The organism is Ancylobacter sonchi, assembly GCF_018390695.1.
GTDB lineage: Bacteria > Pseudomonadota > Alphaproteobacteria > Rhizobiales > Xanthobacteraceae > Ancylobacter > Ancylobacter sonchi.
Window position 1 is genome coordinate 332,686 of sequence record NZ_JAHBGF010000020.1, and the last position, 57,671, is coordinate 390,356.

Sequence of the window (57,671 nt, forward strand, 5' to 3'; positions counted from 1 at the left end):
CCAGCCTTTCGCGAAAGCCCTCGCGGATGACGTCGTTCGCGGTCATGTCAGCGCCGCCTTTCCAGGGTGACCGGCAGCCCGCCCTCCGGGCGCAGCGTCAGCCGGCAGATCGGCATCACCGGCGCGCCGGTCGGGCGGACGACGAAGCGCTGGGCCAGCATGGCGAGGCACAGCACCGCCTCGGTCAGGCCGAAGCTCGCCCCGGCGCAGACGCGCGGGCCGACCGAGAACGGGATGTAGCTGAAGGGCGCGGGGCGGCCGGCCAGGAAGCGCTCGGGGCGGAACAGGTTCGGCTCCTCCCAGAGGTCGCGGGCGCGGTGCAGCAGCCAGGGGATCACCAGGACCATGGCCTGCGGCTCGATCTCGATGTCTCCGATCGTCGCCGCCTGGCTCGCCTGGCGGGAATAGATTGGGATAGGCGGGTAGAGCCGCATCGTCTCGTCGATCACCGCCCGGCACCAGCTGAGCTTCGGCACGTCTGCGAAGCCGATCGGGCGATCCCCGGCGACGCGGTCGATCTCTTCGTGCAGCCGCGCCTCCGCCCAGGGAGCGTTGGCCAGCAGGTACCACGCCCAGGTGAGGGTGGTGGCCGTGGTCTCGTGCCCCGCGAGGAACAGCGTGGCCGCCTCGTCGTGCAGCGCCTGCACGCCGAGCTTGCGCTGCTGCTCGTCGTCGCGATGGCTGACGAGCCGGGAGAGCAGCGAATCCTCGCCGGAATCGGAGGCGAGATGGTCGGCGACCACCTGTTCGATGGTCCGGTGCAGGCCGGCGATGGCCCGGCGCACGCGCCAGCCGTGCCGCACGCGCAGACCCTCGTCGAGGCCGAGGAAATAGCCGATGTTGAACGAATCGACCCCGTCCTGGAACCGGGTGAAGCCTTCGATCACCGCCCGTGCCGCGCCGGCGCGCAGCTGGGCGCCGAACACGGCGCGGGTGATGATCTCGGCGGTCAGCGCCGCCATGTCCGCCTGCGCGTCGCGCGTCGTGCCGGCGGGCAGGGCGGCCCAGCGCTCGGCGAATTCGGCGGTCACGCTCTCCATCGGCGCGGCGAAGGCGGAAAGGCGGTTCTTGTGGACGGCATCGGCGACCAGCGGCCGCCGCTCCGCCCAGAGCGGGCCGTCGCTGATGAACAGGCCCTTGCCGATGACGCCCTCCAGCGCCCGGCGCACCGGCGGGCCCTTGCGCTCGAAGATCGCATTGTCGGTCACCAGCACCTGGCGGATGGCATCGGGGCGATTGGCGATCACGATCTGCCGGCGCATGATGCGGAAGCTGTCGCAGCCGCTGGCGTAGGATTTCTCCATCCAGTTGGAGATCAGGCTGTGCCGCGCGCCGAGAATGGTCTCGACAAGGTTGGCCCGCTGGGTGCGGGGCTCGGGACGGGCCGGCTCGAAGAAGTCGGCGCCGCGGCGCTCGATCATCCGCGGTCGCTGATAGCCCCATCCACCCATGCCTACGCTCTCCGCCGCCTACGCTCGTTGCCGTCGTCGCGCCCGACAGCCACCGGAGCGTTCCCGACGGCGGCCCCGGCTACCCGTCGCCGGTCTTGTCTTCCTCTTAGGGAATCCATGTGCAATCTTGCACATATATCCTGATGGCGACTGAATATGGAATTGCGAATGATCCGCGCCGAGCCTCCTGGTGAGAAGGAAGTCTCCGGCCGATGGGAAGATATCCATGATCGCCTCGACCGGCTCGAAGCCCGGCAGGCCGAACTTCTCGAAGACGTCAAGGTGGTTCGCGAGCAGCTGCTGGTCATTGGCGGCGTGCTGGAGCAGGTGCGCGACAAGCGCCTGATCGGCTGGTCGCGGCCGCCGACCTCCGGCCCCGGCCTGCTGCTGTACCGCTTCTTCGAACTGGTGCGCTCGCCGGGCGAGGCGCTGGTGTTCCTCGGCGAGCTGGAGCGCCATGCGCGCGAGGTCAGCCGGCATACCCGCCGCGCGGGGCCGTCGGCGCCGTGGCAGCTGGCCTTCTCCTATACGACTTATCTGCGCCGCCTCACCGGCGCGCTGCGGGAACTGCTGTTCGGCAAGGCGGCGCCGCATTACCGCATCGTCCATCGTGGCGAGCGGCGGTTGGCGGGACGGCGGCGGAAGGTGCTGCACGTCATCCCGAACCTCAATATCGGCGGCTCGACGCAGCTGGTCATCGATCTCATCGAATATCTCGGCCTCGAGAACGAGATGCAGATCCTGACCGCCAAGCTGCCCGCCGGCGGCGCGCCGGTGGGGGCGATCGCCCATCTGGTGCCGCTCGGCAGCCGGGCGCCGGCCTTCGCCCATGTGCTGGACGCCTTCGCGCCCGAGCTCGTCCATGTCCAGTACTGGGGCGGCTCCGACGAGCCATGGTATGCCGAGGCCTTCGCGGCCCTGCGCGGGCGTGGCCTGCCGATCATCGAGAACGTCAACACGCCGGTGCCGCCGCTGCTCGATCCGGGGGTGAACGCCTATGCGTTCGTCTCGGATTATGTGCGCACCCATTTCGCCGCCGGTCTTGATCCGGCGCTGGCGCATGTGATCCATCCCGGCATCGACCGCAGCCTGTTCCGCTCCGTCCCCGCCGCCCGCGCGGGGGATGCCGACGTCGCCGACACTGTGGTCATGGTGTACCGGCTGGAGCGCGACAAGCTGGACGACGCCTCGATCGAGGTGCTGATCGAGATCGCCCGGCAACGGCCGGCGACGCGCTTCCTCGTTGTCGGCGACGGGCCGCTGCTCGACCTGTTCGTCCAGCGCACCATCGAGACCGGCGTGCGGGCGAATTTCGAGTTCACCGGCAGCGTGCCCTTCGGGGCGCTGCCGGAGCTGTATGGCCGGGCGGGCATCTTCATCGCCCCGGTGGTGCGCGAGAGCTTCGGCCAGGTCGTGCCCTTCGCGATGAATATGGGGCTCGCCGTGTGCGGCAACGACATCGGCGCGCTGTCGGAGATCCTCGATGGCGCCGAGACGCTCGGGCGCGATCCCGCCGACACCGCCGCCAGGGCGTTGGCGCTGCTGAACGATGCCGATCGCCGGGCCGCGCTTGGCGAGCGCAACCGGGTCCGCAGCGCCATTTTCGGGGTCGAGGAGATGGTGGAGCGCTATGCCGGGCTCTACGAGCAGCTGGTGCCCGCGCTCGACATGCCGGGCTTCCCGCCGGCGCAGATCTTCCGCTGATCGGCCGGCGAGCCGTCACCGCACCCGAGCGGGACGCGTTCGGGTGGGCCGGCTCCCATGGGGTCTCCGGACGAGGCGCGCCGGGTGGGACGGCAGGCCGGTCTCACCCGTGTTCGTGCAGGTTCCTGGCGTAGGTTGCGCCGATGCACCAGAAGCCGAAGAACACCAGGAACACGATGAACGTGTCGGTCGATACGCGCGGGAAGGTGGCCACATGGGGCAGCGAGGGGGGCTCGAAGACCATGATGAAGGCCTGCTGCCGCAGGCTGTCCGCCAGCGCCAGGGATTGAGTCGCCTCGGCACGGGAGACGCGGGCGATCACGAGCGACCGCCTGGTCTCCAGGTTTTCCTGCATCGCCAGAGACTGAGGCACCGCTGAGCGCTCATTGGCGTGGATGCTGCCCTCGATCTGCCGATCGAGCTTGGAGATCTCGTCATCCAGCGAGCTGAGTCGGGAGGTCAGGTTGCGTGTCGGCGCGGTATCCTCGCCCATCGAGGAACGGGCGGTCGCCAGCTCGGCATTGAGGGTCACGCGCTGGTCGCGCAACAGCGTCGCCAGCCCTTGCAGGGCAAGGGCCGAATAATTGGCGTCGACCGTGCCCTGCTGATTGCGGAAGGCCTCGAACTGCTTCAGCAGCTTCGCCAGTTCCGCGCGCGCCAGATCGACTTCCTGGGTGGCCTGTTCGAGGCGTTGCTGCCGGGACCGGGCGGTGATGGCGTTTATCAGCGTGCTGGATTCATCCAGGATGCTCTGTGACAGCGACAGCGCTTCCTGGGCGGTATAGGCCTGCACGTTCAGGGTCATGATGCCGGAGATCGCGTCCATCGACAGATGGACCATCGAGCCCCACTTCGCCATCAGCTGGTCGAAGGCGCGGTCCTGCTGTCCCGGCATGTCCGGATCCTGGCGTGGCACGTGGAACAGCGCATAGAGATCGACCTTGTCCATCAGCCGGACGACCATGGCGCGGCTCATCACATTGTCGATGAGGATGCGTGATTCCTGGCTGTTGGTGACGGCGGACAGGGCGGACAGGTCCTTGGTGAAGCGGGTCGATTCCCCGCCCAGCATCTCCAGCGTTCCGCGTACGATGAATTTTGCTTCCGCCATGAAGCGCGGCGTGGAGAGGAAGGCGAGATAGAGGCCGGCGATCAGCGTCGGCACGAGCACCGCCAGGATGAAGCTGAAGGCCAGCCGCCGCTGGGTGCGCTGCTCCCGCGCCGTCAGCAGCGTCGATATCTCGGCTTCGAGATTCGACGGTGCCCTCTTCGCCGGCTCGCCGGGGAGCTCCCCTCCGGGTGCGGGCGTAGATGCGGGCGCCGGCGCCGGAGTGCCGCCGGGCGCCACCTTGGGCACGGGCTTCGAAGCAGGTTCGGCCTGTAGCGGCGGAAGTTCCGGACTGGCCAAGGGAGGTGCCGTAACGAAAACCGGCTCTTTGGGCGCAGACTTCTTGGCGACGGGCTTGGCCTGCGCCTGGCGCTTGGCCTTCATCGCCTTCTGCTTGCGCTCCTCGCGCTCCCGGTCTTCGTCCAGCTTCTCCAATCAGAACCCATCCGCAATATTGGTGGCTTGCGATATCGGCGAGGCCACGGTGCTGAACACCGACAATACCTTGTTCAAATCCGACAGCGGCGCGTTCGAAATGAAGATCGCGTCCTTGTTGCGCATCCGGAAGCCGCTCGCCAGCAGGATAGCATCTGCCTGATGCATGTTAAGCTGGTAGATCACGCGAACATAGCCATTTTGAGACGATGTCGTGTGCTCGGGGTCGACGGCGCGCGCCACCTTCTCCGTCTCGAAGCGCATCAGATAGACGCCGCGCGGATCGGCGCGGTTGTCCATCGGGCCGCCAACCTGCGCCAGCGCTTCCGTCAGGCTGATGCCGGCGGTGCTGAAGGCGACCTGCGCGTTGCGCGGGGCAGCACCGAATACGGTGAAGGTCTGCGGCTCGCGGATGATGCTGATCGTATCGTCCGGCATCACATAGACGTTCTCGGACGGCCGACCCATGATCGTCTGCAGCGGCACCGCCGCATTGACCCCGCCGCGGGACATCACCACGAAGGCCTCGTGCACCGGGATCTTGTTGCCGCCGGCGGTGGCGATCACGTCGAGGATGCGCTCGCCGCGCGGGGTGAGCATGATACGCCCCGGGGCGTTCACCTCGCCGATCACCGTAGCGGTGTTGTTGACGCTCTTGGTCACCACCACCAGCGCCTGCGGCTCGATCGCCTTGCCGGTCAGGCTGGAGACGATGTTCTGTTCGACTTCCTCGGCGCTCTTGCCCGCCACCTTGATGCGGCCGACGAAGGGCACGGAAATGGTTCCGTCCTTGGAGACCTGCTGCTCGGGAATGGCGGCGGATTGCGAGCCGGTGCCGAGGCCGTCCGTCGCGGGGCGCGAGAACAGGCCGCCGGCGGCGCCTTCCCACAGCGTGACCGTAACGGCATCGCCGACGCCGATGACATATTTCGAGGGTCGCTGACGGTTGCTGAAGCGCCCCTCGAGCGTGGGGGGAGCGTATTGCGACAGTGCTGTCAGGACATGCTTGTCGATGTCGACCAGCATGAAGTCAGCTATTTCTGGGTCTTTGGAGTGGGCGGCGTCCGTAATCTGCTGACGGTTGGGACCGGCACTCGGAACGATCCCGCAGCCGCTCAGAATGATCGCCGAAAGGAGCGTAGAAATAACGCCTACGCGGGGTAAAGTCTTCCAGACAATCATACGGCCTTCCCTACATTCGGCGGAGTTTATAGCCGCTCATCGGCGCCGAAGCGAGGCGATGACATCGGTGCAGCGTGGATTTGGTTATTGAAATGCTACCTGTGTCTCATGCGCCACATGAGTCTAGCCGCCTTTCAGTACCGTTAATTTGGCCGGCAATATGCCACAGGAGCGGTAGATGGCGAGTACATCGCGCGCCATGTCGAGCGATGTGCGCGGATAGTCGATGTCGCGGCTCAGCCGTGCCGCGAGGCCGGGATCATCGATGAACGGCCGCAGCGCCGCGGCAAGTCCTTCCGTGTCGCCGGCCGGGAAGGCGAAGCCGTTGGCGCCGGGCTCGATGAAGTCCCGCATGCCCGGAACGTCGGAGACGAGGACGGGGGTGTGGGTGGCCAGCGCCTGGAGCAGGGTCAGCGGGCTGTTCTCGTGCCAGATCGAGGGGATCACCAGCACGTCGATCCCGGCCATGATGCTGGCCATGTCGGCCGGGTCGAACAGACCGGCGAACCGCACCTGCATGCCCTCCGCCATCGCGGCGATGCGCGTGGCATAGGCGGGGTGCTGGTCGAGCGATCCCCACACGTCGACTTCCGGTGCCGGCTGCCCGGCGGCCGGCGTCAGCCCGCGCACCGCCTCGATCAGCACGTGCAGCCCCTTATGCGGCGCGATCTGGCCGATATAGCCGATGCGCAACGGGCCCGGCGGCGGCGGCGGCTTCGGCGTCCGGTCGATGTCGACGCCGAAGCGCGACACCGTCATCGGCACGGTGATGGCGTTGTCGCGGTAGCGCTGGGCGGTGAACTCGGTCGGCACGATGGCCGCACGGTAGGTGTTCAGCGCCTCCTTGAGCACGGTCGGGCGGATGCGCACCGCGTCGATCTCCTCGCGCAGGGCGCGTGGCAGCACGGGGCGGTAGAGCAGCGCTGTCAGCGCCGACAGCTGCGGCATCGGCCAGCGGCCGAGCAGCTTCCACCAGCTGTCGGCCGGGGCGGTGCGCTGCTTCTCGTTCACGCCGCAGGCGAGGCAGCCGAAGCGCAGGGCGGAAGGGCCGGCGCAGGGTGTCCCGGAGGGCGTGCTCAGCAGGCCGGTGTGGCAGAAGCCGTGGAAGTCGGTGAAGGTGGCGACCAGCGGGATGTCGAGCTGCCGGGCCGCCTCGTGCGCCGCCGTGGTGTGGTAGAGGAAATGGCAGACATGCACCACGTCCGGCTGCAGTTCCTCGAACAGCGAGCGGTAGAGCGGCACCCGCGAGGGATCGTCGAAGGTGGAGCGGGTGTCGGTGGCGAGCGCCGGCACGCGGATGACCGGCACGCCGTCCCAATCCTCGCGCACGATTTCCGCCGGGCCGTGGCGCCGGGCGGCGATGACGGTCGGGCGATGGCCGAGCTGCTTCAGCGCCCGGCTCAGCTCGAGCGTGTAGATCTCGGTGCCGTAATTCTGGTCCGGCAGAAAGGCATGCACCATCAGGGCGATGGAGAGGCCCGGGGAGGCACCTGGCGAGAGACCCAGCATGGATTCCGACATGCCCAGGTTCCTCATGGCGCCAGCGGTTCCGCCTGCCGGGCCCAGTCGGCGACGGTGGTGCGTAGGGCAGCGGCATTGGCGGCGATGGCGGCGGGATCGTCGAGCAGGCCGAGCAGCGCTGTCTCCCAGGCGGCGGGATCGTCCGGGATCAGCGGCACCGTGCCGGCCAGCGCCTGCGAGGCCGGACCGGCGCCGAACAGCGCCGCGGCGCCGAGCCGGGCGGCGTCGATGGCCTTGGTCGGGGCGCGCGCGCGGTTGACGGCGGTGTCGCGTAGCGGCGCGATCAGGATGCCGCCGCCGCCGGTGGTGTGGGCGCGATAGGCAGGCCAGTCCATTTCGCCGATGAAGCGCACCTGCTCGGAGAAGCTCCATAGCGATGCGGCGGCCTGTGGGCCGATGACCTCGATGCGCGTGGCCGGACGCTTCGCCAGTACCCGGCGGACGATGTCGGCGGCAAGGCCGTGATCGCCGAGATGGCTGAGCTGGGCATGGTAGCGCACAAGGTCCGAGGGCGGCGGCAGCGGCGCGGCGAGGTCGTCCGCGCCCGGCAGCGGCGTGAGGATCCGCGGTTGCCAGGCGGCGAGGCGGTCGGCCAGTGTCGGCGTGGAGACCCAGAGCCGGCAGCCGCGCGACCGCAGCAGGCGCAGCGGCAGCAATCCCTGCAGCGCCACCAGCGCGCGGTAGCCGAGCGGCAGCCGGCGGTCGCGGAGCATCGCCTTGTAGTCGTCGTCGACGAAGGCGGCGAGGCGTGCGCCCGGCGCGGCGCGCAGCGCCCGCAGCCAGCGCCAGGGCAGATAGCGGCAGATGATCACCAGGGCGTCGTCGAGCGCGACGTCGGCGGGGTGATGCAGGCGGGTGTCGATGGTCTCGACGCTCACATCCATCCTCGCCAGCCGTGGCATGAGGTAATAGTCGGAGCTGGGATTGGCCCCGCGCACCAGCACCAGCACACGCTGGCGCGGCGACCTCGCATTTCCAACCATACGCCCCGCCTCTCGGCCATCACGCACTCCACCTCTGCGTGTTTAACAGCAGCTTCGTGCCGGCGGAAAGCTCTTCCTTCGCACTGCGGCAATGGTGTAAGCCAGCCGTCATGTCCGCTCCAGCAGGCCCGAGGATGCAGCCGGACCGCGAGCCCGCTCAATCTGCACGTGAACCCGAGCCGCGCGGAAGTGTTCCGCCGGGCGCCCCACGTCGCGATTCCCTCGCCATCGTGTCGGGCGGATCAAGCGGCATCGGCCTCGCCTGCGCCGCCGTGTTGGCAGCGAGGGGGCACCGCGTGGCGCTGCTCGCCCGCGACGAGGCGCGGCTGGCCCAGGCGATCGAGACGATCCGGCATGATCACCCGGCGGCGCAGCTGGTCGCCCATTCGCTCGACGTGTGTGACGCCGGTGCCTGCGAAGCGGCGGTGGCGGCGCTGGTCGCCGAGCACGGCCCGCCGGCCTGGCTGGTCAACAGTGCCGGCATCGCCGAGCCCGGCCTGTTCCTCGAACAGCCGCTCGCCGCCCATGAGGCGCAGCTCGCCACCAACTATCTCGGTTCGCTCTATCTCTCCCACGCCGCGGCGCGCCACATGGCGGCGGCCGGGAGCGGCCGGCTGGTCTTCGTCTCCTCCGGAGCCGGGCTGTTCGGCATTTACGGCTATTCCGCCTATGCGCCGTCGAAATTCGCGGTGAGGGGGCTCGCCGAGGTGCTGCGCGTCGAGCTGGCGCCGCTGGGCATCGGCGTGACGGTGGCCTATCCGCCGGATACCCGCACGCCGCAGCTTGAAGCCGAGCAACGCACCAAGCCGGCGGCGACGCGCCTGATCACCGCCGGCGGCGGCGAGTGGGAGGCGGATGCGGTGGCGCGCCGGATCATTGCCGCCGCGCTCGCCGGCCGCTTCGCCGTGGCGCCGGGCCTGCCGACCGCCTTCGTCAACCTGTTCCACAGCCTGATCGCGCCGCTGCTGCGGGCGCGGCAGCAGCGGTTGATCCGCGCGGCCGGGGCGCCTCGCCGCGAGGGCTGAGCGCGGCTCGCCGCTATCGGACGGGAGAAGGCGCTGGCGTCGGGGAGATGGCGGGTGCTTCCGCGGCTGCCGGGGCCTGTCGCGCGGTCGGGGTGAACAGCAGCCCCTGGGCGAGGCGCAGGATCGAGGCGACCTCGTTGCCGTGGTGCTGGCGCACCAGTTCGCTGATGCGGGTGCGCGCGCCCCACAGGTCGCCCTTGCGCCAGTTGGTCTGGTTGCGCCACGGCTCCGCCTTGTACCAGACCAGCGCCTCCGGCACCGTGCCGATGCGCAGGCCGGCGAGCTTGGCCTGCACCAGCGCCCGCCAGTCTTCCGCGTGGTAGAGGAAGCCGTCCTCGACGAAGCCGCCGGCGGCGAGGAACTTCTCGCGGTCGGCGATGAAATTGGTGTCGCCGATCACGTTGAAGACGTAGCAGGCGGCGCCGCCGTCACCGAGGAACAGGAAGCGCCGATAGGCCTGCTCTTCCGCCATGTCGGCGTCGGAGGCCACGAAGTCGAGCGCGCAGGTGACGAGGTCGAACCCCCCCGCCGTCAGGGCGCGGGAGAACACCTCCAGTTCCTGCGGCTTGGAGACGTTGTCGTCGTCGTGGAACTTGACCCACTTGCCCTTGGCCGCCTTTGCCGCGGCATTGCGCGCCGCCGCCGGGAAGCGGGCGCCGTCCGAGCGTGCCACCCGTACCGGGAAGGGCAGGTCGGTGCGCCCGGGCAGGGCGGCGAGATAGGCCTGCGCCTCCGGCGTCGCCGAATGGTCGTCGCCGATCACGATCTCCAGCGGCTTCAGCGTCTGGCGGGCGAAGCCGTCAATGGCGCGGGCGAGGCCGGCGGGATTGTCGCGATGAGTGATGCAGACCGAGATGTCGGAAGTCACCGGCGTCGCCGGCACTGAGGTCCGGCGCCGCGCGGCGTCCTCTTCCAGCAGTTCGCGGGTGAACTCGGCATGCTGGCGGGCGGCGTCGACGGCGGGAATGTTCCCGCGCTGCACCCCGCCGCCGGCCTCGACGAATCGGGTGAGCGCCGCGCCGACATCCCAGGCGGTCGGCGGCACGAAGCAGTTGGCGCGGTCCTGCGGCGCGACCAGCTCGGCGCCGCCGCCCACTTCGGTCGACAGGAAGGGAATGCCGCGCGCCAGGCATTCCTGGATGGTGCAGGGAATGTTGTCGCTGAGCGAGGGCATGACGGCGAGCGCACCGGTGGACTGCAGCAGATCCAGCGCCTCGTTGGCGTTGAGGTTGTCCAGCAGTTCCCATTCGATGTCGAGCCGCGACATGCGCAGGCCGAACATGTCCGCCGAATAGGCGGGATCGTTGATCTTGCCGAGCAGCAGCACCTTGAACGGCCGGCTCGCCCGCTGCTGCAGCATCTGCAGCGCGTCGATGAACAGGTTCAGGCCCTTGCGGTGCTCCAGCCGCCCGAAGAAGGCGAGGGTCGGCACGGCGTCGGCCGGCTGGGCGGCGCGGATATTGTGCCCGGCCTGGGCATGCGCCTTCGGCAGGATGTTCTGGATCACCCGCACCGTCGGCGGCATCGTCCAGCCGTCATTGCGCAGGAAGGACAGCATGTACTCGCTGGGCGACAGGATGGCGTCGGCGTGCTGCACCGAGCCGCGCTCCATCGCCTCGCGGAACAGCACGTTGGGGCTGATCACCGGCGCGTTGCTCCAGCGCATCGACCAGGCGGTCGGCCCGTGCAGCTGCGCGACGATCGGGCCGCAATCGAGCAGGCCGGCGCGCTTGGCCAGCGCCGGATAGTAGCCGATGCCCAGATAGTCGGCGACATGGACGATGTCGTAATGCGTCTCGCGCAGGTGCCGGTACACCGCATAGGAGCGCAGCGGATCCGAGCCGCCGCCCGCCATCGCCGGCACGGCGACGTTCTCCAGCACCGAATAGTCCAGCTCGTGGAAGCCGATCCCCTCGCGCCCGAGCGCCTCGCGCCACATCGGCGCGTCGCCGACCTCGTAATTCGGGTTGGCGTAGATCACCGTCACCTTGTGCCCGGCATCGACCAGCGTTTCGGCGAGGCCGCGCAGCGCCGTGCCGACCCCGCCATTGCGGACCGGCCCGGCGAAATCCGCGGTGGCGATGGCGATCGAAGCGGACATCAGGTCTCCTCGGAGCGGGCGAGTGTGTGGACCTCGTCGCCGTCCCGGACGGTGAGCGTCCAGGGCGTGCCGGCGGGGATCATGCCGAGCGGCGCGGAGAAGGCGCAGAAGCCGTCCATGCCGGTCTGCGCCACGAGATCGCGGCGGTAGAGCGTGGCGCGGGCGGACCAGATCTCCTGCGTCCCGGCGTTCAGCGCCACTTGCGGCCGCCGGCCGGGGGCAAGCAGGTTCACCGCCCAGCCCGTGAGGAAATCGGGGCGCAGCCCGGCCCGCAGCTGTTCCTCGATCGCCTGCTCGAGGAAGGTCACGACGTTCGGCGGCCTGAGCTCGGTGACGAGGCTGCGCCGTCCCCGCTGCTCGGCGAAGAGCTGCAGCCGGCTCTGGCGCAGCAGGAAGCGCAGCGGCAGCGCCTCCCAGAACGCCCGCGCAGAGGCGTCGAGGTCGGCGCGTTCGGTGCCGGGGGCGAAGCGGTGCTCCTCGCCGCGCTCGTTCACCGCCACCAGCGCCAGCGGGGCGGGGTCGGACGAGGCGATCCAGCCGGTCACATGGGTGCGGGCGCAGGCCTCGACGTTGAAGCGGAACTGCGGCACCAGCAGGCCGGCGGGCGGCATCTTGAAGTTCGCCCGGTAGCAGGGCGTGCCGCCCTGCATGACCAGCAGCGTCACGGTTTCGTCAGTATCATCCGGCTGAATACCGAGACCGAGCCAGTTCGCGAGCGGGAAGCTGAAGCCGCAATGCAGCGTATCGTAACCGCCCATCACCACATCGGACCGCGGCAGTGCCGGCGTGCCGATGTCGAAGCTCCGCGGGGTGACGACATGGACCGAGAGCGGGCCCATCGAGGGGGTCTTGGCGATCACCCAGCCGACGACGCCGAAGGCGGAGAAGGCTTCGAGATTTCCGGTGACGTGTTGGGATTTGATGCCCTGGCCGACAGGCGGCCCCTTCAAGGCGGATTGGCCAGACAGCATACGAAACCCGCTTCCCACCTGTTCGCCATGCTCCTGTCGGTCATCGCCCGGACCCACCTTGACGATTGGCCCTTGAGACCAGCTTTTATCCGGCGCCCTATTTGGAGTAAAGTGCGTCAGTAGGTGTTCTGCCGATGGCACGCTCTTGAGCCTACGCTGTGTCAAGCGGTTATGTATTTGAATGTATTTTTTAGTATTGTTTTGAGCCATGCGGACCATATTTTGCTCCCTCTGGCAGAAAGCCCTGAATTCAGATGAGCGTCGAGTCGGCCACGCATCCCATGACTGATACGACTCGACGGAACGATCTGCTGGCTTTCAGCTCCCGGTTGTCGGACGAGCTGCGGCGTTCCGCCCGGCAGTCGCGCGTCCGTGGTATCGCCAAGGGGCAGCGTCGGGCGGTGCATTTCGTCCGGCGGGTGCCGTGGCTGGCGATACCTCTTCAGGTTGTGGTTCGGCCGAGCTTTCTCCTCTGCGTCGTCGCGCCGACACTTCTACTGGTCTTCTATTTCTTCTTCATCGCCTCCGATCAGTACGCCTCCGAGGCGCGCTTCGCGGTGCGCGCCGGCGACACCACCTCCATCGACACGGTGACGGCGCTGACGGGCCTGCCGTCGGTCACCCAGTACCAGGACACGACGATCGTCATCGAGTATCTGAAGAGCCGGGCGATCGTCGAGGAACTGGAGAGGAAGATCCAGCTCTCGAAGATGTTCCAGAGGTCGGGCGTCGACTGGTTCAGCCGGCTGGAGGCGTCGCCGTCGATCGAGGACGTGGTGAATTATTGGCGCCGACGCGTCTCGACGTCCATCGAGATGCCGTCGGGGATCATCACCGTGAGGGTCAACGCCTTTTCGCCCGAGGATGCGGTGACCATCAACAAGGCGGTGGTCGAGCTCAGCGAGCAGCTGGTCAACGGGCTCGGCGAACGCGCCCGGCGCGATCTGATCGCGGCGAGCGAGCATGAGGTCGCGCGTTCCGAGGAGCGTCTGCGCGATGCGCGTGCCGCGCTCAAGGACTGGCGCAACGACGTCGGCATGCTCGATCCCACCAGCGCCGCCGAGGGCATCCAGAGGCTTATCGCCACGCTCAAGCAGGAGCAGCTTCGCCTGCGGCAGGAGATCTCGACCTCCTCCAAGACCCTGAGCGCCGCGGCGCCGCAGCTTCAGGTGCTGAAGTGGCGCGAGGAGGCCACGCAGGAGCAGATCGACATTCTGGAGCGCCAGCTCACCTCACCGGCCGGGCAGGGGAAGACCTCGATTTCGAACGTCATTTCCCGCTTCGAGGAAATCGAGCTGAACCGGTCGCTGGCGGAGAGCCTCTACACGCTGGCCGCGTCGAATTTCGAGCGGGCGCGCATCAACAGCGAGCGCCAGCAGCTCTATCTCAATACTTTCGTGCAGCCCAACCTGCCGGACGAGCCGTCGGGTCCGAAGCGGCTGCGGAATGTTCTTCTTGGCATGCTGACGCTGCTGTGCCTATGGGGAGGGGGAACCGCCCTCGTCCGCTTCCGCCAGAGGCTGCGCACCAAATAAGGAGGGGCGGGCATGGTCATCGTTGATCACGTCACCAAGTACTACACGGTCAATTTCCGCAAGAAGGTCGTGCTGGACGACGTTTCCGTGGTGTTCAACCCGCGCCGCAGCTACGGCCTGCTCGGGCAGAACGGCGCGGGCAAGTCGACTTTCCTGCGGTTGATCGCCGGCTCGGAGGAACCCAATAAGGGGCGGATCTGGCGCAATTCCCGGGTTTCCTGGCAGCTGGGCTTCACCGGCGGCTTCCATGCCAAGATGACGGGGCGGGAGAACGTCATGTTCCTCGCCCGCGTCTATGGCGTCGATCTCAAGAAGACGCTCGACTTCGTCTATGATTTCGCCGAGCTCGGGCCTGACATCGATGCGCCCGTCGGCACCTATTCCTCGGGCATGAGCGCCCGCCTGGCCTTCGCCATGTCGATGGCGGTCGATTTCGATTTCTACCTGGTCGACGAATCGACGGCGGTCGGCGACAGCCGCTTCCAGCAGCGTTGTGCGGCGGCGTTCGCCGAGCGCCGGTCGCGCGCCGGCCTCATCATGGTTTCGCACTCCGTCTCGACCATCAAGGACTACTGCGATACCGGAATGATCCTGTCCAACGGCAAGCTGCTGATGTTCGACGACCTCAACGAGGCGATCGAGCGTTACCGCCAGATGATGCAGTAGCGGCTGGCCGGCGGCCGGTCATTTGCCGGCTACGGTTCTCTCGGCCCGGCGGGCATTGGCGGCCCGCGTGGCGGCAAGCCGCGGCGGCGGGTCGATGAAGGCGCCGTCGCCATTGACGCCGCCGCTCAGGATCCGCTCGACGATGATCGCGCGGGCATGCGCGCTGCCCTGCGGATTGTAGAACGAGCCGGGCAGCTGGATGGTGCCGGCGAGGCCGCGCACCAGCGCGTCGAGCAGCTCCATGTCGACGTGGCCGGGCTCGCTCCAGAACCGGTCGAGCGGCACGTCCGAGGTCAGTCCCGCTATGTCGTAGACCGCCACGCCCATCACCTTGGTGGGGCGACCGACCCGCAGCGCGTGCAGCCCCACCGTCGAGTTGATGACGATCACCGAGGTCGCCCGCTCCAGCATCTCCGGCAGCGCCCCGCCGTCGATCGCGGTCACCCGGTCGGCGATGCCGGCCTCGCCCGCCAGCTGCATCACCTCGGTGCACCAGTCGATCAACCCGACATCGAGCGGGTGCTGCTTCACCACGATGCCGAGCTCGGGTGGGGCATGGCGGGCGAAGGAGGTGAACGCCTCGCGCAGCATCTGGCGCTGGTCGGAATAGGGCGAGTTGTAGCGGATCTGGTAGTCGTTCTGCAGCTGCAGCGGGATCAGCACGAAGGGCTTTTCCATGCGCGCGGCGAGCGCCGCGAGCGCGGCCTTCTCGCGCCGCGCCTGCCGCCGCCAGCGCAGCGGCGCGCTCGCATATTCGACCAGCGGATTGTAGAAGCGGTCCGCATCGTAGTGCGGATAGAAGAAGAAATAGAAATAGTTGACGAGGTGGTAGAAGACCTCGTTGAACGCTTCCTGCGCGAAGGAATAGGGGAAGACCCGCTCTTCCGGCACGTCGTCCACCCGTCCGGCGACGGCGCGTATGGCGGCGGGGTCGTTGGGGAAATGCGACCAGCCGCCCATGCCGCCGCGCTCCAGCGTGATCCAGGCCGGGCGCAGATAGCCGAACTCGATGACATGCGGCGTGGCGCCGAGCCCGGGGGCGATCTCGGCGGCGATGCGGTGATAGGGCTGCCGGTCGCCGTAATAGATGACGTCGGTCACGCCTTCGCGGGCGATCAGCGCCGTGAGCCAGCTGCCCCAGTCCTCCAGCCGGCCGCGATAGGAGAGCGCGTTGCGCCGGCCCCAGTAGAGCCGCTCGGCGGTGGAGAAATTGACCTTGATCGCGCGATGGCCGGCGGCCTCGAACGAGCCGGCCAGTTCACGCCAGAAATGCGACGGTGGCCCCTGGAGAAACAGGAGCGTCCTCACCGGACCGGACATGCGGGACATTCCTAGCGCGTGCGGGCGGCACCGTTTCGCTGGGCCAGCAATTGCGTGAGATTGGCAATCGACAGGCCGGCTTGGGCGAGTGCCTGCTTTTCCTCGGCCAGCACGGCGACGGCGTGGTCGATGTCCTCGCGCGTGTGCTCGCTGGAGACGAAGAAGCGCAGTCGGGCGGAATGGTTCGGCACCCCCGGCGGCAGCACCGGGAAGGCGTAGATGCCGCGTTCCAGCAGGCGTTCCGCCAGCAGGATGGTCTGGAGCGCGTCGCCGATGATCACCGGCACGATGCCATAGCCCCAGGCCGGCCCATGGTCGAGCCCGTGCTCGGCGAGGCGGGCGATCATGTGATGGCCGTTCGCCTTGAGCCGGGCGAGCCGCTCCGGCTCGCGCAGCATCACCGCCAGCGCCGCATTGGCGGCGGCGGCGGTGGCGGTGGGCATGCCGACGCTGTAGACGAGGCCGGGGGCGGCGAATTTCAACAGGTCGACCAGCGCGCCCGAGCCGGCGACATAGCCGCCGCAGCTCGCCAGCGATTTCGACAGCGTGCCCAGCCAGATGTCGATCCGCTTCGGGTCGACGCCGCATTGCTCGGCGATGCCGCGCCCGGTGGCGCCGAGCACGCCGAGCCCGTGCGCGTCGTCCACCATCAGCCAGCAGCCATGGCGCTCCTTCAGCTCCACCAGCGCCGCGAGGTCGGGGCCGTCGCCGTCCATGGAGAACAGGCCCTCGGTGACGATCATCACATTGTCGAAGCGCCCGCGCTCGGCGGCCAGCATGGCGTCGAGCTCGCCGAGGTCGTTATGGGCGAAGCTGCGCCGCGCCGCGCCCGACAGCCGACCGCCGACCACGATGCAGTTGTGGATCCAGGCATCGTGCAGCAGGAGGTCGTTCGGGCCCAGCAGCGCGGCGATCGCCGACACCGCCGTGGCGTGCCCGCTGACGAAGACCACCGCGTCCTCGGCCTCGTAGAGCGCGGCGAGCGAGCGTTCCAGCGCCGCATGCACCGGCCGCTCGCCGGAGGTGATGCGGCTGCCCGACACCGAGGTGCCGAAGCTGGCAATGGCCTCGGTGGCCGCCTGCGAAACCTCGGGATGGCCGTTCAGGCCGATATAGTCGTAGGAGGTGAAATTCAGCACCTCGCGGCCGTCGATGCGGGTGAGGCGGCCGGCCTTGGCCTCGTGGACGCGGTAATAGGGGCTCTTCACCCCCAGCATCTCGCTCACCGCCTTCTGCTGCGCCATGGTCTGGAAGGCGGCGAGCTGGCTGAAGCCCTTGGCCTTGGTGCGTGCGGGCACGGCGGCCGGCGCCTCCGCCGTCTTGACCGAGCGCATCTGCGCGATGAGGGCACCGACCTGGCCCTGTGAGAGCCGGCCCGGCGTATCCCGCTCCGTCATGTCAGGCGTTCTCCGCTGTAGTCGAGCTGGGCGATGGCCGCCGCGGTGCTCTCGGTCTCGCTGGGCGCCAGGCTGAAGGATTCCAGCTTGGCGGCGGCAATGGCGTCGGCCTCGGAAGGCGCGTCGGGCGCCTCCTGTCCCTCGCCATGCAGCAGCGGCAGGGCCTGCACCACGATGTCCTCCACCGTGCGGTCGCTGATCGAGATGATCGGCAGCTCGATGCCGCAGCTCTGCTCCAAGGCGAGCCGCAGTTCCAGCGCCATCAGCGAATCCATGCCCATCTCGCCCAGCGGCCGCTTGATGTCGACCGCCTCCGGCGCCAGCCGCAGGATCTTGGCGATCTCGCGCCCGATGGCCTCGCCGAGGATCTGCTTGGCCTCGGCCTCCGACTTGCCCACGAGCCGGCTGGCGAAGTCGACCTCGCCCTCCTCGAAGTCCCGGCTTTCGCCGCCGAGCAGGCCGGCGAAGGTCGGCGAGGTGAGGATGGCGAGCTTCTCCGCCACCATGGAATGGCCGATATCGGCGAAGAAATGCACCGGCCCGGCTCTCTCCTGGTCGGCGAGCAGCCGGCCGAGCTGGGCAAGGCCCTCGGCGGAGGTGATGCCGTTGACGCCTGTGGTGCGCTTGAGGCGCTCGGCGAGCTCGGCGTCGCGGGCGATGACGCCGGTGTCGGAGATCGCGCCCCAGCCGATGGCGAGGCCCGGCAGGCCCTCCTGCCGGCGCCGGCGCGCCACGCCTTCGAGGAAGGCGTTGGCGGCGACATAGGCGCCCTGGCCGGGGCTGCCGATCAGCGTCGTCGCCGAGGAATAGACGACGAAATAGTCGAGCGCCGCCGCACGGGTCGCCTTGTCCAGCGCCAGCACGCCGTCGATCTTCGGCTTCAGCACCGTGTCGAGGCTCGCCGGGGTGAGGCTCGACAGCATGCCGTCCTCCAGCACCAGCGCGGTGTGGACCACCCCGCGCAGCGTGCCGAAGCGCGCCTTGAGCTGCTCGACCAGCGCCTCCACCGCCGCCGCGTCGGTGGCGTCGAGCCTGAAGGGCGAGAAGGTCACCCCGCGCGCCGCATAGGCGGCGACGGTGTCGGCGAAGGCCGGATCGATCACCCCGCGCCGCGAAGCGACCGCGACATGGGTGGCACCGCGATCGGCGAGCCAGAAGGCGGTGGCGAGGCCGAAGCCCGCCGTGCCGCCGACCACCAGGTGCACGCCCTCGGCACTGGCGTGGAACACGCCGGGATCCTCGGCGCCGGCGCCGGCCGGCTGCACGATCAGCTTGCCGAGATGCTCGGCGCTGCGCATCAGGTGCAGGGCGTCCGCCACGTCGTCGGCGGTGAAGCGCCGATAGGGCAGCGGGCGCAGCGAGCCGTCGGCGAGGTGGACGCCGAGCGCGCCCATGATGCGGGCGACGCTGTCGGTGTCGTGCTTCAGGAGCTCGTCGAGGTCGATGCCGAAATAGCTGAGATTGTGCACGAAGGGGCGCAATTGCAGCGTGGTGTTGTTGAGGTAGTCGCGCTTGCCGAGTTCGAGGAAGCGGCCGAACGGGCGCAGCACCCGCACGCCCTCGCGCATCGCCTCGCCCGACAGCGAGTTGAGCACCACGTCGACGCCGCCGATCTGGGTGAGCGCGTCGACGAACTCCAGTGAGCGGGAATCGAAGGCCTTCTCCGCCCCGAGCGCGCAGGCGAGCGCGCGGCGCGCCGGCGTGCCGGCGGTGGCATAGACGGTGGCGCCGCGCCGGCGGGCGATCTGGATCGCCGCCATGCCCACCGCGCCGACCGCGCCGTGGATCAGCACCCGGTCGCCGGCCCTGAGGCGCCCGGCCTCCTCCAGCGCGTACCAGGCGGTGGCGAAGGCGACCGGAATGGTGGCGGCCTCCTCCAGCGATAGGCCGTCCGGCACCTTCTGCACATGCGCCGGCGCCGCGACGACATGCGAGGCGAAGGCGCCGGAGGTGAAGGCCATCACCCGGTCGCCGGGCGCGAAGTCCCGGCAGTCCGGCCCGACCCGCGTCACCGTGCCCGAGCATTCGAAGCCGAAGGCCGCCCGCGTCAGCCCGCCGGAGAGCAGGTCTTCGTCGAGGATGCCGAAGGCGACCATCACGTCGCGGAAATTGAGGCCGGTATAGGCGACCGCGATCTCCACCGCCTCGCCTTCCGGCGCCGGTCGCGTCTCGATGCTCCAGGCGACGTCCTGCGTCGACAGCGCGTTCTTCGGCCGCAGCACCGCCCGTGCCGTGTCGGACACCGGGCGGATGCGCTGGCGGGTGCCGCGCCGTGCCCGCGGCACGTAGACGCCGGCATCGCCGATGCGCAGCTCGGTTTCCGGCGAGTTCTGCATCAGCGTCGCGGCGAGGTCGAGCGCCACGGTTGCCGGCGCCACTCGCGTGTCGAACTCGATGACGCGGATGTCGATCGCCGGGAATTCGTTGCGGGCGACGCGGGCGAAGGCGCGCAGCGCATGCGCGGTCACCAGCGGCTCGCTGGCCGGCGGCTTGCCGGCCGGCCGCTTCTCCGCCGGCTTCACGTCCTTGCCGGCGCCGACCGGCAGCGCCAGCCAGTAGCGCAGCCCCTCGGTCCGGGGGGGCCACCGTCGTGAAGGCGGCGACGAGGTCGAGCAGCCGCTGCTTCAGCGCCTCGCTGGCGCGGGCGGCCGGCAGGCTGGTGTCGATGAAGTGCAGCAGGTCGGTCGCGGCGCCGAGGGCGGCATCGTCGAGCCGCTCGCCCGCCACGCTGACCTCGGCGAGATCGGCGAGCTCGCGCAGCACCGCCTGCGCGGTGGCGCCGGTGGCGCCATGGGCGAGGATCGATACCGGGGCGGCCGGTCCGGCCTCCTTCGGCGAGATCCGGCCGATGGCGAGCCGGGTGAAACCGTCGCTCCATTCCGGCACCGCGTCCTCGACGCGGAACTGGTCGCGCAGCAGGCCGATATGGAACGCCGCGCGCTCATGGCCGGGCTCGCCGGCTCCCGCCTCGTCCGACAGGCCGGCAAGGCCCAGCAGCAGCTCGGCGACCGGGTCCGGGGTCTGCGCCAGCTGTGCCACCAACCCGCCCGGCTTCACCCGCCGGGCGGCGGCGCGGGTCGCGCCGGCCTCGCCGCCGAGCAGCAGGTCGAAGCGACCGCCATCGGTCCCGGCTTCCGCCAGATCGACATGGCCGAGCGTCAGGCCACGGCCGTGATGGGCGAGGAAGGCGTCGAAGGCCTCGCGCTTGTCGGTCGCCAGCGACAGGAGGATGGAATCGTTGCGCAGATACGGCACCAGCAGGCGCCACACGCCGAGATCCCAGGGCTGTGCCCACAGCACCGCGAGCGGTGCCGGCGCGCTGGCCTTGACCGCGGCGGCGAGGGTAGCGGCGAGCCGCTCGCGGCCGGCGGCGAAGATGGACAGCTCCGCCTTCACCTGTTCCTTCTGCGAGGCGGTCAGCGCGGCGGCCTGCGAGCTCGCCTGTCCCGTGCGGCCGGCGGATTCCAGATGCGCCAGCGCATGCGCGGCGAGGATGATCTCCGCCTGCGCCGCCGGCATGCCCTCCACCAGCGCGGCGAGGATGGCTTCCGGCTCCGGCAGGTCGAGCCGCCCGTCGCGGGCCTCGAACGTCTCGACGAGCGCGGCGACCCGGCGCGCGACCGGCCCGGCGGTGAGCTCGGCGACGCCATAGGGTGCGTTGCCCTCGCGTTCCAGGAAGCGGCGCGCCAGCGACAGGGTGAAGGCCTGCAGCAGCAGCCAGGATTCAGGAGCCGATCCGGATGCCGCGTCCGCTGTCCCTGCCGCTGCCGGCAGGGTGTGCGCGAGGTCGAGCACCGGGGGCGCGGCATGGGCGAGGCTCATCACCTCGTCGAGCCGCAGCACGCGCTGGTCGGCGCTGCGGCGCGACAGCACCACCGCGCGCAGATAGACGCCCTCCAGCAGCGCGACGATGTCGCCGTCCGGCGCGTAGAGCGCGATGTCGACGGTGGTGGAGGTGCTGGTTTCCACCGTGCGCCGGACGATCGCCTTGCGGATCGGGCTGTGCGGCTTCAGCACGACGACCGAGCGCAGCCGCACCGGCAGGTCGCAGCGCACCTCGCCCTCGGCGGTGGCCGCGCGGGACAGGAGAAGGCCATGCAGGCTGGCGTCGAAGCCGGTCGGGTCGAGCACATGCTCGTCGGCGAAGGCGCCGAGCGGCAGCGTGCCCTCGTTCATGTCGACGATCTGCGCGTCGGCGTCGCGGTCGAGGCGGATGACGCGGGCGAAGCTGGGGCCGTAGTCCAGCCGCGCCGCCCGGGTGGCGGTGTAGACCTCGCGCGGACCCGAAAGCGGCTTGCGTGCCTCGCCGGGGCCTTCCGGCGGCAGGCCCGGCGTGCCGGTAAAGGCCAGCACCTGGCCATGCGCATGGCGCACCCAGTCGTCGGAGGAGAGCCGGCGGCGGCTCCAGATCTCCACCACCCCGTTCTGCGGCGTGTAGCGCATGGAGATCTCGCGCATGGTCTCGGGCGCGAGGCTCATCGGCCGCTCGATGTCGAGGTCGCGCACCGCCAGCGGCACCGCGCCATGCACGTCGCGGCCGACCGCGAGGATCATCTCCAGATAGCAGGCGGCGGCCATCAGCGGCGTGCCGTCGACCACATGGTCGGCGAGATAGGGCAGCATCTTGGTGTCGAGCGACTGGCGCCACTCATTGGCGCCTTCGGTGACGCGCGAGCCGATCAGCGGATGCCGGCGCTGGCCGATGGTGAAGTTGGCGCCGAAGAACTTCAGCCGCTCTGAGGTTTGCGGCAGGGAGTGGCGCGAGCGCTGCCAGGGATAGAGCGGCAGCTCGGTGGTGTTGGCGGTCTCCTCGCCATACAGCGCGGCGGTGTCGACCTCGGCACCGCGGGCGACGAGGCGCGCGGTGATGTCCCAGACCGGGTCGGCGGCGCCCTCGTCGTCACTCAGGCCGGCGACGGCCTCGCCCGGCCGGTCGAGCGCCTTCAGCGTCTCGGAGATCGCACCGGTGAGGATCGGGCGCGGCGACACTTCGAGGAAGAGCGAGGCGCCGAGCTCGGCGGCGCGCTCCACCGCGGCGGAGAACAGCACCGGCTGGCGGATGTTGCGCCACCAGTAGCCGGCGTCGCAGGCCGCGCCGTCCATGACGTCGCCGGTGACGGTGGAGATGAAGGGCAGGGTGCCGGAGCGGGCGTGCAGCTCGCCGAGATCGGCGATCATCTCGTCTTCCAGCGGGTCGAGCAGGTCCGAATGGAAGGGGTAGTCGAGATCCATCAGGATCACCGGGATGCGTTCCTGCCGCATCCGCTTCTGCGTCGCCTTGATGTCCTCGGCCGGGCCGCTCAGCGTGACCGAGGCCGGGCCGTTCACCGCCGCGATGGCGACGCGGCCGAGCCCGTTGCGGTCGAGGAAGGCCTGCACCTCGGCGGCGCCGGCGGCGGCGACCGCCATGCGGCCCTGGCCCTTGATGCGCTCCTGGTGGAGGCTGCGCAGATGGATGAGGCGCACGGCTTCCTCGAGGCCGAGCGCGCCGGCCGCCCAGGCCGCCGCGACTTCGCCGACGCTGTGGCCGAGCACCATGTGCGGGGCGATGCCCTGCGCGCCCAGCGCCGTCACCAGCGCCGACTGGATGGCGAACAGCAGCGGCTGCGCGGTCGAGGTTTCCTTCAGCCGGACGGCGAGGTCGTCGGCGTCGAGACGCTCGACGATCGACCAGCCCGCCAGCGGCGCGAACAGCGCGTCGATGCGGTCGATATGGGCGCGGAAGACGGCGTTGCGCGCATAGGCGCGACGCCCCATGCCGGCCCATTGGCAGCCATTGCCGGAGAACACGAAGGCGGTCTTGCCGTCCGGCTTGGGCTCGCCGCCCTTGGTCGCGGCGGCCTTCACGGCGGCGGCGCGGGCGCCGAAGGAGGGCGCGCCGCCCTCGCCGGCCTCGCGCAGCGCCTGCACCACGTCACCGGTCGGGCCTAGCGGGATCGCCAGCCGGTGCTCCATCGCCTCGCGGCGATGCGCCGCCGCATTGGCGATCTCCGCCAGCGGCACGCTCTCGCGCTCCACCACGTCGGCATAGCGCAGCGCCAGCGCGGACAGCGCGTCCGGGGTCTGCGCGGAGATGGTCAGCATCTGCGCCGCCGGGGGCTGCGCGGCGCGCGCTCCCGCCGCTTCCTGCGGGGTGGGGCCGCGCAGCACGATATGGGCGTTGGTGCCGCCGAAGCCGAAATTGCACACGCCGGCCAGCAACGGCTCGTCGCCATCGTCGAGCGCGATCGCCTCGGTGGTCGGGGCGAGGTTCAGCGCCGCGAAATCGATGTTCGGGTTGAGCTCGTCGAGCATGGCGGTGCGCGGCAGCCAGCGCTTCTGCAGCGCCATCGACGCCTTCAGCAGGCCGACGAGGCCGGAGACCGGTTCGAGATGGCCGACATTCGACTTGGCCGAGCCGATGGGCAGCGGCCGCGAGCGCTTTTGCGCGATGCCGGCGCCGATGGCGCCCGCTTCCACCGGGTCGCCGACCGGCGTGCCGGTGCCGTGCGCCTCCATGAAGGCGAGGCGGTCGACGTCGATCCCGTGCTCCTCATAGACCGCTTCGAGCAGGGCCTGCTGGCCCCTGGCCGAGGGCAGCGAGATGCCGGTGGTGCGGCCGTCGGAATTGATGCCGGAGGCGACGATCACCGACCGCACCGCCTCGCCCTTGGCGCGGGCGTCGGGAAGGCGGCGCAGCACGATGGCGGCGAAGCCCTCGGAGCGCACATAGCCATCGCCCTTGGCGGAGAACGGCCGGCAGCGCCCGGTCGGCGAGAGCATCCGCGCGGCGGAGAAGCCGATGAACGGCGCCGGCGAGAGCAGCAGATTGGCGCCGGCGACCACGGCGAGGTCGATCTCGTCGTCGCGCAGCGCCCGGAGCGCCTGGTGCAGCGCCACGAAGGACGAGGCGCAGGCCGCGTCGATGGTCATGCTCGGGCCGGACCAGTCGAAGGCGTAGGAGACCCGGTTGGCGATGATCGACAGCGAGTTGCCGGCGATGAAATGGCTCTGGATCGCCGCGAGATCGACCGAGGTGTGGGTCTGGTAGTCGACATTGGAGGCGCCGACATAGACGCCGACGCCCTTGCCGCTCAGCCGCGAGGGCACCATGCCGGCGCTTTCCAGCGCCTCCCACACCACTTCGAGCAGCAGCCGCTGCTGCGGGTCGATCTGCGCCGCCTCGCGCGGGGAGACGCCGAACACGCCGGCGTCGAAGCCGAGCGGGTCGTCGAGATAGCCGCCGGCGAAGGTGTAGCTGTAGCCGGGAGCGGGGCCGGGATGCAGGAAGCGGTCGACGTCCCAGCGCCCGACCGGCTTGTCGGAGACGGTGCACTCGCCCTTGGCCAGAACGTTCCAGAATTCGTCCGGCGACTGGGCGCCCGGGAGCCGGCAGGCATATCCGAGGACCGCCACTTCAGGCTGAGATCGATTGACGCCACGAGCCATCCAGCCGCTCACTCTCTCGTACCGAACAACGGACGCGTCGCCGCGTGGAACGTCCCTGGAATCCTCCCTGCCATCAAGCAGATCGCCCCCGCACCTTCACACCGCATTTCCGCGCCCCGTAGAGAACATACAACATGGACGGCGACGCACCAGCCTGCCGCGGTCCGCATCCCGCGCTATCCCTGCGTGCCGACAATCAAAATCCGTGCCGCTCGCCCGGCCTGTCCTCGCCTTTCGCAAGCCTGATAAATTCCGCGACGCCGCCTTTGATGCCGAAACAGCACCGTCTCAGGCGGCGCTGTCCGTCAGCAGGTGCCGCAGCACCAGCGCGTTGATCGCCTTGAAACGGTCGGGCGACAGCGCCTCGAACACCTCCGAGCGGATGCGCCCGGCAGGGAAAAGCGTGTCGCGCCCGGGAGGGCTCTTCATCATCGAGAAAATCTGCGCATTCGCCGCTGCAAAACGATTCATGAACGCCGCCATCTCCGAAGCCGGGATCCAATCGAGATCCGGGCGCCGCGGAAACTCATCAATATGCTGTCCAATATCCAACAGGACTCGAGCGATCGCTGCCAATTCCCGCTTCGACAGCCCGGTCATGTTGAGCTGGCGCTTGAATTCGACCAGCTCGATAGGCAGGCTTTCGTTGAATTCCGCGATCTTGTCAATCTTGCCTATGTCGATACCAATATGATGGAAGAAATCACGTATCAGTTCCCCATCCTTGGCCAGATCCTCGAAAATAGCAATATCGACAATTTTAAAGTACTTTTTGAACAGATTGATCTGTTCGAGATATTGGAAGAATGGTAGCCGGGTCTTCAGGAAGTGACGGAAGTCCTGTTTCATGTGCTTGGCCTTGACGTTCTCCTGATACAGTGATCGGGAGAAATCATCCTGCCGGCGCAGCACGATCAGGATTTCCGGCTCCAGCGGCGCCGTCACTTCCGCCAGCCGCGCGATATAGGCTTCGCGGGCGGCCCAATATTCAGCGCTTCCCTTGGGTTTCTCGGGAATGAGATGGCGGTAGATCGGCTCGGCACTGATCAGCACATGGCTGGCGTCGCCGGCCTCGCGCGCGATCGCCTGCACGAACTCCCCCGCCTGCTCGAAGGACAGCGAGGACAGCGTTCCCGCCACGGCGTGGGAGAAGTCGTGATGCGCGGGATGGCGCTTCAGGCCGATCAGGTCGAAGCCGGGATACCACAGGCCGATGTCGCGCAGCTCGCGCGCCCGGCGGGCGGCGAATTGCTGGATGGTGGTGGTCCCGGTCTTGTGGGTGCCCACATGCAGGATCGTTCTCATCGCACGCACCGGAACTGGGGGGATTTCGACAATCGCTGCCATTCCTGTCGATGCGTCGGGAGGCCGGCAGCGCACCCGCCGGGTGGTACCCGGCCAGATTGCGAGCGGAATACCGAAGACCGTCTGTAAGATACCGGCTGTTTAAAGACGATGCGCCGATCCTGCAAGCCGGCCACCCGCAGGGTCAGGCGCCCTCCCGCCGCCGCCGCGTCCGCCGCACGGGTGCGGCAGGTGGAGCAGGTGGAGCAGGTGGAGCAGGTGGAGCGGGTGGAGCAGGTGGGACAGGAGGGGCAGGCGGGTCGCGCTCGAACACCGCGAAGCTGGCGAAGGTGGTGTTGAGGTCGTTGAATTCGTCGAAGGGGTAAGGATGGGCCGGCCGGTCCACCACCCGCCAGTCCGGCCGCTCGCGGGCGACCCAGCCGCTGAACCAGCGATGGCGGATATGCGGCACATGGCCGGGGCGGTCCCAGTCCGAGGCGTAGACCAGCACGTGGCGCCGCGCCGAATCGAACAGCCGGCGCATGTAGCCGTCATAGATGTCGTCCTCGACGAGGTGGTAGATCACGTCGAGCGACAGCGCCAGATCGTGTTCCGTCTGCGCCTCCGCTTCCGCCCGCGCATGGCCCGCGAAGGTCTCGAAGCGCCAGCCCGCCCGGTCGGCATAGCGCTCGCGGCAGGCGGCGATCACCGTCGGCGAGACGTCGAGGCCGAGATAGCTGCGCGCCCGGAGCGCTTCGATCTGGTAGCCGTCGCCGCAGCCGAAATCGATGACGCTGCGCACCCCGTTCAGCCGGATGAAGCGGTTGACGAAGGCGGCCTTGTAGTTGGCGAGCAGCCCGCGCGAGCCGGCGCCGGAATGGCCGCCGGCGGCGTAGCGTCGTTCCCAGTAGCTCCCGGAGGAGAACGCTGCGGCGTCGTCGGCCATGATGCCTCCCGCGCGGCATGGCGCCCGCGTCGACCCGTCGAAGAACCGGTCGACGCGGGCGCCATGCCCGGCTGCTTGGTTCTGTCGCCGGCTGTTGCTATAGCTGGCAGCGGCTTGCGGGGAGTTGTTCATGCTGATTAAGGGTGATGTCAACGGTGTCCGGCCCTCCGGCGAGATTTGGGGCTGGTTGCTCGACGCTGATTCTCCCGACACCACGCTGATCGTCCGCGTTTCGATCGCTGGCTACGAATTCGAGATCCCGGCGGACGTACACCGCCCCGACATCGCCAAGGGCTTCGGCGGCCACGGCAATCACGGCTTCGTCTTCGTGCCGCCGCCGTCCATTCCCCCCGGCCAGCACGAGGTGGAGATCGCCGCCGCCGCCGACGGCTCCGTCGTGCCGCGCGGCCAGTTCGCCCTGAATATCGGCGAGCGCGACGGGCGGCTGCGGGCGCGCATCGTCACCTTCACCGCCGAGCGCATCACCGGCTGGGCCTATGATTCCGAGGACCTCGCCCAGTCGCTCGTGCTGCAGATGTTCGTCGACCATAAACCGGCAAAGGATGTCGCCTGCGACGTCGTGCGCAAGGATGTCGACGGCCAGGCCGGCACGGCGCTGCGGGTCGGCTTTCACACCGGCCTGCCGCTGGAGTTCTGGGATGGCGAGACTCATCGCCTGACGCTGAAGGAGCGCCGCTCGGGCCGCCTCATCCATGATGGCTGGCTGCGTACCGATCCGACACGGTTCACCGTGCAGGGCCGGCCCTTCCATGGCGAGGTCGCCGAGTTCGGCGCCGCCGGCATCGCCGGCTGGGTGACCGACATGGGTCGCCCGCTGACCGTCGAGCTGGAGATCGACGGCATCCTCGTCGCCCGGCAGGAGGCCGGCCACGCGGTGCAGCTCGACATGCGGCGCAATGCCGGCTTCCGCTTCAACGCGCTGCCGGCCGGCATCTTCGACGATGCCGAGCACGAGGTCGCCGTCTATGTGCTGGCCGGCGAGCGTGCCTTGCTCGGCGGGCGCAAGGTGAAGTTCGCCCGGGCCAATGCCCCCCGTCTGGTCGGCGAGGTCGAGCCGCTCGCCGCCGGCCGGCTGGCCGGCTGGGCGATCGAGGCCTCGGCGCCGGAGCTGCCGCTGGAACTCAGCCTCGTCGTCGACGGCGTCGAGGTGCAGACCGTCGCCACCCGCCCCGGCAGCGAGCCGCGCGGCCGCTTCGAATTCGTGCTGCCGGCCGGCGCCACCGCCGAGAACTGGCTGGCGTCGCGGATCGAGATCGCCAATCTCGCGCGTGGCCTGACGCTGTCGCTCGATGGCCGCAATCCGATCGTCGACAGCCTGCGCGCCCGGCTGGAGCCCGGTGCCGGCGGCCATGTGCTGGTGCTCGCCTCCGGCGCGCCGATCCCCGCGCGGGTCAAGGTCGACCTGCTCGAGGACCAGGCGGTGCGCCACAGCCTCGACCTCGCGGTGGCGGATGATCCGTTCGCCGCCCGCGCCGGCCTCGGCCGCCTCGATGTCGACAAGGTGCTGTCCCGGCTCACCCATGTGCGGGTCGGCGGGCAGGCGGTGCCGCTCACCGGCGTGCCCGGCGTCGCCGAGACCGCGACCCCGGTGCAGGGCTCGGCCGGCCGCTCGCCCGGCGCGGCGCTGCCGATCCTCGATCCGCGCGTGCGCCGGCGGCTCAGCGACCTCGCCCGCGGTGAGGTGGCACCGGAAGGCGACGTGGCGCGGCCGGATTATGCCGGCGTCTGGCGCTTCGCGCCGCCCGCCATCGTCGAGGGCTGGGTGGTCGACCTCGCCAATCCCGCCGACCCGCTGGAAATCGAGCTGCTGATCGACGGCACGCCGGTGCTGCGCGGCTTCGCCAGCCAGCCGGTGCAGCCGCGCGAGGCGCAGTTCGGCTTCGAGCTGCCGGTCGGCTTCCGCTTCGACCTGTCGAGCCTGAACCTGCGCAAGGCGTCGCTGGCGCTGGTGGAGGCGCGGGTGGTCGGCGGCGGCACGCTGGTGCCGGGCCGGCCGCAGGTGGTCGATCTCGCCGGCATCCGCGTCACCGTCGGCCGCGTCGGCGACATCGATTCCCTCGCCGCCGCCGGCCGTGTCGCCGAGGCCTATCTCCTCGCCCGCTCCATTGCGCGCGGCGGCGGCCGCGCCGCCCTGCACCGCTTCCTGGCGCTGGATTTCGCGCTGCGCGCGCGCTGGCACGATTACGACACCTTCCTCGCCTCCTGGGGCGAGGGCGCCGCGCGCGGCTTTCTCACCGCGCTGCAGGACGCCTGGCGCCTGCGGGTGGTGGAGGCAAAGCCCGACGCGGTCGATCTCGCCGCCCGTGGCGAATTGCCGGCGACCTACGCGCCGCTGCTGGCGGCGGTCGCCCCGGCCGCACCGCTCGATCCCGGCGCCGCCTTCGACGCGGCGGCGCTCTGGCTGACGCTGGAGCAGCTGCCTTCGGCGGAGGAGGGGCCGTCGGTGCCCGGCGAGGTCGCCGTGGTGGTGCCGCGCGCCGCCCTCGGCGAGGAGGAGCGGGCGCATCTCGCCGCGCTTGCCGGGCTGGGCTGCCGGGTGATCTCCGCCGCCGAGGCGCCGGCGCAGGACGCCGCCGCGCTTGCCGGCTTCATCGAGGCCTCGGCGAAGGGATGCCGCTGCTTCGTGGTACTGCGCGAGGTGCGCCGCCTGCCGGCGCCGGCGCTGGGCTACTGGCCGCGCCTGATCGCCACCGGCGGGGCCGGCGTCGGTTCGCTCATGCGCTTTGCCGATACGCCGGCCAACGCGCTGTCCACCGGGCTGCTGCCCCGCGAATCCGACGCGGCGGTACGCATCTGCGCCGATGCCGCCACCGCCGCAGCGGCACTGGTCGATGGCGGTGCGCTCGTCTCGCCGGCCGAGGCGTGGGGCGGCATGGAATTCCCGGTCGGCGCCGCCGTCGCCGTCGAGGCGGCCTATGCCGCTCCGAGCTGCGTGGTGGTGCATGATTTCGGCACCGAGGCCCGTTTCGCGCTGCCCGCCGGCGCCCGCCTCGTCACGGCGGGAGAGGTCGAGGGCATCGCCGCCGCCCTGGCCGGACTGGCCGAAGCCGGCCTGCCGCCGGCGACGCCGATCGTCGTGCTGTCCCGCCTGTTCCAGTATCCGCCCGATTACGTGTCGCGCTGCCGCCGCGAGTTCATCATGGCGGGCGAGCGCTCGGTGGTGACCAGCGCGCTGCGCTATGCCCCGGCGTCCGGGGAGTTCACGCTGACCGCCAGCTCGCCGGTGCCGACCGGCTTCCTCGGGCTGGTCGCGCGCGGCTGCTACCGGCTGTCCGACCTCGTCGCCACCGTCAGGCGCTTCCCCGGCGGTGACGTCGCCGGGCTGGTGATGGCGAGCGAGCACCCGTTCCGGCTGGTCGGCGAGGGTGATTCCGCGCTGGCGCTGGTCAATGACGCCGCCGCCCGCCCTCTGCTGCGGCAGTTCGCGCAGGACGTCACGGCGCGGGAGATGGGCTTTGCCGCCCATGTGCTGGAGAACTGGGCCGGGGCGGCCGAATCCGTCGGCATGATGCAGCCACCCAGCCCGGCCGACGACGTCGCGCTGGTCAGTGCGTTGGCGCTCGGCCTGGACGCCACCGCCGAGCAGCGGCAGGCGTCCGGCTTCTTCGCCCGGCTGGAGGCCGCAGCGCGGCGCGGCCATCTGGCCGTGGTGGACACCTATCTGCGCGCCTGCCTCGCCCAGCCGGCCGAGTTGCTGCGGCTCGACGACGAAGGCCTGCTCGGCCTGCTGGCCTGCTGCAAGGCGCTTGGCCTGCAGGGCGAGGCCGGCCGGGCCCTGCACCTCAACGTCGCCGCGCTGGCGGCGCGCTCGCCGGATCTGGTGCTTCCGCTGTTCGAGACGGTGGCGATGGCACTGCCGCCGGCCGACGTCACCGCGGTGCTGATGGCGGCGGCGGCCGATATCCTGCCGCAACCGCAGCCACGTGCCGCCGCCCGGCTGGTCGCCGCCTGCCGGCGCTACGCCTCGCCGCTCACCATGGCGCTGCTGGTCGGCATGATCGAGCGTTCCGGCCATCGCGACCTGCTCGGCGATGCCGATGTTGCCGCTACCATCGGCGCGGCGCTGGCCGGCGGCGAGGACGCCACGCTCGGCGCCCATGACGAGGAGGGGGCGGCGGTGCGCTTCACCCCGCCGCTGGTCGACCGGCTCATCGCCGCGCTGCTGGCCGGCGAGGCGGACCGCTTCGCCCGGCTGCTCAACATCTATTTCGCCGAGCGCCGCGATCCCGGCCGGCTGCTGGCGCAGCTGCGCACCTACACCTACGAGATCACCCGGCTCGGCGTTCCCGCCGGCGCGGTGCGCTACCCGCCCGACGCGGCGCCGGAGCAGATGCTGGCGCTCGCCATCCTGCTCGACGACCGCGTCGCCATCCGCCATCTCGACGGCGCCCGTCTCGACAGCCTGGAATCCACCAGCGACCCGCACGGCATCGTCGCCGCCAGCTATCGCCACAACATGAAGCCGCTGGAGCGGGCCTTCGCGCGCTGGGGGCTGGACCATGGCGTGGCGCCGCTCGGCTTTGCCGGCGAGGAGATCGGCGCGCTGTTCGAGAACTTCGCCGGCCAGAAGCTGCCGCCGGCGGCGGTGGTCGACCATGGCCGGGTCAGCGTCATTGTCACCGCCTACAATCCCGAGCTGCCGCTGCTCGCCGCCGCGCTGGAGTCGCTGACGCGGCAGACCTACCGCAACCTCGAGATCATCCTGGTCGACGACGCCAGCGACGAGGTAGCCTCGGCGGCGATCGAGGAATTGGCGGCGCGCGATCCGCGCATCGTGTTCCTGCGCCAGCCGCGCAATGGCGGCCCCTATGCCGCCCGCAACCGCGCGCTGGAGGTCGCCATCGGCGACTTCATCGCCATCCATGACGGCGACGACTACGCCCATCCCCAGCGGCTGGAGGTGCAGGTCGGCGCGCTGGCGCGCTCGTCGATCCTCAAGCTGTGCACCACCGCGCATCTGCGCATCGACCGGCTCGCCCGCCTTCAGTTCGAGCACACGCTCGATCTGCTCGGCGACGGCACCATGACCTCGCTGTTCCGCCGCGAGGTGTTCGAGGTGATCGGCGGCTTCGCGCCGGTGCGCTCGCGCGGCGACGTCGAGTTCCGCGAGCGGCTCGAGGCCGCCTATGGCGCGCATGTGCACGTGCATGTCGAGTGCCCGCTCACCTTCTGCTACGCCACGCCGGCCAGCCTCTCCAATGCGGTGGCGCGCCGCCTGCCGGAATATCTCGCGCTGTTCCGCGAGGCGTTCGACCGGCGGGTGCGGGTGCCGGTGCTGGGCGGGCAGCGGGTGGCCGCGACGGCCGATGGCGTGCCGATCCCCTGGCCGCTGCGCGCGGAAAACCGGTTGGCGCAGGGTTAGCCCCGTGCGCGCCCCCGCCCGTTCAGCATGCCCCGGCTCGGAGTGAGTACATGGAAAAGGTCATCATTGGGCTCACCTCGATCCGGGCCCGCCAGGACAAGCTGCACCTGACGCTGGCGAGCCTCTTGCAGCAGGACTACCCGGATTTCGAGGTCCGCGTCTTCACCTCGCGCGAGCCCTATCTGCTCGACGAGGGGATGGAGGGCATTCCCCCGGCCTGCCGCGAGCTGTCGGCCGATCCGCGGCTGCGCTGGTTCCGGGTGCCGAATTCCGGCCCTTATCGCAAGCTGCTGCCGATCCTCGCCGATCCGCTGGCGCAGGAAAGCCTGATCGCCACCGCCGACGACGACACCATCTATCCCGCGCACTGGCTGTCGACGCTGGTGCACTATTATCGCCGGCACCGCTGCATCATCGCGTTTCGCGGCCATCGCATGGTGAAGGGCGAGGGCAGCTTCCTGCCCTATCGCTACTGGACCAACCAGACCATCGCCGACAATCCCGGCGTGTTCCTGCTGCCGACCGGCAAGGACGGCGTGCTCTACCGCCCGTCCTTCTTCCATCCCGGCGTGCTCGACGTGGTCTCGGCGATGAAGGCGGCGCCGACGGCGGATGATCTGTGGTTCAAGTGGCACAGCGCGGTCAATGGCGTGCCGGTCTATGTGGTGTATCCCGACTACCGGGTGGCCAGCCTGCCCGACACCAATGAGGGCGCCTCGCTGTTCCGCGACTTCAACGAGGGCGGCGCCAATGACGGCGCCATCGCGGCGCTGGAGACCTATGCCGACGGCCGGCTCGGCACCACGCTGGCGCGGCTCTAGCCGTCAAGACGGGCCACCGCCGCCTCAGAGCGAGGCGGCCACCAGCTCCTCGCAGGGCAGCAGCTTGGCGTGCACCGCGGTCAGCTCGATCGGCGGCTCCATCACGCCCGCCGCCATGGCCGGCGCGGCGAAAGGCTCGGCGGTCGCCGCCGCGGCGGCGATGGTCAGCCGGTTGTAGGAGCACAGCGCCTGAGCCAGCGAGGCACTGCCGGCCAGCATCAGGCCGACCATCAGGAAGGCGACGAAGCGCGCCCCGAGATCCACCGGGGCGGGACGGCGCGCCGCCGCGAGCGGCGCCGGCTGGGCCAAATCGATCCGGTCAAGGTCGATCCGGGCGAGGTCGATCCGGTCGAGGGTGAGGGGGTCCATGGCTGCTTTCCGCTGCTGTCCGATATCCATTGAGCGCAGCATAAGGCAGATGCCGCTGCGGCATTAGTCGGGCGGGATTGCATGGATCTATATCCGTCGTTCATCAATTGACGCGGATGTGATCGTTCTGCGGTAAAGGCGCGCCCGGCTGCGGACCGCCGCAAATACCCGGGCTCTCTCGGTTTCGCCGTGACGGAGCCGTGCGTTGCGCGCAAAAGCGCGGCTTCCGGAAAGCCGCCGCGCTCCCCATTTCCTACGGTGATGGCATTGGCCGATCACGCGCTGCCGGCGAGGCCATGCCGGTGGCGCGGGGTGGCTAAGTCCATGACGGACCGAAGGAGTCCGATCCCATGTCTGATCTCTCTTTGCTGCATCCCGATCGCCCGCACGAGAACCCCAGCCGTAGCCGCCGCCATGGCAAGAAATCATTGCCGGCGATGACCGACAAGGCGCTGCACGGCCGGGCAGCCCGGCCCGGCGCCGAGGTGCCGCTGCCCGTCGCCGTGCGGGTCCTCGTCTGGCTGGCGGGCCTGGTGATTGTCGCCGGCCTCGTGGTCGCCTGGATCCGCTGAGGCGGCGATAGCCCGGGGCCGCTTCCGGAAGCCCATCTGAAATCGTCGCCGATCACCTCTGCCGTCACCGCGCCGTCGGCAGCGGTCGCGCCGCCGCGCGAAAATCCTTCCACGGATCGGCGGCGCGTTCGGCGAGCCGCGCCGGCGCATTGCCGAGCGTGAACGCGGCGGCGCTGGTGGTGGCGTCGAGTTCCTCCCAGGCGATGGGCATGGCGACCGCCGCTCCCGGCCGGGCGCGGGTGGAATAGGGCGCCACGGCGGTGGCGCCGCGCGCATTGCGCAGATAGTCGATGAAGATCCGCCCGCCGCGCTTCGCCTTGGTCGCCACGGCGAGAAAGCGGTCGGGATCGTCGGCCGCCATGGCGTCGGCCACCGCCCGCGCATAGGCCTTCGCCGCCGGCCAGCCGGCCTTGGGCGCCAGCGGCGCCACCACATGCAGGCCCTTGCCGCCGGAGGTCTTCACCAAGGCGCCGAGCCCGTCGGCCTCCAGCCGGGCGCGCACCGCCCGCGCACCGGCGATCACCTGCGGCCAGGTCACCCCGTCGCCGGGGTCGAGGTCGAAGATCAGCATGTCCGGTTCTTCCAGCCCGGCGAGCGGCGCCCCCCAGGGGTGGATCTCCAGCGTGCCGGCCTGCACCAGCGCGATCAGCCCGTCGAGGTCGTCGATGGCCAGCAGCTTCTCGCCGCCCAGCTTGTCGCCGTCCCTGTCCTGCGGGTCGTCGATCTGGCGGATCGCGCTGTCGATGCCGCGCCAGGCGTGCTTCTGGAAGAAGCAGGCCTCGATGATGCCGTCCGGGCAGCGCAGCAGGGCGAGCGGCCGGCCCACCACGAAAGGGGCGATGAAGCGCCAGACCCGCGCGTAATAGTCGGCGAGCTCCTGCTTGGTGACGCCGTCCTGCGGCCAGTACAACCGGTCGGGATGGGTAAGCGTCACCCGCGAGGTCGGCGTCCCGCTCATCGGCTGTCCTCCCGCTCCGGGGCAGCCGGGCCGGCCGGCTCCCCCGCGCGATGTCCCGCGCGCTCCTCAACGTGGGGAGCGCGCCGGTGTTCCGGGAGGGGGCGCCGTCGATCAGTCGAAGGCGCGGAACCGCACCAGCCCGTCGCGTTCCAGCTGCTGGGTGATGGTGTCGCCCCAGCGCACATAGGCGTCGAGCGTCACGCGCCGTTCCTCCAGCGTCGGCGCCTTGGGCAGCGCTTCCTGCGGCCGCAGCGCCGGCTGGTCGAGGCCGGTCCGGTAGGGCAGGCCGGCGGCGATCCAGCCCTCGGTGCCGCCGTCGAGCGCCACCACCCGCCGCGCGGTACGCTTCTCCAGTTCGGAGGCGGCGAGCGCCGCCAGCCGTCCGTCGGCCGAGGTGAGCAGGATCGGCCCGCTGCCGGGCAGCGCGGCGAGGCTGTCGGCCAGCGTCGAGCGCCGGGCGACCTGCGCGGCGGGCAGGTAGCGCCGCTCGCGGTAATAGGGCGGCGCCGGTTCGAGGTCGAGCACCGCCGCGCCTTCGCCGATCAGCACCTCGGCCTGCGCCGGCGACACCTTGGCGACCACCGGCGCGCCGCCGGCGGTGGCGGGGGGCGCGACGCCGCGCTCGGTCAGTTCCGCCGCTGGCACCGCATGGACGAAGACATGCTCGAAGCCGAGCTGGATCAGCCACGAGGCGGTCAGCGTCGCCCGCACCCCGTCGGCGTCGTCGAGCAGCACGAGACGCCCGTCGCGGGTGCCGGCGAAGCTGTCTGTGGTCTGCACCAGCTGGCCACCAGGGGCGGAGACCGCGCCGGGCAGGTGGCCGGCGGCATATTCTTCCGGGGTGCGGATGTCGAACAGGTACAGCGTGCGCGTGCCGCTCTCGGCACGCAGCGCCGCCAGCCCGTCGGCGTCGAGGTGGCGGACGCCGAAGCGCGTGGCCACCCGGCCGGCCGCCTCCTTTGCGCGCTCCAGCCCTTCGGGGCTCGGCGGCGGCAGCCGGGCCTCGGCGCCGCGCGCCGGCTCGAGCCCGGCGAGGATCCAGGCGGCGGTGCCGTTCTCCAGCGACACCACCGGGTTGGGGAAGCCGGCATTCTGCAGCGCCTGCGCGCCGATGATCGCCCGCGTGCGGCCGGCGCAGTTGATCACCACCGGGGTGTCGGGCGAGGGGACGGCGTCGAAGATGCGGTACAGCAGCTCGACGCCGGGCGCCGCCACGCCGCCGGGAATGCTGACATGGTGGAATTCCTCGATCGGCCTTGTGTCGAGCACAACCACGCCGCCGGTCTCGATGCGCTCGCGAAGCTCGGTCGCGGAGATGCGCGGCGTGTGGTAGCGCCGCTCGACGAATTCGCCGAGCGCCTTGCTCAGCGAATATTGCCCGGTGATCAGTTCAAAGCCGGCGGCCTGCCAGCCTTCGAGCCCACCCGCCAGCAAAAGCACATCGGTATAGCCGAGCGCTGCCAGCCGCCGGGCGGCGCGCTCCCCGGTCGTCCCACCATCGTCATCGGTGACGATGAGCCGGATCGACCGGCGCGGCAGCAGCGCCTCGACCTTCAGCTCGATCTCGCCGAGCGGCAGCGGCACCGCCACCGAGACGTGTCCGGCCTCGAAGCGCCCGCCCTCGCGTACATCGACCACCGCGACCTCGTCGGGTCCGAGCACCGCCGCGCGTACTTCCTCGGCGGAGAGGGCCGGCACCGGCGGCTGGCCGGCATCGGCGAAGGAGGTGGCGGTGGCGTGCACGGTCATGGTCGTCTCCTTTGGCGCATCGGGGGTAGCCGGCCCGCTCGCGACGGCACGAGACGGGCGCCCTTCAGCCTAGGCGCGGACCGGCAGAGACGTTTTCGCGGCGTGCCGGTGGATTTGGAGCGCTGTGCCGAAAGCGCGGCGGCAGAGAGAGAAATTTTCTCCCCGCTCCGGGGCACGCTGGCGGCCCTATCACGAGCGGAGACGAAGGTGAGGGCGACGAACGGGACATATCTGCGCCGCTGCGGCGGGGTAGTCGCATGGCTGGCGGCGGCCCTGCTGACGGGTGCGACGGCCGTGGCCGGCGCCGAGCCGGCGCCGCTGCGCATCGGCGTCGCCCAGGTGCCGGCGGCGGCCGACGTGCCGGCGGCCCGCCTCTACACGCAGGACGGCTTCGACCTCGACCTCGCTGCCGAGATCGGCCGCCGCCTCGGCCGCAAGGTCGAGCTGGTTGCCATCGGCGAGGCACCGGCCGGCGCGCTGGCCGACGGGCGCATCGACCTCGCCGTGGCGCTGCCGGAGGCGACGGAGACGACCTCGAACCCCGAATGGCTGCCGAGCGGCTATCGCTCCGGCCTGACCGTCGCCATGCGCACCGACACCGACATCCGCTCCTGGGACGACCTCGCCGGCCGCAAGCTTTGCGTGGTCGCCTCGAACGCGCGCGCCCGCCGCCTCGTGCGGGACAGCGGCGCGCAAGAGATCGTCCAGCCGGTGCCGGCGCTCGCCCTGATGAAGGTGCGCACCGGCGAATGCGACGCCGCCGTTCATGACGAGGTGGTGCTGCGCCGTCTGTTTGGAGAAGCCGAATGGAAGAAATTTTCTGCCACCCTGCCAGCGCGGGCGCCTATCTCGCTGGCGGTGGCGCTGCCGCCCGGCAGCCCGCTGGCCGGCGAGCTGCGCCCGCTGGTCGCCTCCTTCGCCGATTCGCCCTATTGGGACCGCAAGGCCGGCGAATGGGCGAGGAACGTCGCGCTGGAGGTCTATCTCGAGCAGGACGCGCCGGATTGTCACTGATCCGCGCGCTGCTGCCGGGCCTCGTCGCCCTGCTCTTTGGACTGGTCGCCGGCCTCTTCGCCGTCGTGCCGCCCGGCGAAGCGAGCGAGGTCTCCTCGCGCTTCTCCCTGACCGCGCAGGATGGGCGGCGGCTCGACGAGAGCGCGCTGCGCGGCCGGCCCTATGTGCTGTTCTTCGGCTTCACCTCCTGCCCGGAGGTCTGCCCCACCGCGCTCTACGAGCTCTCCCAGGTGCTGGCCGAGCTCGGGCCGGAGGCGGAGCGGCTGAAGGTGCTGTTCGTCACCGTCGATCCGGCGCGCGACACGCCCGAGCAACTCACCACCTATCTCAGTGCCTTCGATCCGCGCATCACCGGCCTTTATGGCAGCGAGGCGGAAACCGCCGCTGCTGCCGCCGCCTTCAAGGCGACCTATCGCCGGGTCCCGCAGCCGGACGGCACCTACACCATGGAGCACACTGCCGTGCTGTTCCTGGTCGATGGCGAGGGCCACATCGCCGACGCCATCGACTACCGCGCCCCGCACGAGGCGCAGCTGGCGCGGCTGCGGCGCCTCATCGGCACTTCGTGAGGCCGCGCCGGGCGCTGGCGGCGCTGCTGCTGCTCGGCGCCATCCCGTTTGGCGCTTGCCTTGCCGACGGCCCGCCTTCCGCCGCGCCGGACGCCGCCGCGCTGCGCGCCCTCTATGCCCGGCCGCCGGCGCAATGGCCGCCGCCCAAACTGGAGCTGGGTGCGGTCTTCGTCGAATTCGCGGTGCCGCCTCCGCTGCCCGCCCCCGATCCGGCGCTCGCCCGGCTTGGCGCGGCTTTGTTCGTCGATCCGCGCCTGTCGGCCGCCGGCACGATGAGCTGCGCCAGCTGCCACGCGCCCGCCCATGGCTTTGCCGACCCGCGCCCGCTGCGTCCGGCAATCGGAGCTGCGCCGCCGCGCGATGCCCCTTCGCTGCTCGGTGTCGCCCGCCTGCCGGCCTTCGGCTGGGAGGGGGTGGAGACCTCGCTCGCCGCCCAGTCGCTGCGCCCGCTCGCCCATCCCGACGAGATGGCGAACCCCGATCCGGCTGCGCTCGCCGCCCGGCTCGGCGAGCAACCGGCCTATCGCCCGCTGGTCACCGCCGCCTTCGGCGAGGGGAGCCTCGATCCGCCCCGCCTCGGCGCCGCGCTTGCCGCCCATCTCGCCACGCTCGACGAACCGACCCGCTTCGACGCCTTCCTCGCCGGCGCGCCGGACAGCCTGAGCGACGAGGAGATCCGCGGCCTGCACCTGTTCCGCACAAAAGCGGGCTGCGCCAATTGCCATTCCGGCTCGCTGCTCGCCGATGGCGGCGCGCATAATCTCGGCCTGTCGGCCTTCGGCGAGCCGCGCGAGGATCTCGGCCACTTCCGCGCCACCGGCCGCGTGGAGGATGCCGGGCGCTTCCGCACCCCGAGCTTGCGCCATCTCGGACGCACCGCGCCCTATATGCATGCCGGCCTGTTCCCCACGCTTGAAGCGGTGGTGAACCTCTATGCCCGTGGCGGCGGCGAGGTCTGGTTGCGCAACGAGGCGGAGGCGAGCGACCCGCTGCGTGCCGCTGCGGCACGGCGCGACCCGCTGCTGCGCCCGCGCGCCCTCGACGAGGCCGAGCGCGCCGCCCTGGTCGCCTTTCTGCACGCGCTATAGTAGATAAAATTTATAGAATATATTGACAATGGCCGCGCGCAGTGGCGAGCTAGGCACAAATGCGGCCCGGACCGTCTCGTCTGACCGTCCATCGTCTCGCCGCCAAACGTCTCACAGGGTGAAGTGCCATGAGCCAGCGCCGCCAATTGTCCCTGAATCTGTTCGTCTATCCCGGCGGCCATCACGAGGCGGCCTGGCGCTACAAGGGTACCGACATCGCCCGGCTGAACGATATCGCCTATTACCAGGACCTCGCCCGCCGGGCCGAGGCGGCGACCATCGACTCGCTGTTCTTCGCCGATGGGCCGGTGCTGGCCGACAATATCCGCTACGCCGCCCGCTACCGGGTGGAGCCGATAACCTGGCTGGCCGCCATCGGCGCCGTCACCTCGCATATCGGGCTGATCGCCACCGCCTCCACCACCTATAACGAGCCCTACAACCTCGCCCGGCTGTTCGCCTCGCTCGATCATCTCAGCCATGGCCGCGCCGGCTGGAACATCGTCACCACCTCGCAGGGCGCCGCCTCGCAGAATTTCGGCCTCGCCGAACATCCGGTGCATGCCGAGCGCTACGAGAAGAGCCGGGAATTCGTCGAGGTCGTCACCAAGCTGTGGGACAGCTGGGAGGACGATGCCGTCATCGCCGATCAGGCCAGCGGCCTGTTCGCCGATACCGACCGCATCCACGCCATCGATCACATCGGCAAGCACTTCAAGGTGAAGGGGCCGCTCAACGCCCCGCGCACGCCGCAGGGCCGCCCGGTCTATGTGCAGGCCGGTTCCTCGGAGGATGGCCGCTCCTTCGCCGCGCAATATGCCGAGGCGATCTTCACCGCGCACCAGACGCTGAAGAGCGCGCAGGGCTTCTACGCCGACATCAAGTCCCGCGCCGTGGCGCTCGGGCGCCGGCCCGAGCACATCAAGGTGCTGCCCGGCCTCAGCCCGTTCATCGGTTCGACCCAGGTCGAGGCGGACCGGCTGGAGGACGAGTTCAACGATCTGGTCCAGCCGGAATATTCGCTGGCCCAGCTCAAGCGCATGACCGGCCTCGATCTGTCCAGCTACGATCTCGACGGCCCGTTCCCGCGCCATCTTCTGGACCTCAAGGGCTCGGTGGCGACCGCCAGCCGCTTCCAGCTGATCCTCGACGTCGTCGACCGCGAGAACCCCACCATCCGCCAGCTGATCAACCGCCTCGCCGGGGCGCGTGGCCATTTCGTCATCGCCGGCACGCCGGAGCGCATCGCCGACGAAATCCAGCTGTGGTTCGAGAACGGCGCGGCGGATGGCTTCAACATCATGCCGCCCTGGCTCACCGGCGGCTTCGATGCCTTCGCCGATGAGGTGGTGCCGATCCTGCGCAAGCGCGGCCTGTTCCGCACCGAATATGCCGGCACCACGCTGCGCGATCATTACGGCCTGCCGCGTCCCGAGAGCCGCTACAGCGGCGCCTCGCTGCGCGCCAGCGCCTGAGCCATCGGCATGACGGTTTCGCAGACCACGGTTTCGCAGACAAACGACTGCGCCCAGGCTATCGCCCACGACATCGCCATCGTCGGCGGCGGCTTCGCCGGCGCGGTCACCGCGCTGCGCCTCGTCGAGGCCAGCACCGCGCCGCTCGACCTCGTCATCGTCGAGCCGGCGGCGCGGCTGGCGCGCGGCATCGCCTATGCTACCGACGAACCCGACCACACCGTCAATGGCCTCGCCGCCGGCTTCATCCTCAGGGCCGGCGGCTCGCCGCAGCTTTTCCTCGACTGGCTGCGCGCCGAGGCGGAGGCCGGGCGCTGGAACCCGCCGGCTGGGGACATCGCCCACACCTCGCCGCCGCGTGCGCTCTACGGCGCCTATGCCGAGCGCGAACTGGCGAGGGCGGTGCGGGGCACGCAGGGGCGGGTGCGCCTCGTTCATCGCCGCGACCGGGCGGTCGATCTCGACGGTCATGCGCTGACGCTGGCTTCGGGTGCGACGCTTGCCGCCCGGCAGGTGGTGCTGGCCACCGGCCTGCACCGTCGCGCACCGGCGCTCGCGGCCGGGCTCGCCGATCATCCGGCTTATGTCGGCGACATCTTTGCCCTGAACGCCTTCGAGAGCGCCGGTGATGCCGCCCATGTGCTGCTGCTCGGCTCAGGCCTGTCGATGCTCGACGCGGTGGTCAGCCTGGAGAAGTGCGGCTTTCGCGGCCACTACACCGTCGTCTCGCGGCGCGGCCTCGTCGTGGCGCCGCGCCGGGAGGTGGCGCCGTGGCCGGGCACGCCCGAGGCGGCCGAGCTGCCGCGCGAGGCGGGGGCGGTGCTGAGCTGGATCCGCCGCGAGCGCCGCGCCGTCGCGGCGGCCGGACAGGACTGGCAGGGCCTGCCGCCGCTGTTCCGCCAGCTGGCGGCGCCGATCTGGGCCGGGCTGGACAACCGCGCCCGCGAGAAGTTGCTTCGCCGCCTGCTGCCGTTCTGGAACCTCGCCATGCATCGCGCGGCGGCGCCCTCCTATGCCTTCTTCGCCCGTGCTCAGGCGGCGGGACGGGTGCGCAGCCTCGCCGGCACGCTTAGCCGGCTCGATACCGCCGGATCCGGCCTGCGCGCCACGCTGCGCCCGAAGGGCGGTGGCGTGCCGCTGCACATCGATGCCGATCTGGTGGTGAGCACGCTCGGCTTCGAGTTCGACTGGACCCGCATCGATGACCCGCTGGTCCGCAGCCTGCTGCGCCGCGGCCTCGCCGTGCCGCATCCGGTCGGCGTCGGCGTACGCGCCGATCCGACGACGCAGGCGCTGATCGATATTGAGGGGCGCATCTCCGACACGCTGTTCGCGGTCGGCCACCCCTTGCGCGGCGAGCTGTTCGAGGCCAGCTCGCTCAACGAGCAGATCCATCAGGCAACCCGGCTGGCCGGGATACTCGCTGCCCGCCTCGCCCCGTCGGCGGCCGCCTCGCCGGCCCGCCAGGTGGCGTGAGACCCGTATTCGGAGACCGATCGATGAACGAGATCACCCCCGCCACGCATTTCCGCGATGCCGAGACCGTGGCGCCGGAAGCGGCATTGGAGAAGCGCTACCGCGAGCCGGTCGCCGCCGGCGAGGTGCCGTGGAGCCCGGCCTTGTCGGTGCTGCTGGCCCACCGCTCCGTGCGCGCCTTCACGTCCGAGCCGCTCCCCGAGGGCACGCTGGACGTGCTGGTGGCGGCGGCGCAGTCGGCGCCGAGCTCCTCCAACGTGCAGGCCTGGAGCCTCGTCACCGTCGAGGACCCGGCGCTGCGCAAGCAGCTCGCCACGGTGGCCGGCAACCAGAAGCATATCGAGACCGCCGGGCTGTTCCTGGTCTTCGTCGCCGATCTCTCGCGCGTGCAGCGCATCGCCGAGCGCGAGGGGCTCACCACCGACGGCCTCGACTACACCGAGAGCTTCCTCATCGCCTCGCTCGACGCCGCCTTCGCGGCGCAGAACGCGCTGACGGCGGCGGAATCGCTCGGGCTCGGCGCGGTCTATATCGGCGCGCTGCGCAACGATGCCGCCGCCGTCGCGCATCTGCTCAAGCTGCCGCCGCGCGCCTATGCCGTGGTCGGCCTCGCCATCGGCCGGCCGGACCGCGCGGTGGAAACCGACGTCAAGCCGCGCATCCCGCAGCCCGGCATCGTGCACCGCGACGTCTATGCGACCGCCGGCGAGGAGGAGACGCTGGCCCGCGCCGACGCGCACGCGCTGGCTTTCCGCGCCGAGCAGGGGCTCGACGCCACGCCGTGGACGCGCCTCGCCTTGCAGCGCCTGCATTCCGTTGCCGCGTTGAAGGGGCGCCACGTGCTGCGGCGCCAGCTCGAGACGCTGGGCTTTCCGTTCAAGTGAGACAACACCGCCCCTGCATCCCGCAGGGGCGGGTTAGAGGGGGCAGATGGACAAGATCGACCACAAGATCCTGCGCATTCTGCAGGCCGATGCCTCGAAGCCGATCGCCGAGATCGCCCGGCTGGTGAATCTGTCGCAGACGCCATGCTGGAACCGCATCCGCAAGATGGAGGCGGAAGGCATCATCAAGGGCCGGGTGGCGCTGGTGGATTCCCGCAAGCTCGGGCTCGGCCTCACCGCCTTCGTGGCGGTGGAGGCGGTCAACCACAGCCGCGAATGGGCGGCGAATTTTCGCCGCCTCGTGCAATCCATGCCCGAGGTGATGGATTCCTACCGCATGGCCGGCGACGTCGATTATCTCCTGCGCGTCGTCGTACCCGACATGCAGGCCTATGACGATTTCTACAATCGCCTCATCGAGGGGGCCTCGCCCAAGAACGTCACCTCCCGCTTTTCCATGGAGGTGTTGTCGTCGCGAACCGTGCTGCCGTTCTGAACGTTCCGCCGATACCGGAACTCTACGGCATACCGGCGGATGGAGAATCCTTTCTCGCCGGCGGATTGAGTATAAACTTCTCAATCCGCCGAAATCATTGGATGAACATCTGTTCCCGCACCCGGTCCATCTCGTTACCGTCACGTCATCTTCTTGCAATTGACGTTGAAATACGGAGACGGGACGTGGAAAACGCAGTGGGTTCGGCCGCCAGGCGCGATGCGGGCAGGGTGTCGGCGGTATGGGGCAAGGTTTCGAGCCGCGGTCTGGCGGCGGCGCTGGTCGCCGCGACGCTCGCGCTCGCCGCGCCGCTGGCGCCGGCCGCCGCCGGCGAGCAGCTCGACTTCATCAACCTTCAGCTGAACCCCTGGTCGGTGGTGGCGCAGGAGAAGGGCATCTTCAAGGAGGAGTTCGACAAGGTCGGCGTCAAGGAGGTCAACCTGATCGCCTCCGGCGCCGCCGAGCTGTCGGGCGCCGAATCCGCCGGCCTCAACCGCGGCTCCATCGCCATCGCCCAGCGCATGCTCTATCCCGCCACCGCTCACCGGGCCAACGGGCTCGACGCCGTGGTGGTGTGGGTCTCCGAGGCGTCGAACAAGTACCGCACGCCGCTGCTCGCCCGCGCCGACAATAACGAGATCAACACCATCGCCGACATGGAGGGCAAGGTCTACGGCTCGAACCGCATCGGCTGCTCCTACACCTCGGTGTTCGAATCCTTCGAGGCCGCCGGCCTGCCGCTCGACACCCGCCTGAAGGCCGGCAAGATCCGCTATGAAGGCGTGGAGAACAACGGCGCCCGCAACGCCGCGCTGCTGTCGGGCGCGGTGGACGGTCTCGCCACCCATATCGGCAACAATTCCGGCGCCGCGCTCTATCTTTCCGGCAAGGTGAAGATCGTCGGCCGCACGGTGGAGAAGGGCGTCTACGAGAATGGCGCCGGCCGCGTCTCCTTCTTCGCCATGCGCGATTTCGCCGAGAAGTATCCCGATGCGGTGAAGGCGTTCCTGATCTCCTATCGCCGCGCCACCGCCTGGATCCAGGCCAATGTCGACGAGGCGGCGCAGATCATCTCCAAGGGCACCCGCGTGCCGCTGGAGATCGCCAAGTTCCAGATCGTCGATCCGTCGGGCTACGAGTTCATCGCCGGCGACACCTCGGCCGACAATGTCCGCCATGCCATCAGCGAGTTCCAGGACTGGTACATCGCCCATGGCGACGACGTGTTCACCGACCGCAAGCTGAGCCAGCAGGACATCACGGCGTTCGTCGACGGCAAGTTCTTCAAGGGCGGCCAGTACTCCATCTACTGACACAGCGCGGATCCGTCCTGGCGGGGCTGCGTGCCCGCGCCGGGGCGGCCACCAGAGGCGAGCCGGCATCATGACCGACGCAACCAACTCCACCTTCGCCGTCCGCCGCCCCCTGGCCGGGGCGCGGATACCGTCCCCGGCCCGCGCGGCGCGCCGTCCTGCCCCCGGCCGCCGCTATATCGGCATCATTTTGCCGCTCGGGCTGCTGGCCGTCTGGTCGCTGGCCACCTATTACGTGCTGGTGCCGGCGGTGTTCCTGCCCTCGCCGCTGGCCACCGTGAAGGCGTTCGCCGCCATGGTGACACGCCAGTCGCTGCATCTCGATTTCCTGCGCTCGATCAACATCGTCAGCCAGGCCTTCGTCTATGGCTCGGTCGCGGCGGTGGTGCTCGGCGTGGCGGCGGGGCTGTCGGCCAATGTCGAGCGCTTCTTCGGCCCGACCTTCGACAGCATCCGCCACATTCCCGGCGTCGCCTGGCTGCCGCTGATCGTCTTGTGGCTCGGCCTCGGCGCCCCCGCGCAGATCCTCGTCATCGCCAAGTCGGTGTTCTTCCCGGTGTTCCTCAACACGCTGCAGGGCATCCGCAATGTCGAGAAGAGCCATATCGAGCTCGCCAAGGTGCTCACCCTGACGCGCTCGCAGCTGATCCGCCGGGTGGTCATCCCGAGCGCGGTGCCCAGCATCATGGTCAGCCTGCGCTATGCCGCCGGCGTCGCCTGGGCGCTGGTGGTCACCGCCGAAGGCCTCAGCGGCCAGGAAGGTCTGGGCTACCTGATCTTCCGCGCCCAGAACCTGCTGATCACCGACCAGCTCATCGTCTGCATGGTCATCATCGGCCTCGTCGGCTTCGCCATCGATCGCCTGATGCTGCTGCTGCAGCGCTTCGTACTGCGCTGGAAGCAGGGCTTCGAGGGCTGAGCCCGTCGCCCGCAGCTGCTTCCTTTTCTTGCCCTCTCCCCCCACGGGGAGAGGGGGTCCCCATCATCCGGCTTAGGACACACGCCATGACCATCGCCGTCGACCGCTCGATAGAGGCCAACGCCACCCCGGTGCTGCGCGAGCTCATCTACACCATCTGCCCGGTGCTGGTGGCGTCCAACGTGGCGCTGGAGCTCGGCTGGATCCATGACGAGCTCGCCCGTGTCGGGGCCAAGCCCACCTATCTGCGCTCGGCGGCCTCCGAGGTCGCCTGGCCGGCGCATTACAACCACGATTCCGACCGGCTGCTGCGCGATGGCGGCAACAGCCCGGCCATCTGGTCCAAGGCCGATCTTCGCCCCACCGTGCTGCTCGGCCTCACCCAGGCGCAGCCGGCCGGCAAGGTGATCGTGCGCACCGATTCCGACATCCACCGCGTCGAGGACCTGAAGGGCCGCCGCTTCGGCCTCTACAGGAGCCAGCGCAACGAGAAGATCGACCACCGTCGCGCCACCGGCGAGCATGGCATCCTCGCCGCGCTCGCGCTGCACGGGCTCGAGCGCAGCGATGTCGAGATCGTCGACATCGAGGATGCCGACGCCCATACCGAGGTCCCGGCCGATACCCCCGCCGGCATCTGGGCGCAGCGCCGGGCCACCAAGCAGGACGAGCTGACGCTGGAAGCCCGCGCGCTCGACGCCGGCACCATCGACGCGATCTACGACTATTCCATCGGCGTCGATGTCCGCCTGTCCGCGACCGGCCGCTTCCGCGTCATCGAGGATCTCGACCGCTATCCGGACTGGACGCTGCGCATCGCCAATGCCCCGCGTACCCTCACCGTGAGCCGCGAATTCGCCGAGGCGAACCGCGACATCGTGGTGGCGTGGCTGCGTGCGTCGATCCGCGCCGGGCGCTGGATCAACGCCCATCCCGAGGCGGCGGCCGACATCTTCTACCGCACCACCATCTATGCCGACCGCGACGCCATCGCCCGCGCGCTGCCGGACTATGACCTGGTGCCGAACCTGTCGGCGCAGAACCTCGCCGGGCTGAAGCTGGAAAAGGACTTCCTGCGCGCGCACGGCTACATCGCCAACGATGTCGACGTGAACGACTGGGCGGATGCTTCCTATCTGGAAGAAGCCCTCTCGTCGCTGCGGCGCGGCTGATGCGGGGGACGGAAATCATGGTCGACGTTCTCGAACGCCCCACTCCCTCCGCGCTCGCCCCGGTCACGGTCGGCGCCCGCGAGGCCTATTACACCATCTGCCCCACCTTCGTGGCGTCCAACGTCGCGCAGGAGTTCGGCTGGATCGAGGAGGAGCTGCGCCGGGTCGGCGCCTCGCTGTCCTATCTGCGTGCGCTGCCGGTGGAGCAGGGCTATCTCCCGCATTTCAGCCACCGCTTCGCGCATCTGTTCCGCGACGGCGGCAACATCCCCTCGATCTGGGCCAAGGCCGACAATGTCGACACCACGCTGATCGGCCTCACCGAGGCGCATCACGGCGGCACCATCGTGGTGCGGGTGGACGATGCCGCCCGCAGCCTCGCGGCGTTGAAGGGCCGGCGCTTCGGCCTGTCCAAGAGCGCCAACCCGGCCAAGATCGACTGGTGGCGGGCGACCTCCGAGCAGGGCATCCTGAAGGCGCTGGCGCTTGCCGGGCTGTCACGCGCCGATGTCGAGATCGTCGACATCGCCAATGAGGATCGCGGCTTCGGCGAGGCGGCGCGTCCTTCCGCGCTGTGGGCGAAGCGTCGCGGCGAGCTCGTCTTCACCCCCGAGGCGCGGGCGCTGGAGGCCGGCGAGGTCGACGCCATCTTCGCCAGCCACGGGCGGGCGCTGGGGCTGGAGCGGACCGGCAAGTTCAAGCGGGTGGAGGATTTCGCCCGCCATCCCGACTGGTCGCTGCAGGTCTCCAACAGCCCCTATGCGCTGACGGTGAACACCGATTTCGCGAAGGCCAACCGCGACATCGTCGTCGCCTTCCTGCGCGCCACGGTGCGGGCGGCGCGCTGGCTCGACGCCAATCGCGAGGCGGGGGCGGCGATCCTGCACCGCGTCACCTATCACCCGAGCGTCGCTGACACCGAGGCGGCGATCGCCGGCACCGACTTCCTGCCGGCGCTGACGCCACGCAAGCTCGCCGGCATCGACCTGCAGAAGCGCTTCCTCGTCGAGCACGGCTACATCAGCCGCGATTTCGACAGCCGCGCCTGGGCCGACGCCTCCTATCTCGACGAAGCGCTGGAAAGCCTCTCCTCATGACCCAACGCGGTACCCTCGAAATCCGTGGCGTCGAGAAGCATTACGACGTCGACGGCCGCCCGCTGAAGATCCTCGACCATATCGACATCGACGTCGACGCCGGCGAGTTCGTGTCGATCGTCGGGCCGTCAGGCTGCGGCAAGTCCACCATATTGCGCCTCGTCGTCGGGCTCGACGACGACTATTCCGGCAGCATCCGGCTGGATGGCGAACCGATCAAAGGCACCAGCCTCGATCGGGGCATCGTCTTCCAGGACCACCGGCTGCTGCCATGGCTGACGCTGGAGCAGAATATCGGCCTCAGCCTGGAGAATTCCCGGCTGGGCACTGACGAGAAGAAGCGCACCATCGCCGAGCACATCGCGCTGGTCGGGCTGCGCGGCTTCGAGAAGGTCTATCCCTACCAGCTGTCCGGCGGCATGGCGCAGCGCGCCGCCATCGCCCGCGGCCTGGTCAACCGGCCGGAGATCCTGCTGCTCGACGAGCCGCTCGGGGCGCTCGACGCGCTGACGCGGCTGCGGCTGCAGGAGGAACTGCTCAGCATCTGGCGGATCGAGAAGACCACCATGATCCTCGTCACCCACGACGTCGACGAGGCGATCTATCTCAGCGACCGGGTGCTGGTGATGACCGCCAATCCCGGCCGCATCGTGAAGGAGATCACTGTCGACCTGCCGCATCAGCGCGATCGCGGCAGCCCCGCCTTCGCGGGGATCAAGCGGGAGATACTGCGCGAGATGGGCGACTACGCCGTCCACGTCGCCGCCGCATGAGCCGCGCCGTCATGCTATCTGCCTTTCGGCCTGATCGGCCATCTTGGGGGCCGTTCCGGCCTCATCGTCCACCGCACCGGCCTGTCGGCGCGGCCCGGCGCCGGCTCGTGCGGGGCGTCCTGCTTGCGTTGATGCTGGGCGCCGCCACCGCCGCCGGCGCGGTCGACACCCCGCCCTCCGACGCCCTGCCGGACCTCGCGCCGATCCGGGCGCTAATCTATTCTGGCGACTACGAAAAAGCGGCGGCCGAGCTCGAGGTTCTCGCCACCCGGGTGCGCCATGCCGACGTGTTCAACCTGCTCGGCTTCAGCCTGCGTAACCTCAAGCGCTACGACGAGGCCGACCGCTGGTACCGCGAGGCGCTGTATTTCGACCCGACCCACCGTCAGGCCATTGAATATCAAGGCGAATTATTCATCGCCACCGGCCGGCTCGACAAGGCGCGGGAGAACATCGTCACCTTAAAGATCTTCTGCCGCAGCGGTTGCCCGGAACTCGACACACTGCGCAAGGCCTATGCCGGGGCGGGCGGCAAGGAATAGCGGCGCTGGAAAAAGAGAGGCCGGGCAATGCCCGGCCTCTCATGTCGGATCACTTGTTCACGTCGGTCCAGATGCGGGTGTAGAGCTCGCTCACTTCCGGCGGACAGGCGGTGAGGAACTCGCCGGCCTTCTCATACTGCGCCGGCACCACCAGCTCGGGCGCGTCCTTCATCTCGGCGGGCATGAACTGCGCGGAGCCCTTGATTCCGTTCGCATATTTGGCGAAGGCCGAGATCAGCGCCGCGTTCTCCGGCTCCATGATGAAGTTCATGAACAGCTTGGCGTTCTCGACATTCTTGGCGTCCTTGAGGATCGCCAGGCTGTCCATGAAGAACGGGAAGCCCTCCTTCGGATAGCCGAAGGCGACGTCGGGGTTCTTCATGCGGGCGCGCATCACCGCACCGTTCCAGTAATACACGGCGGCATAGTCGCCGGAGGGCAGCTTCTCGGTGACGGAATAGTCCATCGCCAGCCACTTCGGCTTGGCGGCGACCAGCGTGTCGCGCACCTTCTTCAGCAGTTCCTTGTCGGCGGTGCACCAGTTGCCGCCGAGATACTTGATGGTGAGGAACAGCACGTCGTTCATCTCGGGAGCGACGTTGATTTTGCCGGCGAGCTCCGGCGGCGGGTCGAGGATGACCTTCGCGGTGTTGATGTCGCCGCTATACATCTTCTTGTTGACGCCGATGCCGGTCAGGCCCCACTGCCACGGGGTGGTGTAGTGCCGGCCCGGATCCCACGGCACGTTGACCCAGCGCTCGTCGACATTCTTGAAGTTCGACATCTGGTCGGGCCGCGCCTCGAGCAGCAGGCCTTCCTTGACCCAGATCGGCACGTAGTTGGCCGAGGGCACGACGATGTCGAAGCCATGGCCGCCGGCGCGCACCTTGGCGAGCGCGGTGTCGTTGGAATCGTAGTCGGTGACGGTGACCTTGACGTTGTACTTGTCTTCGAACTTCTTGATCAGCTCGGGGCTGGTATAGTCGCCCCAGTTGTAGATGTTGAGCGCGCCTTCGGCCGCGGCGCTACCGGCGAAGCCGAGGATCGCGACCATCGCGCCCGCCGCCGTCATCTTCCAGTTCATGGTTCCCGTCTCCGTCAGGTTGTCGTTAGACCCGGCTCGCGTCAGGTCTTCTTGCGGTTGATGAAGAAGAAGGCCGTCACCAGCAATATGGACAGGGCCAGGAATGCGGTGGCGATGGCGTTGACCTCGGGGGTCACGGTGCGGCGGATCTGCCCGAGCATGTAGGTCGGCAGCGTGTCCTGCCCGCCCGACTTGACGAATTCGGTGATGACGACGTCGTCGAGCGAGATCACGAAGGCCAGCATGAAGCCGGCGATGATGCCCGGCCGGAGCAGCGGCAGCGTCACGCGGCGGAACACGTGCCACGGCGTCGCATAAAGGTCGGCGGCGGCGCGCTCCAGGGCGCCGTCCATGCCTTCCAGGCGGGCGCGGATCGGCAGGTAGGCGAACGGGATGCAGAAAGCGGTGTGGGCGAGGATCAGGTAGCCGAGCCCGGAATAGCCGGTCCACACCTTGATGCGCGAGAATACGATGAGCAGCGCGACCGCGGTGACGATCTCCGGCACCATCAAGGGCAGGTTGATGAAGGCATATTTGGCGCCGAGGCCGCGATAGGGCGCGGTGCGGGTGGTGGCGATGGCCGCCATGGTGGCGGCGGCGGTGGCGGCGATGGCGGCGCACAGTGCGATGACCAGCGAACGCCAGGCCGCATCCTGCACCGCCGTGTTCGCCGCCGCGTCGCCGAACCAGCGCAGCGAGAAGCCGCCCCAGGAGGTGAGCGATTCCGAGCCGTTGAAGGCGTAGGCCACCAGCGTGACGATCGGCAGATAGAGCACCGCGAAGGTGAACATCGCGATCAGGGCGAAGCCGGGCTGGGCCTTTACGTCGAAGCTGGGCTTAGCCATGTCCCGCTCCCGAACGCGACGCGTTGCGCACATAGAACAGCATGGCCACCATCACGAGTGCCATTAGGGTGATGGAGATCGCCGCGCCGAGCGGCCAGTTGCGGCCCGCGCCGAACTGCAGCTCGATGAGGTTGCCGAGCATCAGGTTCTTGCCGCCGCCCAGCACGCGCGGAATGACATAGGCGCCGAGCGAGGGCACGAAGACGAGGATCGAGCCGGCGACGATGCCGGGCTTCACCAGCGGGATGATGACCCGCCGCAGCACCGCCCAGCGGCCGGCATAGAGATCGTAGCCCGCCTCGATCAGCCGGAAGTCGAGCTTCTCCATGCTGGCATAGAGCGGCAGCACCATCAGCGGCAGGTAGACATAGACCATGCCGAACAGGATCGCCCAGTCGGTGTACATGATCTGCAGCGGCTGATCGATGATGCCGAGCGCCCGCAAAAGCGTGTTGAGCACGCCTTCGTTGCGGATCACCTGCTGCATGGCGAAGGTGCGGATGAGCAGGTTGGTCCAGAACGGTATGGTGACGAGGAACACCCAGATTTCCCGGGTGTGGCGCGGCCGCGTGGCGATGAAATAGGCGGTCGGGAAGCCCAGCAGCAGCGTGCAGGCGGTGGTGATGATCGACAGTTTCAGTGATCGCCAGAGGATCGACAGATGGGCGTCGGCCAGCGTGATGGTGTCGTCGAACATGTCGCGCTGGAGCAGCACGGAGAACCAGCCGTCGAGCGAATACTGGCCGAATTTCACGTCGCCATAGTCGCCCTTCGCCATGAAGGAATAGGCGAGCATGACGAAGAGCGGCCCGATGGCGGCGACGAAGACGATGACGAGCGCCGGCGCCGACAGCCACCAACGGCGGCGGATGCTCTCGCGTTCGGCGTGCTTGGCGATTTCTGCGGCGGTTGCCATCGTCAATCCCGCAGCACTTGCGCGGCGTCCGCCGCGATTTCGATGCCGACGCGGTCGCCGATCGCAAAGCCGCAGGACTGGGCGCGGCTGTTCTGCTGGCGCACGGTGAACAGGCCGTCCTCGGCGAGGCGCACATGGATATGCGTGTCGGTGCCGAAATAGACGATGTTCTCGACCATGCCGGACAACTGGCCGCCCTGCGGCACGGCGCGGGCATGCTCCGGCCGCACGACGATGGTCGCCTCGCTCTTCGGCTCGAAGCCTTCGGCGACGGTGGCCACGATGTCGGCGCCCGATTTCAGCTTCACCCGGGCAACGCCGTTGGAAACGCCGGCGACGGCGGCGGTGAGGAAATTGGTCTCGCCGATGAAGTCGGCGACGAAGCGTTCGGCCGGCTTGTCGTAGATGTCCCACGGGGAGCCGACCTGCCGCACCTTGCCCTTCGACATCACCGCGATGCGGTCGGACATGGTCAGCGCTTCTTCCTGGTCGTGGGTCACGAACACGAAGGTGATGCCGGTCTCGTGCTGCAGGCGCTTCAACTCGATCTGCATCTCCTTGCGCAGCTTGTAGTCGAGCGCCGAGAGCGGTTCGTCGAGCAGCAGCACCTTGGGCGCCGGGGCCAGCGCCCGGGCGAGCGCGACGCGCTGGGCCTGGCCGCCGGAGATCTGGTCGGTGCGGCGCTGTGCCATCTCGTCCAGGTGGACGAGCTTGAGCATCTCGCCGACGCGCGAGGCAATCTCGGCTTTCGGACGGCCGAGCATCTGCAGCCCGAAGGCGACGTTCTCCCACACGGTAAGGTGCGGGAAGAGGGCATAGCTCTGGAAGACCGTGTTGATCGGCCGCTTGAAGGGCGGCAATCCCGCGATGTCCTGGCCATCGAGCAGGATGGCGCCTTCGGTGGGGTACTCGAAGCCGGCGATCAGCCGGAGGAGGGTTGTCTTGCCGCAGCCGGACGGGCCGAGCAGGGTGAAGAACTCGTTCTCGCGGATGGAGATGGAGACGTTGTCGAGTGCGCGCAGCGCCCCCGGGCCTTCTCCAAACTGCTTGACGATGTTCCGTGCTTCAATTGCGACGCGCTTGTCCTGTGCCGCGGCAGGCTCCGGCATCAATCACCCTTTAGTCTGTTGACGTGCTCTGGAAGGCGGGAAAAGCCCGCATATCCGTTTCTTCTGGGAGTGAGCCTATGTGAGCGCTTGGCGGCGGGCAAGGAGGGCGGCTAAGAATGTGATCAAATTTTTGGCCAGCCAAATTGGGGAGCAACCCGTGTCGAGTGCCGACGTCATTATCGAGAACGCCCGTATCCTCACGATGGACCCCGCGCGGCCGTTCGCCGAGGCCATCGCCCTGAGAGGCGGCACCATTCTCGCTATCGGTTCCCGCGCCGAGGTGGCGGAGGCGGCAGGCTCGGCGGGCCGGCGGATCGATGCCGGCGGCGCCAGCGTGCTGCCCGGCCTCATCGACAGCCATATCCACTTGTTCACAGGTGGCGCCCAGCTCGCCAGCCTGTCGCTGGCCGGCCTCACCGGTTTCGAGCGGATCGCCACCGCGATTCGCCAGCGGGCGCAGACCGACGCGTCCAGAGTGCTGATCGCCGAGCAGGCGGCCTATTTCATGTTCGGCGACGACCAGCCGATCACCCGCCAGCTGCTCGACCGCGTGCTGCCGGACCGTCCGCTCGCTTTGTTCGCCAGTGACCACCACACCATGTGGGCGAACACCAAGGCGCTGGAGGCGGCCGGTATTCTCCACGGCAAGGACGTGCCGCCCGGCAACGAGATCGTCATGGGCGCCGACGGGCTCGCTACCGGCGAGTTGCGCGAGTTCGAGGCCATGGCGCCGATCTCGTCGCTGACGCCGACCGGCGGGCGCGAAATGCTCGGCCTCGCCGGCCACGAGCCGAAGATCCCGCCTACCGCCGCCGACCGTGCCGTCGACAAGGAGATCATCAAACAGGGGCTCGCCTATTGCGCCTCGCTCGGCATCACCAGCTTCCACAACATGGACGGCAATTTCTACCAGCTCGAACTGCTCGGCGAGATCGAGGCCGCCGGCGAGCTGATCGTGCGCGGCCGCGTGCCGTTCCGCTTCACGCCGGGCATGGCGCTCGCCGAGCTGGAGAAGGCGGTGGAGATGCGCGCGCGCTGGCATTCCGACCGGCTCAAGGCGGATTTCGTCAAGATCTTCATGGATGGCGTGGTCGAATCCACCACCGCCCACATGTTCGAGGACTATATCGGCTCGCCGGGGGTGCGCGGCGCCTCCTATTTCGAGCAGGATGAGTTCGACGCTATCTGCACCGAGATCGACCGCCTCGGCTTCCAGATCACCGTCCATGCCATTGGCGATCTGGCGGTGAACCGCACGCTGAACAGCTATGAGGCGGCGCGGCGCGCCAATGGTGCCCGCGACAGCCGCCACCGCATCGAGCACATCGAGGTGCTGGCGCCGCGCGACCTGAACCGCTTCGCCGAGCTTGGCGTCCTCGCCTCGATGCAGCCGACCCATGCGCCGGGCGGCTACTATCCGCCGGAGCCGATCCTCTCCATGATCGGCCGCGAGCGGATGATGCTGGCCTATCCTTGGCAGACCCTGCGCAACACCGGCGCCCGGCTGGTCTTCGCCAGCGACTGGCCGGTGGCGCCGCTCGATCCGCTGCTCGGCATCATGACGGCGATGACGCGCGGCCCGGTGTTCGAGGGCGCCCCGGACGAGCGCCAGAGCCTCGAGGATTCGATCGCCGGCTTCACCCGCGACGGCGCCTTCGCCGAGTTCGCCGAGGCGGGCAAGGGCGTGCTGAAGCCGGGCGCCGTGGCCGACGTCGTCATTCTCGATGGCGACATCGAGAAGACCGAGCCCGGCGAGATCGACGCGATGAAGGTGGCCGCCACGATCTGCGGTGGCCAGCTCACCTATGAGCGCGGCGCCGCGTAGCGCGCGTTCCGACCCGGCGAGGATGCCGGGTCGGTCCGGCTAGGCTTGTCCCGGAGGACGTTTCAATCCTTGCGGGACAGGCTGATCGGCGGGCGGCGGTGGAACCACGGCGCCGCCTCTTCGACGCGGGCGCACAGCCCGAGCAGCTGCTCGTCGCGCCCGTAGCCGGCGGCGAGATGGATGCCGACCGGCAGGCCATCCGGCGTCCAGTGCAGCGGCAGCGAGGCCGCCGGCTGGCCGGAAGCGTTGAACGCCGCCGTGAAGGGCGAATAGGCGAACACCATTCCCGGCCCCATCCGATAGTCGACATATTCCTTGCCGAGATGGTTGAAGCGGCCGAGCTTCGCCGGCGGCTCGGCCAGCGTCGCCGTCAGCAGGATGTCGTAGCGCTGGAAGAAGCCGGCCATCTCGCGGCCATAGGCGTGCACCTTGTTGACCGCCTCCAGATAGTCGGCGCCGCTCACCGTGCGGGCATAGGCCATGGCGGTTCGGGCCACGTTCTCGATCTCGCCGTCCTCGAGCGGGCGGCCGCGCCGGCGTACCGCGCTCTCGACCGACAGCGCGGAGCCGCAGGCGACCACCTTGGTCCAGGCGACCATCATGCCGGAGGTGTCGGCCTCGGGCCGGGCCTCCTCGACCTGATGGCCGAGGCTCTCGAGCAGACGCGCCGTCTGCTCGACCGCGGCGCGGCATTCCGGATGGATCGCTTCGCCGGTCAGCGTGGTGGTGATGAAGGCGATGCGCAGCGGCTTGTCCTGCCGCTTCAGTGCCGCGCCGAACGAGGCTTCCAGCGGCGGAGCCGCATAGGGCGCGCCGAGGTCGATGCCGTGAGTGGCGTCGAGCAGCACGGCGGTATCGCGCACCGAGCGGGTGAGGAAGCCGTCGATCGCCATGCCGGCCCAGCCTTCGCCGACATAGGGGCCGTCCGGCAGGCGGGCGCGGGTTGCCTTGAAGCCGAACAGGCCGCAGCTCGAGGCGGGAATGCGCACCGAGCCGCCGCCATCCGAGCCGTGCGCCACCGGCACCATGCCGGAGGCCACCGCCGCCGCCGCGCCGCCGGAGGAGCCGCCGGTCGTGTGCTCCGGGTTCCACGGGTTGCGGGTCGGCCCGCCATAGACCGCCGCCTCGGTGGTCGGGCCGACGCCACCTTCCGGCGAGGTGGTGCGGCCGAAGGTGACGAGGCCGGCCATCTTCAGCCGGGCATAGATCGAGGAATCCTGGCCGTAGCGGGTGTTGGCGAACAGCCGTGAGCCATTATTGGACGGAAAGTCGATCGCTTCGGCGCCGAGGTCCTTCAGCAGGAACGGCACGCCCTTGAGCGGGCCATCCGGCAGCCCTTCCGCAATGAGGCGGCGCGCGACGCCTTCCTGCTGCAACACCACGGCATTGAGCTGCGGATTGAGCGCCTCGACCCGCCGCAGCGCCTCGTCGAGCAGTTCGGTGGGTGTCACCTCCCGCTGGTGTACGAGCTCGGCCAGAGCGACGGCGTCGCAACTCTCGAACAGATCACTCACACTCACCTCGAACTCCCGATATCCGGCGTGTCGTCACGCCTAGGCGAAGGCTTACGGATCGGTGCGCAGCGTCGCCGACGGCGGCGGCGAACGGAGCACCAGCGCGGCGCCGGCGAACAGGGCGCAGGCGAGCGCGACGAAGGCGACCAGCCCATGCGTCGTCACCTGCATGGCGACGCCGGCGAGGGTGGGGCCGACCAGCGCGCCCACCCCCCAGAACAGCCCCATGCCGGCATAGATGCCGACGATGTCGCTGCCGGAGAAGCGGCTGCCGATGATGGTGAGCATGATCGTGTAGATGCCGACGAACAGCCCGCCCCAGACGAAGAGCAGCGGATAGATCGTCCATTCTGAGGCCAGCGCCCACGGCCAGGCGGCGGCACCCAGGGCGGAAAGCACGGCGAGCAGGATGATAAGCTTCTGCCGGTCCATCTTGTCGCCCAGCCAGCCGATCGGCAGCTGCAGCACGATGGCGCCGAACATCATGCAGGTCATCAGCTGGGTCGCCTGCGCCTCCTGCCAGCCCACCGACATCGCATAGAGCGTCAGGAAGGTGAGACCGGCGGTCTCGACCGCGGCGTTCAGCGCGGTGGCCGCCATCGCGACCGGTGCGAGGCGGATATAGCGGAACGGGCTGCTGTGATGCGGCTG

42 protein-coding genes and 2 pseudogenes (2 of these 44 only partly in view) are annotated in these 57,671 nt (G+C 69.4%); 21 read left to right on the forward strand and 23 right to left on the reverse strand.

Annotated elements, in window-relative coordinates:
* Both KHC28_RS12265 and KHC28_RS12270 read right to left on the reverse strand, forming a co-directional pair.
* Window positions 1-46: the 5' end (the start) of a lysophospholipid acyltransferase family protein gene (locus tag KHC28_RS12265; RefSeq protein WP_214008636.1), read on the reverse strand. 845 nt of this gene lie to the left of the window's left edge; 46 of the gene's 891 nt are visible here — the first part of the coding sequence; it begins with the start codon at window positions 44-46; the stop codon falls past the left edge of the window.
* A gap of 1 nt (window position 47) precedes the next feature.
* Window positions 48-1,451, reverse strand: a complete 1,404-nt coding sequence (locus tag KHC28_RS12270) for a cytochrome P450 (protein ID WP_214008637.1) — start codon at window positions 1,449-1,451, stop codon at window positions 48-50.
* Between the two features lie 168 nt (window positions 1,452-1,619).
* On the opposite strand from KHC28_RS12270, the gene KHC28_RS12275 reads away from it, so the two are divergent.
* Complete coding sequence (locus tag KHC28_RS12275; RefSeq protein WP_214008638.1) at window positions 1,620-3,155, forward strand: glycosyltransferase family 4 protein; 1,536 nt, start codon at window positions 1,620-1,622, stop codon at window positions 3,153-3,155.
* 103 nt (window positions 3,156-3,258) lie between these two features.
* Here the strand turns inward: KHC28_RS12275 and KHC28_RS12280 are convergent, their stop codons facing one another.
* The 4 genes from KHC28_RS12280 to KHC28_RS12295 all read right to left on the reverse strand — a co-directional run bounded on the left by KHC28_RS12280 (window position 3,259) and on the right by KHC28_RS12295 (window position 8,384).
* Window positions 3,259-4,698 (reverse strand): KpsE/RkpR family capsule polysaccharide export protein, encoded by a 1,440-nt coding sequence (locus KHC28_RS12280; protein ID WP_214008639.1) that lies wholly within the window; start codon window positions 4,696-4,698, stop codon window positions 3,259-3,261.
* Window positions 4,699-5,880: a polysaccharide biosynthesis/export family protein gene (locus tag KHC28_RS12285; protein WP_214008640.1), complete on the reverse strand. Its 1,182-nt coding sequence runs from the start codon at window positions 5,878-5,880 to the stop codon at window positions 4,699-4,701.
* Window positions 5,881-6,003: 123 nt separating this feature from the next.
* Window positions 6,004-7,401 carry a glycosyltransferase family 4 protein gene (locus tag KHC28_RS12290; protein ID WP_214008641.1) on the reverse strand — a complete coding sequence of 466 codons (1,398 nt, stop codon included), beginning with the start codon at window positions 7,399-7,401 and terminating at the stop codon, window positions 6,004-6,006.
* Window positions 7,402-7,412: 11 nt separating this feature from the next.
* Entirely contained in the window at window positions 7,413-8,384 is a 972-nt protein-coding gene (locus tag KHC28_RS12295) for a hypothetical protein (RefSeq protein ID WP_214008642.1), read from the reverse strand.
* Between the two features lie 134 nt (window positions 8,385-8,518).
* Here KHC28_RS12295 and KHC28_RS12300 point away from each other — a divergent pair, with 134 nt between their 5' ends.
* Window positions 8,519-9,409, forward strand: coding sequence for an SDR family NAD(P)-dependent oxidoreductase (locus tag KHC28_RS12300; RefSeq protein WP_246564714.1), 891 nt, complete (start codon window positions 8,519-8,521; stop codon window positions 9,407-9,409).
* A gap of 13 nt (window positions 9,410-9,422) precedes the next feature.
* Here the strand turns inward: KHC28_RS12300 and KHC28_RS12305 are convergent, their stop codons facing one another.
* The gene (locus KHC28_RS12305) at window positions 9,423-11,510 is read right to left on the reverse strand and encodes a glycosyltransferase (protein WP_214008644.1); all 2,088 of its coding nucleotides are present in this window, start codon (window positions 11,508-11,510) and stop codon (window positions 9,423-9,425) included.
* Complete coding sequence (locus KHC28_RS12310) at window positions 11,510-12,481, reverse strand: hypothetical protein (protein WP_214008645.1); 972 nt, start codon at window positions 12,479-12,481, stop codon at window positions 11,510-11,512. The genes KHC28_RS12305 and KHC28_RS12310 overlap by 1 nt, the downstream gene beginning before the upstream one ends.
* A 281-nt stretch (window positions 12,482-12,762) precedes the next feature.
* Here KHC28_RS12310 and KHC28_RS12315 point away from each other — a divergent pair, with 281 nt between their 5' ends.
* Both KHC28_RS12315 and KHC28_RS12320 read left to right on the forward strand, forming a co-directional pair.
* Window positions 12,763-14,016 (forward strand): KpsE/RkpR family capsule polysaccharide export protein, encoded by a 1,254-nt coding sequence (locus KHC28_RS12315; RefSeq protein WP_214008646.1) that lies wholly within the window; start codon window positions 12,763-12,765, stop codon window positions 14,014-14,016.
* A gap of 12 nt (window positions 14,017-14,028) precedes the next feature.
* Window positions 14,029-14,682, forward strand: a complete 654-nt coding sequence (locus tag KHC28_RS12320; protein WP_214008647.1) for an ABC transporter ATP-binding protein — start codon at window positions 14,029-14,031, stop codon at window positions 14,680-14,682.
* 18 nt (window positions 14,683-14,700) lie between these two features.
* Here KHC28_RS12320 and KHC28_RS12325 read toward each other — a convergent pair whose 3' ends face one another.
* The 6 genes and pseudogenes from KHC28_RS12325 to KHC28_RS12365 form a co-directional block, all read right to left on the reverse strand.
* A complete protein-coding gene (locus KHC28_RS12325; protein ID WP_214008648.1) occupies window positions 14,701-16,002 on the reverse strand; it encodes a capsule polysaccharide biogenesis protein in 1,302 nt (433 codons plus the stop codon).
* 11 nt (window positions 16,003-16,013) lie between these two features.
* On the reverse strand, window positions 16,014-17,399 hold the full coding sequence (locus KHC28_RS12330) for an aminotransferase class I/II-fold pyridoxal phosphate-dependent enzyme (RefSeq protein ID WP_214009024.1): 1,386 nt from the start codon (window positions 17,397-17,399) through the stop codon (window positions 16,014-16,016).
* Window positions 17,396-19,921, reverse strand: coding sequence for a type I polyketide synthase (locus KHC28_RS12335; protein WP_214008649.1), 2,526 nt, complete (start codon window positions 19,919-19,921; stop codon window positions 17,396-17,398). The genes KHC28_RS12330 and KHC28_RS12335 overlap by 4 nt, the downstream gene beginning before the upstream one ends.
* 1,411 nt (window positions 19,922-21,332) lie before the next feature.
* Window positions 21,333-24,827: pseudogene (locus KHC28_RS27990) on the reverse strand (type I polyketide synthase); the annotation flags it as partial.
* Window positions 24,828-25,115: 288 nt separating this feature from the next.
* Window positions 25,116-26,132, reverse strand: coding sequence for a hypothetical protein (locus tag KHC28_RS12360; RefSeq protein ID WP_214008651.1), 1,017 nt, complete (start codon window positions 26,130-26,132; stop codon window positions 25,116-25,118).
* 184 nt (window positions 26,133-26,316) lie between these two features.
* Entirely contained in the window at window positions 26,317-27,057 is a 741-nt protein-coding gene (locus KHC28_RS12365) for a class I SAM-dependent methyltransferase (RefSeq protein WP_214008652.1), read from the reverse strand.
* 130 nt (window positions 27,058-27,187) lie between these two features.
* On the opposite strand from KHC28_RS12365, the gene KHC28_RS12370 reads away from it, so the two are divergent.
* Window positions 27,188-32,440, forward strand: a complete 5,253-nt coding sequence (locus KHC28_RS12370; RefSeq protein ID WP_214008653.1) for a glycosyltransferase family A protein — start codon at window positions 27,188-27,190, stop codon at window positions 32,438-32,440.
* A gap of 50 nt (window positions 32,441-32,490) precedes the next feature.
* Window positions 32,491-33,261 carry a glycosyltransferase family A protein gene (locus KHC28_RS12375; protein WP_214008654.1) on the forward strand — a complete coding sequence of 257 codons (771 nt, stop codon included), beginning with the start codon at window positions 32,491-32,493 and terminating at the stop codon, window positions 33,259-33,261.
* Between the two features lie 24 nt (window positions 33,262-33,285).
* Here KHC28_RS12375 and KHC28_RS12380 read toward each other — a convergent pair whose 3' ends face one another.
* Window positions 33,286-33,630, reverse strand: a complete 345-nt coding sequence (locus tag KHC28_RS12380; protein WP_214008655.1) for a hypothetical protein — start codon at window positions 33,628-33,630, stop codon at window positions 33,286-33,288.
* A gap of 350 nt (window positions 33,631-33,980) precedes the next feature.
* Here KHC28_RS12380 and KHC28_RS12385 point away from each other — a divergent pair, with 350 nt between their 5' ends.
* On the forward strand, window positions 33,981-34,202 hold the full coding sequence (locus tag KHC28_RS12385; protein ID WP_214008656.1) for a hypothetical protein: 222 nt from the start codon (window positions 33,981-33,983) through the stop codon (window positions 34,200-34,202).
* Window positions 34,203-34,266: 64 nt separating this feature from the next.
* Here the strand turns inward: KHC28_RS12385 and ligD are convergent.
* Both ligD and KHC28_RS12395 read right to left on the reverse strand, forming a co-directional pair.
* Window positions 34,267-35,154: pseudogene (gene ligD, locus KHC28_RS12390) on the reverse strand (non-homologous end-joining DNA ligase); the annotation flags it as partial.
* A 117-nt stretch (window positions 35,155-35,271) separates the two neighbouring features.
* Window positions 35,272-36,909 carry a rhodanese-like domain-containing protein gene (locus tag KHC28_RS12395; RefSeq protein WP_214008658.1) on the reverse strand — a complete coding sequence of 546 codons (1,638 nt, stop codon included), beginning with the start codon at window positions 36,907-36,909 and terminating at the stop codon, window positions 35,272-35,274.
* Window positions 36,910-37,116: 207 nt separating this feature from the next.
* Between KHC28_RS12395 and KHC28_RS12400 the strand changes: the two genes are divergently transcribed.
* The 13 genes from KHC28_RS12400 (at window position 37,117) to KHC28_RS12460 (ending at window position 49,727) form a co-directional block, all read left to right on the forward strand.
* Window positions 37,117-37,923, forward strand: a complete 807-nt coding sequence (locus KHC28_RS12400) for a type 2 periplasmic-binding domain-containing protein (RefSeq protein ID WP_214008659.1) — start codon at window positions 37,117-37,119, stop codon at window positions 37,921-37,923.
* Window positions 37,914-38,492 carry an SCO family protein gene (locus KHC28_RS12405; protein ID WP_214008660.1) on the forward strand — a complete coding sequence of 193 codons (579 nt, stop codon included), beginning with the start codon at window positions 37,914-37,916 and terminating at the stop codon, window positions 38,490-38,492. The genes KHC28_RS12400 and KHC28_RS12405 overlap by 10 nt, the downstream gene beginning before the upstream one ends.
* Complete coding sequence (locus KHC28_RS12410; protein ID WP_214008661.1) at window positions 38,489-39,580, forward strand: cytochrome-c peroxidase; 1,092 nt, start codon at window positions 38,489-38,491, stop codon at window positions 39,578-39,580. The genes KHC28_RS12405 and KHC28_RS12410 overlap by 4 nt, the downstream gene beginning before the upstream one ends.
* Before the next feature lie 128 nt (window positions 39,581-39,708).
* A complete protein-coding gene (locus tag KHC28_RS12415) occupies window positions 39,709-41,055 on the forward strand; it encodes an LLM class flavin-dependent oxidoreductase (RefSeq protein WP_214008662.1) in 1,347 nt (448 codons plus the stop codon).
* Window positions 41,056-41,064: 9 nt separating this feature from the next.
* Window positions 41,065-42,531, forward strand: coding sequence for an FAD/NAD(P)-binding protein (locus KHC28_RS12420; RefSeq protein WP_214008663.1), 1,467 nt, complete (start codon window positions 41,065-41,067; stop codon window positions 42,529-42,531).
* A gap of 23 nt (window positions 42,532-42,554) precedes the next feature.
* The gene (locus KHC28_RS12425; protein WP_214008664.1) at window positions 42,555-43,415 is read left to right on the forward strand and encodes an NADPH-dependent oxidoreductase; all 861 of its coding nucleotides are present in this window, start codon (window positions 42,555-42,557) and stop codon (window positions 43,413-43,415) included.
* A 46-nt stretch (window positions 43,416-43,461) separates the two neighbouring features.
* Window positions 43,462-43,911 (forward strand): Lrp/AsnC family transcriptional regulator, encoded by a 450-nt coding sequence (locus KHC28_RS12430; protein WP_214008665.1) that lies wholly within the window; start codon window positions 43,462-43,464, stop codon window positions 43,909-43,911.
* Between the two features lie 185 nt (window positions 43,912-44,096).
* Complete coding sequence (locus tag KHC28_RS12435) at window positions 44,097-45,224, forward strand: ABC transporter substrate-binding protein (RefSeq protein ID WP_312893173.1); 1,128 nt, start codon at window positions 44,097-44,099, stop codon at window positions 45,222-45,224.
* Window positions 45,225-45,294: 70 nt separating this feature from the next.
* Entirely contained in the window at window positions 45,295-46,143 is an 849-nt protein-coding gene (locus KHC28_RS12440; RefSeq protein WP_214008667.1) for an ABC transporter permease, read from the forward strand.
* An 86-nt stretch (window positions 46,144-46,229) separates the two neighbouring features.
* A complete protein-coding gene (locus KHC28_RS12445; RefSeq protein WP_214008668.1) occupies window positions 46,230-47,315 on the forward strand; it encodes an ABC transporter substrate-binding protein in 1,086 nt (361 codons plus the stop codon).
* Between the two features lie 17 nt (window positions 47,316-47,332).
* Window positions 47,333-48,412, forward strand: a complete 1,080-nt coding sequence (locus tag KHC28_RS12450) for an ABC transporter substrate-binding protein (protein WP_214008669.1) — start codon at window positions 47,333-47,335, stop codon at window positions 48,410-48,412.
* Window positions 48,409-49,185, forward strand: coding sequence for an ABC transporter ATP-binding protein (locus KHC28_RS12455; RefSeq protein WP_214008670.1), 777 nt, complete (start codon window positions 48,409-48,411; stop codon window positions 49,183-49,185). The genes KHC28_RS12450 and KHC28_RS12455 overlap by 4 nt, the downstream gene beginning before the upstream one ends.
* On the forward strand, window positions 49,182-49,727 hold the full coding sequence (locus KHC28_RS12460) for a tetratricopeptide repeat protein (RefSeq protein WP_246564720.1): 546 nt from the start codon (window positions 49,182-49,184) through the stop codon (window positions 49,725-49,727). Before KHC28_RS12455 ends, KHC28_RS12460 begins: the two co-directional genes overlap by 4 nt.
* Before the next feature lie 49 nt (window positions 49,728-49,776).
* On the opposite strand, the gene KHC28_RS12465 is transcribed toward KHC28_RS12460, so the two are convergent.
* The 4 genes from KHC28_RS12465 to KHC28_RS12480 are packed head-to-tail and all read right to left on the reverse strand — an operon-like array spanning window position 49,777 to window position 53,681.
* A complete protein-coding gene (locus KHC28_RS12465; RefSeq protein WP_214008671.1) occupies window positions 49,777-50,811 on the reverse strand; it encodes an ABC transporter substrate-binding protein in 1,035 nt (344 codons plus the stop codon).
* A gap of 41 nt (window positions 50,812-50,852) precedes the next feature.
* Entirely contained in the window at window positions 50,853-51,656 is an 804-nt protein-coding gene (locus KHC28_RS12470; RefSeq protein ID WP_214008672.1) for an ABC transporter permease, read from the reverse strand.
* Window positions 51,649-52,572, reverse strand: coding sequence for an ABC transporter permease (locus tag KHC28_RS12475; RefSeq protein WP_214008673.1), 924 nt, complete (start codon window positions 52,570-52,572; stop codon window positions 51,649-51,651). The genes KHC28_RS12470 and KHC28_RS12475 overlap by 8 nt, the downstream gene beginning before the upstream one ends.
* Window positions 52,573-52,574: 2 nt before the next feature.
* Window positions 52,575-53,681 (reverse strand): ABC transporter ATP-binding protein, encoded by a 1,107-nt coding sequence (locus KHC28_RS12480; protein ID WP_214008674.1) that lies wholly within the window; start codon window positions 53,679-53,681, stop codon window positions 52,575-52,577.
* A 157-nt stretch (window positions 53,682-53,838) separates the two neighbouring features.
* Between KHC28_RS12480 and KHC28_RS12485 the strand changes: the two genes are divergently transcribed.
* A complete protein-coding gene (locus KHC28_RS12485) occupies window positions 53,839-55,506 on the forward strand; it encodes an amidohydrolase (RefSeq protein ID WP_312893174.1) in 1,668 nt (555 codons plus the stop codon).
* 62 nt (window positions 55,507-55,568) lie between these two features.
* Here KHC28_RS12485 and KHC28_RS12490 read toward each other — a convergent pair whose 3' ends face one another.
* Entirely contained in the window at window positions 55,569-57,026 is a 1,458-nt protein-coding gene (locus KHC28_RS12490) for an amidase (RefSeq protein ID WP_214008675.1), read from the reverse strand.
* A gap of 45 nt (window positions 57,027-57,071) precedes the next feature.
* Window positions 57,072-57,671, reverse strand: partial view of an MFS transporter gene (locus KHC28_RS12495; RefSeq protein ID WP_246564721.1) — the 3' portion only. The gene runs 579 nt beyond the window's last position; 600 of the gene's 1,179 nt are visible here — the last part of the coding sequence; its start codon lies off the right edge, out of view; its stop codon occupies window positions 57,072-57,074.

Coding starts and splice junctions, on each gene's coding strand:
- KHC28_RS12270 (WP_214008637.1), bottom strand. CDS start 1,451: ATGGGTGGATGGGGCTATCAGCGACCGCGGATGATCGAGCGCCGCGGC.
- KHC28_RS12275 (WP_214008638.1), top strand. CDS start 1,620: ATGATCCGCGCCGAGCCTCCTGGTGAGAAGGAAGTCTCCGGCCGATGG.
- KHC28_RS12285 (WP_214008640.1), bottom strand. CDS start 5,880: ATGATTGTCTGGAAGACTTTACCCCGCGTAGGCGTTATTTCTACGCTC.
- KHC28_RS12290 (WP_214008641.1), bottom strand. CDS start 7,401: ATGTCGGAATCCATGCTGGGTCTCTCGCCAGGTGCCTCCCCGGGCCTC.
- KHC28_RS12295 (WP_214008642.1), bottom strand. CDS start 8,384: ATGGTTGGAAATGCGAGGTCGCCGCGCCAGCGTGTGCTGGTGCTGGTG.
- KHC28_RS12300 (WP_246564714.1), top strand. CDS start 8,519: ATGCAGCCGGACCGCGAGCCCGCTCAATCTGCACGTGAACCCGAGCCG.
- KHC28_RS12305 (WP_214008644.1), bottom strand. CDS start 11,510: ATGTCCGCTTCGATCGCCATCGCCACCGCGGATTTCGCCGGGCCGGTC.
- KHC28_RS12310 (WP_214008645.1), bottom strand. CDS start 12,481: ATGCTGTCTGGCCAATCCGCCTTGAAGGGGCCGCCTGTCGGCCAGGGC.
- KHC28_RS12315 (WP_214008646.1), top strand. CDS start 12,763: ATGACTGATACGACTCGACGGAACGATCTGCTGGCTTTCAGCTCCCGG.
- KHC28_RS12320 (WP_214008647.1), top strand. CDS start 14,029: ATGGTCATCGTTGATCACGTCACCAAGTACTACACGGTCAATTTCCGC.
- KHC28_RS12325 (WP_214008648.1), bottom strand. CDS start 16,002: ATGTCCGGTCCGGTGAGGACGCTCCTGTTTCTCCAGGGGCCACCGTCG.
- KHC28_RS12330 (WP_214009024.1), bottom strand. CDS start 17,399: ATGACGGAGCGGGATACGCCGGGCCGGCTCTCACAGGGCCAGGTCGGT.
- KHC28_RS12360 (WP_214008651.1), bottom strand. CDS start 26,132: ATGAGAACGATCCTGCATGTGGGCACCCACAAGACCGGGACCACCACC.
- KHC28_RS12365 (WP_214008652.1), bottom strand. CDS start 27,057: ATGGCCGACGACGCCGCAGCGTTCTCCTCCGGGAGCTACTGGGAACGA.
- KHC28_RS12370 (WP_214008653.1), top strand. CDS start 27,188: ATGCTGATTAAGGGTGATGTCAACGGTGTCCGGCCCTCCGGCGAGATT.
- KHC28_RS12375 (WP_214008654.1), top strand. CDS start 32,491: ATGGAAAAGGTCATCATTGGGCTCACCTCGATCCGGGCCCGCCAGGAC.
- KHC28_RS12380 (WP_214008655.1), bottom strand. CDS start 33,630: ATGGACCCCCTCACCCTCGACCGGATCGACCTCGCCCGGATCGACCTT.
- KHC28_RS12385 (WP_214008656.1), top strand. CDS start 33,981: ATGTCTGATCTCTCTTTGCTGCATCCCGATCGCCCGCACGAGAACCCC.
- KHC28_RS12395 (WP_214008658.1), bottom strand. CDS start 36,909: ATGACCGTGCACGCCACCGCCACCTCCTTCGCCGATGCCGGCCAGCCG.
- KHC28_RS12415 (WP_214008662.1), top strand. CDS start 39,709: ATGAGCCAGCGCCGCCAATTGTCCCTGAATCTGTTCGTCTATCCCGGC.
- KHC28_RS12420 (WP_214008663.1), top strand. CDS start 41,065: ATGACGGTTTCGCAGACCACGGTTTCGCAGACAAACGACTGCGCCCAG.
- KHC28_RS12425 (WP_214008664.1), top strand. CDS start 42,555: ATGAACGAGATCACCCCCGCCACGCATTTCCGCGATGCCGAGACCGTG.
- KHC28_RS12430 (WP_214008665.1), top strand. CDS start 43,462: ATGGACAAGATCGACCACAAGATCCTGCGCATTCTGCAGGCCGATGCC.
- KHC28_RS12440 (WP_214008667.1), top strand. CDS start 45,295: ATGACCGACGCAACCAACTCCACCTTCGCCGTCCGCCGCCCCCTGGCC.
- KHC28_RS12445 (WP_214008668.1), top strand. CDS start 46,230: ATGACCATCGCCGTCGACCGCTCGATAGAGGCCAACGCCACCCCGGTG.
- KHC28_RS12450 (WP_214008669.1), top strand. CDS start 47,333: ATGGTCGACGTTCTCGAACGCCCCACTCCCTCCGCGCTCGCCCCGGTC.
- KHC28_RS12455 (WP_214008670.1), top strand. CDS start 48,409: ATGACCCAACGCGGTACCCTCGAAATCCGTGGCGTCGAGAAGCATTAC.
- KHC28_RS12460 (WP_246564720.1), top strand. CDS start 49,182: ATGAGCCGCGCCGTCATGCTATCTGCCTTTCGGCCTGATCGGCCATCT.
- KHC28_RS12465 (WP_214008671.1), bottom strand. CDS start 50,811: ATGAACTGGAAGATGACGGCGGCGGGCGCGATGGTCGCGATCCTCGGC.
- KHC28_RS12470 (WP_214008672.1), bottom strand. CDS start 51,656: ATGGCTAAGCCCAGCTTCGACGTAAAGGCCCAGCCCGGCTTCGCCCTG.
- KHC28_RS12475 (WP_214008673.1), bottom strand. CDS start 52,572: ATGGCAACCGCCGCAGAAATCGCCAAGCACGCCGAACGCGAGAGCATC.
- KHC28_RS12480 (WP_214008674.1), bottom strand. CDS start 53,681: ATGCCGGAGCCTGCCGCGGCACAGGACAAGCGCGTCGCAATTGAAGCA.